The sequence below is a fragment of the Miniimonas arenae genome, assembly GCF_006351005.1.
Lineage (GTDB): Bacteria > Actinomycetota > Actinomycetes > Actinomycetales > Beutenbergiaceae > Miniimonas > Miniimonas arenae.
On record NZ_VENP01000006.1, the window covers coordinates 1 to 57,671 of the forward strand.

Here is a 57,671-nt window from a genome sequence, read left to right on the forward strand (position 1 = left end):
TTCCTGGCCATGATTCTCGGATCATCTCGCTTCCCCAGCACCAGGTGCCGGATTCAGCGTGTCCAAGATCCGGGGTCAGGCCCCGTCCTGGCCTGCGACGCCTACTGGCAGCGCCTCGTGCTCAACCCCGAGGGCCAACCGGTCAACATCGGACGCAGCGAGCGCACCTACACCGGTGACCTGCGCCGCGCGGTCCTGGTCCGGGACCGGCACTGCCAGTGGCCCGGCTGCACCCTGCGCGCCACCTGGTGCCAGGTCCACCACGTCCAGCACTGGGCCCACGGCGGCGAGACCAGCATCGCCAACGCCATCACCATGTGCTCGCGCCACCACCACGACATCCACCGCGACGACATTCACATCACCACCACCCCCGGCGGGTTCGTCTTCACCACCGCCCGAGGCGACCAGATCGGGGCCACCACCCGCCTCGAAGACCACCTCCTCACCCCACCACGACCCCGCCACACACCGCCCGACGGCACAGCCCTGCCCACCGACGAGCCTCCGTTCGACGGCGCAGCCCTGCCCACCGGCGAGACTCTCTTCGACGACGCGACGTCCGAGACGGCCAAGAGGGAGGCCTCGGAGAGAACTCTGCCCACCCTCAGCGCCCGACCCGACGGCGCAGCCCTGCCCACCGGCGAGACTCTGTTCGACGGCGCGACGTCCGAGACGACCCCGCCCACGGCGTCGGGGAGAACTCTGCCCACCCTCAGTGCCCGACCCGACGGCGCAGCCCTGCCCGCCGGCGAGACTCTGTTCGACGGCCCGACGTCCGAGACGGCCGTGCGAAAGGCCTCGGAGAGGACTCTGCCCAACGGCGAGACTCTGCTAGACGACGCGACGTCCGAGACGGCCGCGCCGACGGCGCCGGGCGGAACTCTGCCCACCCGCCCGGCCCCGTCCCACGGCGCAGCCGCGCCCACTCGCATTGCCCGACCCGACGACGCGGCCCCGCATCCCAACCGGAGCACCCGGTCGCGCAGCAGCGACGACACCGTGCACTCGACCGACCCGCCCGAACCCGACGACTTCCAGTTCCCCGAAGGCTGCCCCGCCCGCGACTGGTAGCCCGACGATGCTCCGCGCCTCGCCGTCGCCGGCGCGACCTGCGCCGGCTGGCGCGGGGAGCCTACTGGCACGGTCCACGCCTGGGAGTCGCCGCCGCCCGCCCGGCTCGGTGCTCGCCCAGGGAGAGCGCTGCTCGGAGCGCCCGAGCGCGGTCGCGCCGCCGCCGGTCCGGCGTGCGCCTCCGGGCCGGCATGCGCCGCCGGGCCGGCATGCGCCGCCGCACGCGGGCCGCGACCAGCGCTCCTCAGTCCTCAGCGCGCGGCGGGCGATCCACCAGCCGCTCGACCATCTCCTGCACGGTGAGCCCGTTGTACAACACGTCGACCACGGCCCGGATGATCGACGCCTTCACGCCGTTCCGGTTGGCGAGATCCAGGATGGGGCGGCAGGACTTGGCGCCCTCCGCCGTCGAGCCCGTGGCTGCGACGGCCTCCTCGAGCGACATCCCGCGACCGATGTAGGAGCCCAGCCGGTGGTTGCGCGAGAGCGGCGACGAGCACGTCGCGATGAGGTCGCCCATCCCCGCGAGCCCCGCGAACGTCTCCGGCTGCGCCCCCACCGCGGCCCCGATCCGCGCCGCCTCCGACAGCCCGCGCGTCATGATCGACGCCATCGTGTTGTCGCCGAAGCCCACGCCCTGGGCAATCCCGACGGCGAGCGCGATGACGTTCTTGACCGCACCACCGATCTCGATCCCGATGACGTCGGTCGCCGTGAAAACCCGGAAGTAGGGCGTCGCAATGGCGTGCGCGACCTCGAGCGCGGTGTCCTCGTGCTCGCACGCGACCACCGTGGCCGTGGGCTGCCGCTGCGCGATCTCGCCCGACAGGTTCGGCCCCGACAGCACCGCGAGCCGCTTCGCCGGCAGGTCCCACACCGATGCGAGCACCTCGCTCATGCGCTCGTCGGTGCCCTCCTCGACACCCTTCATCAGCGACAGCACGATCGCGTCGTCGGGCACGTCGTCGCGGTAGGGCGCGAGCAGGCCACGCACGATCTGCGACGGCAGCGCCACCACGACCAGCCCCGCACCGGCAACCGCGGCGGGCAGATCGGTCGTGGCATTCACCGTGTCGGCGAGCCGCACTCCCGGCAGGTAGGTCGGGTTCTCGTGGTCGAGGCTGATCGACCGTGCCGTCTCCTCCGTCTTGGCCCACAGCACGACGTCGTGCCCCGCGTCCGCGAGCAGCTGCGCGAACACCGTGCCGAACGAGCCCGACCCGAGGACGGCGCAGCGCACCTCAGACCCCCGCCTTCCGGCGATCGAAAGGCTCCGCGGGCGGCGTCTCGCCCCGGATCTGCGCGAGCTGGGTCGTGATGGCGGCCATGATGCGGCGCGTCCCCTCCGCGAGCGCCTCGGGCGTGGGCTGCGCGCCCGGCTGCGGCCGCAGGTCGGTGAGGTCGACGGGCTCCCCCACGAGCGCCTGGAACGTGGTGCGCCGCAGCGTGGGGAACTTGGCCTTGCGCGGCAGGATCGCCGTCGACCCCCACTGCGCAAGCGGGATCACGGGCGCGCCCGACGTCAGCGCGAGCCTCGCAACGCCGGTGTGCGCGACCATCGGCCAGGCGTTCGGGTCCAGGGTCAGCGTGCCCTCGGGGAAGATCAGGACGCACTCCCCCGCCTCGAGCGCCGCCTGCGCCGCGACGAGCGAGTCGGCGGCCTGGCGCGTCCGCCGTTCCACGGGGATCTGGCCGGACCCGCGCAGCAGCGCGCCGAGCCCGAACACCTTCCACAGCTCAGCCTTGGCCATGATCCGCGGCGGCGCCCCGTTGTTGTAGAGGACGTGGGCCGTCGCGAGCGGGTCGAGCAGCGACGCGTGGTTCGCGGCGGCGATGAAGCCCTCGGGCCGGTGGAGGTTCTCGGTGCCGCTCCACCGCTTGCGGCCCATGAGCCACAGGAAGGGCTTCACCACACCGGCGATGAAGCGGTAGGTCGGGGAGTACCGGCGCTGTGTCACGGACGCCGATCCTAACGGCGCACGCGGTCGCGGGCCGCGCGGCGGCCGACCGAGCGCGTCGTGCGGACGCCGTCGCGGGCTCGGCAGCACCCACGACGGCGAGCCCCCCTCGCTCTCGCATCGCACCCTGCACGACGGCGAGCCCCCCTCGCTCTCGCATCGCACCCTGCGCGACGGCGAGCCCCCCTCGCTCTCGCATCGCACCCTGCGCGACGGCGAGCCTCCTCGGTCACATCGCACCCCGCGCGACGGCGAGCCCTCCCGGCCGGTGCAGGCGGCGATCGACGCCGCCCGCACCGACCAGGATCGAACCGACCCGCAGCTCAGCCGATCTGCTCCCACGGACCCCACGGCGACGCGCCCGGCTCCTGCGCCCGCGTCCACCACTTGGCCCGCCACAGGTGCGAGCCGTGCGACACGACGTCGCCCGCCACGAAGATGCGGCTCGACGTCCACGCGGCCACCCCGGACGGCTCGGCCGCGATCTGCTGCCACGGGCCGTACGCGTCCCCGGGCTTCTGACCCTGGGTCCACCACGACGCCCGCCACTGCGCACCCGCGTAGGTCACGACGTCGCCCGTGGTGTACACGGTGCGCGCGTTCCAGTCGGCCGGAGCGGCGGCCTCGGTGTCGTCGCCGACGATGATCCCGCGACCGTTCGTCGCGATGTAGACGCGACCGAAGACGTCGGGGTCTCCCTCGATGTCGGCGCCGATCCAGCCCCACTGGTGCTCGTCGTCGTTGATGCGCTCCCACGACGTACCGCCGTCGATCGACCGGTAGACGCCACGCACGCCGTCGCGCTCCGCGGCGGTGTAGATCGAGGGGGTGAGCGCTCCGGGCGCGGCGCGGCCGAAGCCGACCGTGTCGGCGGCGTCGAAGCCCGCGACGGCGGACCAGGTGGACCCCGCGTCCGTCGATCGCCACATCCCGTACGCGCCCTCGTCGTCACCGCCGGCGAGCCACAGCACGCCGATCGAGCCCGGCATCGCGGCGAAGCGCACGTTGCCCTCGGCCGGCAGACCACCGGCGACGGCGGCGAACGTCGCCCCGCCGTCGTTGGAGCGGTAGAACGTGCCGCCCGCGAGCCCGTAGACGAGGCGCGGGTCGACGCGGTCGCTCTCGACCCGCGCACCGACGGGCAGGCCGACGACGTCCGCCCACGTCGAACCCGTGTCGCCGGACCGACGGGGCGTCACGCCGTCGGGCGCCCACACCACGTTCGCGCCGTTAGCGCTCACCGTGACCGTGCCGGGTCCCGAACCACCGGAGGCGGGCGAGGTGACCCAAGTGGCGCCGGAGTCGGCCGAGGTCGCGACGACGTGGTTGCCCGACCCGTCCGTCCCCGCGCGCACGATCACCCCGGACGCGAGTCCCGCGGCGTCCACGCTCGTCGCCCCGCCGAAGTAGGGCGCCTGGAAGGTGTTGACGACCGTGTCGATGTCGCCGTGGACGAACCCGCCGAGGTCGAGCATCGCCGAGACGAGGTCGACGTCGCCGGCGGGCGCCACGAGGTCCTGGATCGCCGTCTCCTCGATGCCGTCGGCCACGGGCTGGAAATCCTCAGGGCGACGCGAGAGCGAACCGTTTCGATTGAGCGTCCCCGCCGCGCGGGTTGCGGGCGCCGTCAGGGACGCCCTGGCTCACGAGACGTTGGCACGCACAACCCTCTCCACGCGGGCAGCGGCGAGGGCCCTCGTCGGTCTCGAGATCACGCCGATGACGGACATCGCCTCCCCGACGACCGACATCGCCTCGAGAACGGACCAGGATCACCTCGCGAAAGGACCAGCATCACCTCGCGAACGACGGAGATCACCTCGCGATAGGACGAAGATCCTCTCGGGAAAGGACGGAAATCACCTCGCGGACTGTAAGAATGGCTCGCGGGGCGGTGGGTCAGGCGGGGTTCTCGGGCTCGCCGAGCGAGAGCATGAGGCGGTTGGCCCACGCGAAGAAGCCGGCGGCGCCCACGACGTCCAGGATCGCCTCGTCCGACAGCCCCACGCCGCGCAGCTCGGCCACGTGCTCGGCGTCGAAGGCAGAGGGCGTCCGGCTCAGCGCAGCGGCTGCCCGCACGACCGCGGCCCACCGCGGCTCCAGCTGCGCCGTGGCCGCCTCGGTGCCCTTCCGCAGCAGCAGGTCGACCTCGTCCGTGCGGTGCGAGAGCTGCTCCGCGAAGCGGGCGTGCACGCTCGCGCAGAACACGCAGCCGTTGACGCGCGAGGCGACCGCAGCGCTGAGCTCACGCTCGGGACGAGGCAGGCCCTCGCCGTCGGACGGCTTGCGCGGCGCGCCCGTGCGGAAGGTGTCGAGGTCGGTCCGCGTGCGGGCCGCGAGCACCTCGGGGTCGAGCGCGAGCAGCCGGAAGTACGGGCTCGCGTCGCGGTTGCGCTCCACGAGGCCCGCGTACTGCCGCTCGCTCAGCTGATCGGCCGCCGGCGGCGTGAGCCACGGCACCCAGCCGAGGTTCGCCCGCGTGAAGTGGTCGGGGCGGTCGAGGTCGGGATACGTGGTGACCGCGCGGTCACCCGGGTCGACGACCGGCTCGACCTCAACCCCGAAGGCACCGGCCTCGGCGGCGCCGCTCGTCGCAGCACCACCCGCACCGGCGCCGCTCGCGTCGGTGGCCGACGTGTCGGCGCCAGCAGAGCCCACGGACACGCCGACAGCCGCGTCGGACGAGCCGGCGAGCACCCCGAGCCCGTGCACGAGCCGCACCTGGTAGGCCAGGAACGCCACGAGCTGCGACAGCGTCACGATCTGCGACGTCGTCCACCCCGCGTCCAGCAGCGCCTGCAGCGCCTGCGGCGAGGACTCCCGCGGCCGCAGCACCAACAGCACGGCGTGCGTCAGGCCCGAGGCGAGCCGCGGCGGCACGACGGCAGAGCTCGCCACCGTGAACGCCTCGCCCCGTTCGGACTCCCCCGCCAGCCCGGGCTCGCGGTACACCCCGTACGGACCCGGGCGCCGCGCGGCCTCCGCGATGGCGGCCACCTCCGCGGCGAGAGCCGCGTCGCGGGCGGCAAGCTCGCCGTCGTACACCGCGCCGAGGGGCGCGGCCGCGGCGCCGTGCAGCGCGAGGACGAGGCTAGCGACGGCGTACCGCTCGACGAGCGGGAAGCCGTTCTCCGCGACGGGCGCGAACAGCGCGTCGTGGCTGGCCTGGGTGTGCGTGCGGGCCGCGTCGCGGCCCCGGCGGAGCGCGTCGAGCCTCGAGCCGGGCGCGGTGCCGACCACGGCGTCGACGAGGTCGACTCCCCGTCCGCTCTGGGCGACCTCGGTCGCGTCCGTGCCGGACGTGGCGGTGGTAGTCATCGGGAGACCTCCAAGGTCGGACGCAGCGCGAGGCGCGGCAGCAGCGGAGACACGTCGTGCGCGAGCAGCTCCAGGGAGCGCAGCACGAGCTCGTGCACGGGGTCGACCGAGTGGACCTGCACCAGCAGGTCGGTGGCGCGCTCGAGGATCGTGTCCTGCGCGAGCTGTGCGGCGACCTGCTCGGGGTCGCCCGTCACGGTGTCCGAGCGCGCGATGAGGTCTTCGATGCGGCCGTCGGGGTCGAGCCCCCACAGCCCGCCCCGCACCGCGACCGTCCGCAGGCCGCGGTCGGCCTCGCGACGCGCCGTCGCCTCGTCGTCGGCCACGAACACCGTGCGGGAGGCCGCGATCCGCGGCGCCACGCCGTCGGGCAGGGCGTCCAGGTAGGCGTCCACGATCGGCTCCTGGATCTCCCAGATCCGCGCGTTCGGCGCGCTCTCGGGGCGCGGCTGGCTGCGCGAGAGCATGAGGCCGGACCCGTTCGCACCGATCCGGGCCGCGCCCTCGGCGGAGAACGTCGCCTCCCAGCGGCGCTCCAGCAGCGTGGGCGCCGGCGGGTAGAGCTGGTTCTCGGGGTCGCCCAGGTCGAGCCCGGCCCACGCGTCGGTGACCACCTTGAGGTGGTCGGCGTAGATCGTGCGGCGGTCCGCGGCGTCGAACCCGAAGGCGCGGAACGACGACGGCGTGCCACCGGTCCCGAAGCCGACCTCCACCCGGTGGCCCGAGATCTCGTCGAGGACCGCGAGGTCCTCCGCGACCCGCAGCGGGTGCTCCAGCGGCAGCGTGATGACGCCGAAGCCCAGCCGGATCCGGCGGGTCAGCGCCGCGACCGAGGCGAGGAACACCGCGGGCGCGGGCAGCCCGCCCTCGAGCGCGTGGAAGTGGTGCTGCGCCACCCACGCGGAGTCGTAGCCCAGCTGCTCCGCGCGCACGATCTGGTCGCGCGCGTTGCGGTAGCGCTCCCCCGGCGACGTCTCGTCGAGCAGGCGGGTGAACAGGCCGAGGCGGAGCGGGGACGTCACGAAGGAACCTTTCCGGGGATCGAGGCGATGAGGTCGCGGGTGTACTCCTCGTGGGGGTCGGCGAACAGCGCGGCCGTGCCGCTCTGCTCGACGGCCCGGCCGCGCCGGAGCACCGTCACGGTGTCGGCGATCTGCCGGACCACCGCGAGGTCGTGAGAGATGACGAGGTAGGTGAGGCCGCGCTCGCGCTGCAGGTCGTCGAGCAGGCGGAGGATCCCCGCCTGCACGGTGACGTCGAGCGCGCTCGTGGCCTCGTCGAGGATGAGCAGCTCGGGGTGCAGCACGATCGCGCGGGCGATCGCCACGCGCTGGCGCTGACCGCCCGAGAGCTCGCGCGGCCGGCGGTGGTGCAGCTCGGCGGGCAGCGCGACGCGCTCGAGCGCCTGGACGGCGTGCGCCCGGCGGCCCGCGGCGCTGCCCTCGAGGCCGAAGTTCGCGAGCGGCTCCGTGACCGCGTCGAGGATCGTCTGGCGCGGGTCGAGCGACGCGTACGGGTTCTGGTAGACGAGCTGGACACGGCGGCGCAGCTCGCGGCGCCGCGCGGAGTCCAGCGTGAGGACGTCCTCGCCGAGCACCTCGACCGAGCCGGACGCAGCGCTCTGGAAGGCCGCGATGACGCGCGCCGTGGTCGTCTTGCCCGAGCCGGACTCCCCCACGAGCGCGTGCGTCGTGCCGCGCGGGATCTCGAAGCTCACGTCGTCCACGGCGCGGAACGGCTGCTCCTTGCGCAGCCGCGCGCCCAGCCCGTGCCCGCCGAACTCCACCGAGAGGCCACGCACGCGCACGGCGGGCTGCTCGCCGTCGGGCGCCGTGCGGGCGGCGCGGTGCACGGGCGTGGCGAGCGTCGGAGCGTCGGCCAGCAGGCGGCGGGTGTAGTCGGACTCGGGCGCGCGCAGCACCTGTGCGCTCGGCCCGTGCTCCTGCACGCGGCCCTCGCGCAGCACGAGCACGCGGTCGGCGTGGTCGGCCGCGAGCGCGAGGTCGTGCGTGACGAGCAGGATGCCGGTGCCGTTCTCCCGGCGCAGGTCCTCGAGCAGGTCGAGGATGCGCCGCTGCACGGTGACGTCCAGCGCGCTCGTCGGCTCGTCGGCGATGAGCAGCCCCGGCCCGAGCGCGATCGCGGCCGCGATGAGCACGCGCTGCTTCATCCCGCCCGAGAGCTCGTGCGGGTACTGGCGGGCGCGGCGCGCCGGGTCGTCGATCCCGACCCGGTCCAGCAACTCCTCGACGCGCGCGCCCAGGACGCGGCGCGGCGCCGCGCGGTGGATGCGGAAGGCCTCGGCGACGGAGTCCCCGATCCGCTTCGTCGGGTCGAGCGAGGCGCCGGGGTCCTGCGGGATGAGCCCGACCCGGCGGCCGCGCAGCTCGCGCCAGCGGCGGGCGCTCGCGTGCGTCACGTCCTCGCCGGCGAGCTCGATGCGCCCGCCGACCACGCGCCCGCCCGCGGGCAGCAGGTCGATGACGGCCTGCGCCGTCGTGGTCTTGCCCGACCCCGACTCCCCCACGAGCGCGACGACCTCGCCGGGCGCGACGGCGAATGAGACGCCGTGCGTGACTGTGCGGCTTCCCGAGCGCCCGGCGTAGGCGACGGACAGGTCGGTGACCTTGAGCAGGTCGCTCATCGCGCGCCCTCCCGGCGTTCGGAGATCCAGCCGGAGATCCGGTTGGCGGAAAGCACGACGACCACGACGACGAGGCCCGGCAGCGTGGTGAGCCACCACGACGTCGCGAGGTGGCTGCGGCCCTCGGAGATCAGCAGGCCCCACTCGGGCGTGGGCGGCGGCGCGCCGTAGCCGAGGAAGCCGAGCGTGGAGATCGCGAGCACTGCGGTGCCGAACTGCAGCGCGGCGAGCGCGAGCACGGCGGTGAGCGAGTTGGGCAGCACGTGCCTGAGCAGCACGCTCCACCAGCGGCCGCCGGAGCCGAACGCGGCCTCGACGTACTCGGTGCGTCGCACCCGCACGACCTCCGAGCGCGAGAGGCGCGCGAACGCGGCCACGCTCGTCACGCCTACCGCGATCGCCGCGTTCGTCGTGCCGAAGCCGAGCAGGATGATGACCGAGAGGCTGAGCAGCAGCCCCGGGATCGAGAGCAGCACGTCGACCACGCGCATGAGCAGCTCGTCGAGGAAGCCGCCGATCGACCCGGCGATCACGCCGAGCGCAGTGCCGGCGACGAGCCCGACGCCCACGGCGACCGTGCCGCCCAGCAGTGAGTAGCGCGCGCCGTAGACGACGCGGGTGAACAGGTCGCGGCCGGTCGGGTCGGTGCCGAACCAGTGCGCCGCGCTCGGGGGCGCGAGCTTGTCGGCGGGCACGCCCGTGTAGGGGTCCTGGGCGGTGAACAGCCCTGGCGCGAGCGCCCAGGCGACGACGAGGGCGACGACGGCGAACGCGAGTCCCACCGACAGCCACGGCAGGACGCGGCGCCACGGCGCGGGTGCGCGCTCCGCCGTCGCCGCGAGCGACGTGCGCCCCTCGGGGTCGACGTCTATCGGGCTGCGCAGTCCGTCGGGCGTCTCGTCGGCGGGGTCGGGCACGTTGCGCTCCAGCTCGAGGGTCACGGGTCCTCCTCAGGCCTGGACCCGACGGCGCAGCCGCGGGTCGAGGACGGGCGCCAGCAGGTCGACGGCCAGGTTGACGACGACGAAGACGGCCGCCGCAATGATGACGATCGCCTGCAGGACGGGGGTGTCCTGCGCGTTGAGCGCGTCCGCCGTGAGCCGGCCGATGCCGAACCTGGCGAACACGGTCTCGGTCACGACGGCGCCGCCGATGAGCTCTCCGAGCAGCACGCCCGCGATGGTCATGGCGGGCAGGGCCGCGTTGCGCAGCACGTTGCGCACCAGCAGCCACGGCTCGCTCGCGCCCTTCGCGCGCACGACGGCGACGAACGGCTGGGCGCGCACGTCGTCGATCGCGCGCAGCAGCACCTGGGCGAGCGGCGCGCTGATCGGGACGGCGAGGGTGAGCACGGGCAGGATCAGGGCCTCCACCGGGCCCGGGCGGATCACCGAGATCCACCCGAGCCGGAAGGAGAACAGCTGGATGAGCACGATGCCGAGCCAGAAGACCGGCACCGAGATGAACAGCGAGGGCAGGGAGCGCAGGAGTGTCGCGAGCCACGAGAACGGGCTGAGGCTGGCCGCGAAGGCCAGCAGCCCCGCGAGCAGCACCGCCGCGACGAAGCCGAGGCCCGCCAGCAGCAGGGTGGACCCGAGGGCCTCACCGACCAGCACGCGCACCGGCGCCCCGGAGGCGACCGAGTAGCCGAGGTCGCCGCCGAGGGCGCCGCTGAGCGCGTGCCAGTACTCCGCCAGCAGGCCGGAGTCCGCCCCGTAGCTCTCCCGGATCGCCGCGATCTGCTCCGCCGTGAGCCCCAGCTCGGGGTTCTCGAAGCGGATCATCACGGCGTCCCCGGGCAGGGCCTGCAGCAGCACGAACGCGAGGGTGAACGCGCCGAGCAGGACCCCGAGGGAGGAGAGCACGCGGCTCGCGACGTACGTCACTGCTCCAGCCAGGTGTCGTAGAACTTCGGGCGAGCGATCGAGTCCCAGCCGAATCCGTGCACGTAGTTCTGCGCGCCGTACACCTGCGGCTCCTCGAACAGCGGGATCACGTAGGCGTTGTCCACGAGGTACCGCTGCGCCGCGGCGGACGCGTCCAGGCGAACCTGCGGGTCCGGCGTCGAGGCGACAGCCTCGAGGAGCGAGTCGAGCTCGGCGTCGTTGGACAGGAGCGCGTTGCGGTTCTTGGAGTGGAACTGGCTCTTGATGACGTCGAGGTCGGTGCGGCCGACCATCGAGTGGTACAGCTGGACCTGGTTGGGGTCCTTCATCGCGGTGGCGTACGTGCCGGAGTCCGCGGCGAGGATCTGCAGGTCGACGCCGATCTCCTTCAGCTGCTGGGAGATCAGGGTGAGGGTGTCGCGCGAGAGCGGCTGCGGCTTGGCCTCGCTGGCCACGAGGGTGAGCGTCTTGCCGTCCTTCGCGCGGATGCCGTCGGCACCCGGAACCCAGCCGGCCTCGTCCAGGAGGGTCTTCGCCTTTTCCGGGTCGTAGGCGAGCTGGTCGGACAGGTCGACGTAGCCGAGCGCGGTGTGGGACAGCACGCCCGTCGCGGCCGGGTAGTTCTCGGTGAAGACCGTGTCGACGAGCTCCTGGGTGTTCACGCCGGCCACGAGCGCCTGGCGCACCTTGAGGTCGGAGAGGATCTCGTTGGTGAAGCGCAGCGAGAGGCTGTTGTTGACGCCCTGGGTCTGCGGGGCGAAGAGCTGCAGGCCGGCCGAGGTGACCTGCTCCTCGTCGTAGGCCTGGACGTAGCGGATGAGGTCGGCCTGGCCCGACGTGAGCGCGCCGATCCGCACGCTGTCCTCGGGGGTCACGGTGAACCGGACCGAGTCGAGGTACGCGCGGCCCTGGTGCTCGCTCTCCTCCGGCGCCCAGTCGTAGTCCTCACGCGCCGTGAGCACGAGCTCGGAGCCGACCGTCTCGTCCGTGATGACGAACGGGCCCGTGCCGACCACGTTGGTGGCGTTGCCGGCCGCGAAGGCGTCCGCGTCGCCGTCGAGCGTCGCGGAGGACAGGATGCCGGCGCCGTTGGCCGAGGTCGCCTGCAGGAAGCCGGGCGCGGGGGCGGAGAACCGGAAGATCACGGTGTCCTCGTCCACGACCTCGCTGCCGGCGTAGTTGTTGATCTGCTCCGACACGGCGAACCCGCGGTCCGGGTCGCCGGTACCGTACAGGTCGAAGTTCTTCGCGACGACCTCGGCGTCCAGCGGCGTGCCGTCGGAGAACGTCACGTCGGGGCGGAGGTTGAACGTGTACTCGGTCGCGTCGTCGTTCATCGCCCAGTCCGTGGCGAGCCACGGGGAGAACTCCAGCGTCACCGGGTCCTGGAAGACGAGCTTGTCGGTGATGTTCGCGATGAGGCCACCGTTGGGGTAGAAGCCCGACGCCGGCGGGTAGAGCGTGTCGTAGGCCTGGTACTCCAGGTAGAGCAACTCGCCGCCGGTCTGGACGTCGCCGGCGGCCTCGGCGTCGCCGCTGGCGTCGCTCGTGCCGTTCGCGGCGTCGGTGGCGTCACCGGTCCCGGCGGAGCCGGAGCCGCAGGCCGCCAGCAGGGCGACGGCCGAGACGGCTGCCGCGACGGCGGCAAGGGGACGGACGGATCGGGACATCGACGGTGCTCCTCGGGTCAGGGGGGAATGCTGACTCCGACCGTACGAGCGAACCGGGTCTGGTTGCTGGCACAACCTATTCGTCTCGCGATCCGAGACATCACGAGGGGTGATGCAGGGGGACCGCGGGATGTGCCGTGACGCGGGTCACACGTCGAGTCACGCCCCGGCGCGCGCGATCCGCCGCGGCCACCAGAACCGGTCCCCCAGCAGCAGCGCGAGGGCCGGCACGAGCATCGTCCGCACCACGAGGGTGTCGAGCAGCACGCCGAGGCAGACCACCACGCCGAGCTGCGCGAGCACGACGAGCGGCAGCACGCCGAGCACCGCGAACACGGCCGCGAGCAGGATGCCCGCGCTCGTGATGACGCCGCCGGTCGCGCCCAGCGCGCGCAGCATGCCCTCGCGCGCCCCGTGCTCGATGGACTCCTCACGCGCCCGCGTCACGAGGAAGATGTTGTAGTCCACGCCGAGCGCCACGAGGAACAGGAACGCCATGAGCGGCACGCCCTCGTCGAGCGCCGAGAACCCGAGCGGACCGGTGAAGATCCACCAGGACGCGCCCAGGGCCGCGAAGTAGGTGCCGACCACGGTGAGCACGAGCAGCACGGGCGCGACAACGGCGCGGAGCAGGAGCGCCAGCGCCACGAGCACGAGGCCGAGGATGAGCGGCACGATGAGCTGGCGGTCGCGCGCGGCCGCCTCGGTGGCGTCCATCGTCTGAGCCTCGGGCCCGCCGACGTAGGTCTCGGGCTCGTCCTGCAGTGCCGTGCGCAGGTCGCGGATCGCCTGCTGCGCCTCGGCCGAGCCCTCGTGCGAGGTGAGCACGACCTGGAGCTGGGTCACGCCGTCGCCCTCGGACACCGGGCTGACCGACGCGACGCCCGGCACCGCGGAGGCGAGCTCCTGGACCTGCGTGGCGTCCGCCGTCGTAACGATGGAGGTCGGGTTCGCCGTGCCGGCCGGGTAAGACTCGCTGATCCGGTCCGCCGCGACGATCGCCTCGGGCGTGCTGAGGAACTGCTCCGCGGTGTCCAGGCCGAGGCGCAGCTGCGTGTTGCCGATCGCCAGTGCGCCCAGGCCGACCACCACGGTGAGCGCGACGGCGAGCGGGCGCTTCGCGACGCCGTCGCCGATCCGGCGCCACACCGAGCGCGTCTCCGCCGCCGTCGCGTCGCCCACCCGGGGCGCCCGCGGCCAGAAGATCCCGCGCGGGAACACGACGAGCGCGGCGGGCAGGAGGCCGAGCACGAACGTCGCCGCGACCACGATCCCGACGGCGCACGCGAGTCCCAGCCCACGGGTCGTGGGCACGAGCGAGAGCAGCAGGGTGAGCACGCCGACCACCACGGTGCCGGCGCTGCACAGCACGGGTTCGAGGGTGCGGCGCAGGGCGAGCGCCATCGCCTCGCGACGGTCCGGCAGACGGCGCAGCTCGTCGCGGTAGCGCGAGATGAGCAGCAGGGCGTAGTTCGTCCCGGCGCCGAACACGAGGACCGACAGGATGCCGATCGTCGACTCGTTCGACGGGATGTCGACGGCGGCCAGCACGTGGGTCGCGAGGACCGCCGCGGACTGGTCGGCGAGCCCGACCACCGTGAGCGGGACGAGCCAGAGCACCGGGCTGCGGTAGGTGACGATGAGCAGGATCGCGACGACGAGCGCCGTGGCGCCGAGCAGGCGGAAGTTCGCGCCGTCGAACACCGAGGCGAGGTCCGCCTCGACCCCCGCGGGCCCGGTGACCTGGGCCTGCACGCCGTCGGGCGCCCCATCGCGAAGGGTGGCGCGCAGGTCGACGACGGCGTCGGCCACCGCCGACGCGCTCGTCGCCTCGATCGGGACGATCCCGAGCGCCGCGGTGCCGTCCTCGGACGGCACGACGACGGGCTGACCGCCCGCGAGCTCGCCCACCAGGGCGCCGATCGCCTCGAGCTGCTCGGGGGTGAGCGCGGCGCCGTCGTCGGCTGAGCTCGAGCCGGCGGCGGTGAAGAGCACGACGGCGGTGCTGCCGTCCTGCTGCGGGAGGCGCTCGGCGAGCTCGGCGGCCTGCGTCGAGTCGGCGCCGACCGGCAGCTGGTCCGTCGCGCCGCGCTCGCGCTCGGCCTGGCCGAGGCCGCCGATCAGCGCGCCGCCGATCAGCAGCGGGAGCAGCGCGACGATCCACGCCGTGCGGGCGCCGGTCGCGAAGCGGATCCAGCCGGAGGAGCGGTGGCTGGGCTCGCCGCCCGGACCGTCCTGCGTCACGTCGGCCTTGGTCCCTGCGGTGGTGCTCATCGGTCCTCCTGGCGGCAGCGAAGTCGCTAAGTGCGTGAACTATATGGGCCATCGGTGTGTGCGACCAGCGTCCGGCCGACCGCGAGGGGCGCCGCGACGTCGATCCGCAGCGTCAGCACCATGGAGTCCACGTTCACGTCGCTCTCGCAGGACGTCGCCTACGGCACGCTCGACGTCGACGCGGCCGTGGACGAGTGGTTCGCCGAGGCGGAGGCCGCGATCGGCGGCTGACACCGGTGCCACGGGCGGCCGTCGAGCAGGACCTCGGCGGCCGTCCGTCGCCGCGCGGGACCCTGGGCGAAGGGGCGGGTCTACGATGGGCCCGCCGACCCGGTCCCTAAGCAGGTGAACTAGATGGCGGACGAGATCGACCTCAGCAAGCCCGGGGCGTGGCGACAGACCGAGTCGCTCACGCTCCTTCGTCGCGTCATGGATCTCGGTGGTTCAGTGCGGCACACGGTCTCGGGTGCCTCGGGTCTCAGCGAGAAGGAGATCCACGCCCTCGAGCACCTCGCGCGCGGACCCCTCGGCCCGGCGGAGATCGCCCGCCTCCTCGACGTCACAACGGCGGCGTCCACCGGCATCGTGGACCGGCTGGAGACCCGGGGGCACGCGGAGCGGCGGCCGCACCCCATCGACCGACGGCGCACCGCCGTCACGATCACCGAGTCTGCGCGCCACGAGGTGATGCGGCACATGGGCCCGATGTTTCGTGCTCTCGCCGAGGCGGACGCCGCCCTCACGGACGAGGAGCGTGCCGTCGTCGTGCGCTACCTCGGCGCCGCGCTCGCCGCGGCGGAGCACGTCGAGGGCAACCACCGCACGCGGCGTGTCGTACCCCCCGCCTAGCCTTCCCGCATGCGCTACGGCTTCGTCGGTTCCTTCGGCTCCGCGACCGAGCTCGTCCGCCTCGCCGTCGAGGCCGAGGAGCACGGGTGGGACGGGTTCTTCGGCTGGGACGGTGTGAGCCTCGGGCCGGCACCGACGTGGGACCCGTTCACGCTGCTGGGCGCCGTCGCGGCGCAGACGTCGCGGATCCGCCTCGGGACCCTCGTGCTCGCCCTGCCCCGCCGGCTGCCGTGGGAGCTCGCCCGCCAGGCGCTCACGCTTGACCACCTCTCCGGCGGCCGGCTCGTGCTGCCGGTGGGCGTGGGCGTGACGGACGACCGCGCCGTCGCCGGCGTGCTCGGCCGCGGCGCCACACCGACCGATCTGCGCACGCGCGCCGCGCTGCTCGACGAGACGCTCGCCGTGCTCGACCTCGCTGCCACCGCCGAGCCGTTCTCGTTCACCGGCGAGCACTACCACATCGAGGAGATGCAGATCGCTCCTGCGCCCCTGCAGCGCCCGCACGTGCCCGTGTGGCCCGTCGGGGCATGGCCGAGCGTGCGCTCCATGCGGCGCGCGGCGCGGTGGGACGGTGTGGTGGTGCAGCTGCGTGGGGAGCGCGCGATGGCGGACCCGACACCCGACGACGTGCGCGACCTGGTCGCCTGGCTCACCCGGGAGCGGGGCGCCGACGAGATGGCGGGGTTCGACGTCGTGCTCCAGGGGACGTTCACGGGCGAGGCGGACGCCGCCGCGCGGGCCGCCGCGTACGAGGAGGCGGGCGCGACGTGGTGGATCGACGGGCGCTGGGAGGGCGAGGACGCCCAGTTCACCCGCCAGCTCGCGCTGGTGCGCGAGGGGCCGCCGCGCTGATCGGCCCGCGGCTGGGGATCGGCCGAGCCCGCCGGGCCGGCGGGGTGGGACGACCCCACGCCACACGACACGCCCGACAGGACACGCCCGACACGACACGTGCCACACGACACGCGCTCGTGTCGACCTCGGCACGGAGCGAGTCAGGACTGCTCGGCGCTCGGGTCGATCGCGCCGGACTGGATCGAGGTCCAGACGAGGTTCGCCATCTCGACCGAGCCGGTGCCCTCGCGCGGGTGCGTCGCGTCGTCGAAGAACCACTCGCCGTGCGGGTCGGAGTAGGCGTACCAGTCGATCACCCGCGCGTTCGGGTACTGCGGCACGACGCTCGCGAGCAGCGCGTTGTTCTGGTCCTGGTACTCCACGCGCGTACGGTCGTTGACGAGGAAGACCCGGTGGTCCGACAGCGCATCCAGCACCCGGCGCAGGTCCGCCTCGGCGATCGGTCCGTTGGAGCCGCCGTGCACCACGACGGTGCGGCCCAGCGTGCCGGCGTCCCGCATGGCCAGGACGATGTCGGCCATCTCGCGGAACTGCCGGGACACCTTCCAGTCCACCGTGACCGGCCCGAGCGCGGCGAGGTCCGGCGCGACCATGCCCATCACCGAGTCGCCGACCACCGTGATCGCGCCCACCTCGTCCACGGGTGCCGGCTCAGGGGCGGGCTCAGGGGCGGGCCGGTGCGTCTGCGGCACGGCCGCGGGCTGCGGGGCGAGGGCGGCCGGGGTGCCGTCGGGTCCGAGGGCCACGGTCACGCCCGGCATCACCGGGGTCCGAGCGGCCTCCGCGCCCGCGCCGGCGCCCGCACCGCCGTCGGGCGCGGTCACGACCCCACCGCCGCCGACGAGACGGTTGCTCGTCTCCAGCAGGCTCGGCCGCTCCGGCACGTGCGCCAGACCTGAGCCGAGACCGACCACGGCGAGCGCGGCGACGGCGAGCACCGCCGTCGTACGTCGTGCCGGCACGGCGAGCGGGCCGGCCGTCCGCACGGACCGCCACCAGTGCAGCAGTGCCCCGCGCCGCACGGGCGTCTCGACGAACCGCCACGACAGCTCCGCCAGCCCGCACGTGAGGGAGACCTGGAGCACCGCCACGACCGGCACGGCCCACGGCAGGTCCACGCCGGCGCGCGTCACCATGAGGACCGGCCAGTGCCACAGGTAGATGCCGTAGGAGCGCGTCCCGATCCACCGCAGGGGATGGCGGTCCAGCGCGCGCCCGATCGCGGACTGCGGATGGACCACGGCTCCCACGAGGACGACGCACACCACCGCGGCCACGGCGTAGCCGCCTCGGTACAGCAGCGTCGATCGCTCCGACACCCCGATGACGAGCGCCGCGAAGGCGGCCAGCCCCACGACGGCGGCGACGTCGCACAGGTACGCCGAGCTGCGCGCGGCCGCGCCGCGCAGCCTCCACGGCCGCCACACGCACGCGAGCGCGGCGCCGAGCAGGAGCGGGAAGGCGTGCGTGTCGGTCCCCACGTACACCCGGGTCGGGTCGTTCGACACCGGCATGCCGCCGCCGACGGCGAGCACCACCATCGCGGTCGCGGACAGCGCGGCCAGCACGAGCAGCGCCTTGCCGAGCCGGTGCCGACCCCAGCGGATCGCGGCCCACGCCAGGAGGGGCGCCAGGAGGTAGAACTGCGCCTCGACCGCGAGCGTCCAGAGGTGTCGCAGCAGCGAAGGACGCTCATGCGCGTCGAAGTAGGACTCCGAGGACGCCACCTGGAACCAGTTGGAGACGTACAGAAGCGCGGCCGGCACGGCGCGACGCAGGTGATCGAGCTGGTCGCGCAGGAGCAGCTCGATCACCACCACGGCACCGAGCACGAGGTACAGGGCGGGCAGGAGCCGCCGTGCGCGGCGGCCGTAGAAGGCGCCGACGCGCAGCCGTCCGGTGCGCTCGACCTCGGTGAGGATCAGCGTGGTGATGAGGAAGCCGGAGATGGCGAGGAACAGGTCGACGCCGAGGAAGCCGCCCGGCAGCCCCGCCGCACCCGCGTGGTAGGCGAGCACCGAGACGACGGCCAGGGCGCGCAGTCCGTCCAGGCCGGTGAGGTGCAGCCTGCGGTTCTGCGGTGCGCCCGGCGCCGGTGTGTGGGGCCGGGCCAGGTGGTCACCCGCCGGGGGTGTTTCGGCGGGCCGACGGTCGGCGACCGCGGTCGTCGCGCGCGTGCGGACCCCCGCGCCGTCGTGCAGGGCGGCCGGCCCGATGCTCCTGGCCGGTGCCTGCGACGTCATCGCTCCAGTATCGGTGGCCGGTCTGGTCGGCCCAGGCAGCGGCGCCGGGCGAGTCGCCGCACGGCCGCACGCCGAGGCCCACGAGCCAGGCGACTCGGTCGGGGCAGCAGCGCTCGGCGAGTCGCCGCACGGCCGCACGGCCGCGACCGTTGCGCCTGACGAGCCCCTCCGAGGTCGTCAGGGCTCTGGCCGCGAGCCGGTCGCGCTCAGTCCCCCACCGTGCCGTCGGCGGCGATGGGCCAGAACGGGTTCCACGCGAGCTCCCACAGGTGCCCGTCGGGATCGGCGACGTAGCTCGAGTAGCCGCCCCAGGACGTCGAACGCGGCGCCACGACCGACGTGGCACCCGCGGCGAGCGCTCGCGCGAAGGCGGCGTCGACGTCGGCGCCGGAGGGGAAGTTGCGCGCGAGGGTGACCGAGCCGGACCCCGCGGGCAGGTCGTCGCAGCCGGTGTCCTCCGCGAGACCTGCCGCCGTGAACAGCGCGAGGATCTGGCCGCCGAGGCGGATGAAGACCACCTCGTCGTGGACCTCGAACGGCTCCCAGCCGAGCGCCTCGTAGTAGGCGCGCGACCGCGCGACGTCGGCGACGCCGAGGGTGACGGCCGTGATGGCGCGCGGGAACGCGCCGTCGGGCGCCCCGGGATCGACCATGGCCATGCCCCCGGTCAGCCCCGGTCAGGCGGGCTGGTCGGCGGGCCGTGCCGCGTCGATGTCGATCTTCGGCAGGTGCTTCGCCGGCAGCGTGCGCGGCCGCCAGGACTCCCGGCGCGCCTCGAACGCGGCGATCTCGTCGGCGTGCTGGAGGGTGAGGCCGATGTCGTCCAGGCCCTCCATGAGGCGCCAGCGGGTGTAGTCGTCGAGTTGGAAGGGCACCGTGACGTCACCCGCGGTGGCGGTCCGGTTGACGAGGTCGACCGTCACCTCCGTACCGGGGGAGTTCTCCAGGATCTTCCAGAGCAGCTCGACGTCCTCCTGCTCGACGATCCCGGCGACGAGGCCCTGCTTGCCCGAGTTGCCGCGGAAGATGTCGGCGAACCGGGACGCCAGCACCACGCGGAAGCCGTAGTCCTTGAGCGCCCACACGGCGTGCTCGCGCGAGGAGCCGGTGCCGAAGTCCGGGCCGGCCACGAGCACGGTGCCGGCGCGGTAGGCGTCCTGGTTGAGCACGAACGACGGGTCGCCGCGCCACGCCGCGAACAGCGCGTCCTCGAAGCCCGTGCGGGTCACACGCTTGAGGTACACGGCGGGGATGATCTGGTCGGTGTCGACGTTGCTGCGACGCAGCGGGACGCCGATCCCGGTGTGGACGGTGAACTTCTCCATGGCTGGCTCCTGCTTTGTGCGAGGTTCGGGATGCGCTCGGGCGGCGCGAGGTGACGGGCTGCGCGGGGGCGGGCGGCGCGATCCGCGTCGGACCTGGCCGGACCAGGTCAGACCTGGAGGAGCACCTTCGGGTCCAGCGGCGCGAGCGGCGAGCCGTCGAACGTGGTGAGGTCGACGCCGGCAGGCAGGTCGAGGTCCGAGAGCGAGGACAGCGTGCCGCGGATCGCCGTGGCCGCCGCGACGAGCGGCGACACGAGGTGCGTGCGTCCGCCCTTGCCCTGACGGCCCTCGAAGTTGCGGTTCGACGTCGAGGCGGACCGCTCCCCCGGCGCGAGCTGGTCGGGGTTCATGCCCAGGCACATCGAGCAGCCCGCGTTGCGCCACTCGGCGCCGAACTCCTTGAAGATGACGTCGAGACCCTCGGCCTCGGCCTGTAGCCGCACCCGGGCGGAGGCTGGCACGACGAGCACGCGGACGTTGTCCGCCTTGCGGTGGCCCTGGATCACCTTGGCGATCGAGCGCAGGTCCTCGATGCGGCCGTTCGTGCACGAGCCCATGAAGACGGTGTCGACCGTGATCTCGCGCAGCGGCTGGCCCGGGACGAGGCCCATGTACTCGATCGCACGCTCGGCGGCGACGCGGTCGTTCTCGTCCGCGATCTCCTCCGGCACCGGCACCCGCGCGCTGATCGGCAGGCCCTGACCCGGGTTGGTGCCCCAGGTGACGAACGGCTCGAGGTCGCTCGCGCGCAGCTCGACCTCGGTGTCGAAGACGGCGTCGTCGTCGGTGCGCAGGGTCTTCCAGTACTCGACGGCGTCCTCCCAGTCCTGACCCTCGGGGGCGTGCGGGCGGCCCTTGATGTAGTCGAAGGTGGTCTGGTCCGGCGCGATCATGCCGGCGCGCGCGCCGGCCTCGATCGACATGTTGCAGATCGTCATCCGCGCCTCCATCGAGAGCTTCTCGATGGCGGGCCCGCGGTACTCCAGGACGTAGCCCTGGCCACCGCCAGTCCCGATCTTGGCGATGATCGCCAGGATGATGTCCTTGCTGGTCGTGCCCGGCGGAAGCTCGCCGACGACGTTGATCGCCATCGTCTTGAACGGCTGCAGCGGCAGCGTCTGCGTGGCGAGCACGTGCTCCACCTCGCTCGTCCCGATGCCGAACGCGAGACCGCCGAACGCGCCGTGCGTGGAGGTGTGCGAGTCGCCGCAGACCACCGTGAGGCCCGGCATCGTCAGCCCCAGCTGCGGCCCGACCTGGTGCACGATGCCCTGGTCGGCGTCGCCGAGGGAGTGGATGCGCACGCCGAACTCGGCGGCGTTGTGGCGCAGGGTGTCGATCTGCGTGCGGCTCGTGAGGTCCGCGATCGGCAGGTCGATGTCCAGCGTCGGGGTGTTGTGGTCCTCGGTGGCGAGGGTGAGGTCGGTGCGACGCACCTGACGGCCGGCGAGCCGCAGGCCCTCGAAGGCCTGCGGGCTGGTCACCTCGTGGCACAGGTGGAGGTCGATGTAGAGGAGATCCGGCGCGCCGTTCTCACCCTTGCGCACGATGTGCGCGTCCCAGACCTTCTCCGCCAGGGTCTTGCCCATGTCCCACCTCGACTCGACTCGGCTCGGGGACGGAGCGGGTCACGCACGCGGCCCCGAGTAGTTGCCGGACATCATCCCCCGTGATCTCAGCCCGTGAACTTGCGTCTCAGCCTCCGAGACGGCAGTATCGAGGCATGGACACGAGTGGTGTGGGAGTTCTGGACAAGGCGGCGATCGTGCTGGCCGCCCTGGAGTCGGGGCCGGCGACGCTGGCCCAGCTGGTCTCCTCGACCCACCTGGCGCGCCCGACGGCGCACCGCCTCGCCGTCGCGCTCGAGCACCACCGCCTGGTGGCGCGCGACCTCCAGGGCCGCTTCGTGCTCGGCCCGCGCCTCGGCGAGCTCGCCGCTGCCGCCGGCGAGGACCGCCTTCTCGCCGCCGCCGGTCCGGTGCTCGCGGCGCTTCGCGACCACACGGGCGAGAGCGCGCAGCTCTACCGCCGCCAGGGCGACCACCGCATCTGCGTCGCGGCCGCCGAGCGGCCCGTGGGCCTGCGCGACTCCATCCCGGTCGGTGCGCAGCTCTCGATGCAGGCCGGCTCCGCCGCCCAGGTGCTGCTCGCCTGGGAGGAACCGGACCGGCTGCACCGCGGCCTGCACGGCGCCACCTTCACCGCCACGGTGCTGTCCGGCGTCCGACGGCGAGGCTGGGCCCAGTCCGTCGCCGAGCGCGAGCCGGGGGTCGCCTCGGTGTCCGCGCCCGTGCGCGGGCCCTCGAGCCGCGTCGTCGCGGCCGTGTCGATCTCCGGGCCGATCGAGCGGATGACCCGCCAGCCGGGTCGCCTGCACGCGGCCGCCGTCATCAGCGCGGCCAACCGCCTCAGCGAGGTGCTGCGGCGTGCCGACGAGCACCAGTAGGTCTCTCATCCCACGGGGAGCGTGACGACCGCCCGCAACCCGCCGAGCGCGGAGTCCGCGAGCACCACGTCGCCGCCCTGCTCGCGCGCGAGCTCACGCGCGATCGCCAGCCCGAGCCCCGACCCGCCCGCGTCGCGCTCGCGCGCCGCGTCGAGCCGCACGAACCGCTCGAACACCCGCTCCCGCTCGGCCACGGCGATGCCGGCGCCGTCGTCGTCGACGGCGAACTCGCCGTCGGACACCTCGATCCGCACCCGGCCGACGGCGTGCCGCACGCCGTTCGCCACGAGGTTGCGCACGACCCGGGCCAGCACCTCGGCGTCAGCGAGCGCCACGCCCTCGCCCCGCACGTCCAGCGACACCTCGCCGGACCGCGCGGCAGCGGCCGCGGCGCCCTCGGCCACCGCCGCACGCGCGACGTCGGCGAGCGCCACCCGCTCGCGAGCGAGCGGCCGCGAGCCGACCCGCGCGAGCAGCAGGAGGTCCTCCACGAGCACCTCCATGCGGCGCACACCGTCGTCGAGGTCGGGCACGAGCTCCGCGGCGGGGTAGGCCTGCGGGTGCTCGCGTGCGACGTCGAGCGCGGCCCGCAGGCCGGTGATCGGCGAGCGCAGCTCGTGCGCCGCGTCCGCGACGAACGCCCGCTGCCGGGTCGCCGCCTCGTGCTCGCGTCGAGCGGACCGCTGGGCCGCCTGCACGGCGCCGTCGAGCCGGTCGAGCATCGCGTTGAGCGTGGTCGCGAGCGCGGCGAGCTCGCCCGAGGCGGGGACGGGGAGCGAGCCGCGGCCGCCCTCGGCCGCGACGGCGTCCGCCGCCACGCGCAGGTCCTCCACCGGCCGCAGCGCGCGGCCGAGGACCACCCACACCACGGCGCCCAGGCCCAGGACGAGCACGGGCACCACCGCGACGAGGGCGAGCGCCAGGGCGCGGATCGTCGCGGCCACGTCGCCGAGCGGGACGGCCGCGACGACGAGGTCGCCCGCTGTCGACCCGTCGGTCGCCGTCGTCCCGTCGGTCGCCGTCGACCCGTCGGCGCCCGGTACCGCCAGCACCGCGACCCGCGCGGATCCGGTGTAGGCGCTGTCCGCCGTCGTGAGCGCGGGCTCGCCCGTCCGCGCGGACTCGGCCGCCTCGTCCGCCACGTCGGCGAGCGACACCACCGGGAGCGTGAGCGACGCGTTGGCCGAGGTCGCCACGACCCGACCCTCGCCGTCGAGCACCTGCACCACCTCGCCGGGCGCGACTACGCCGAGGGCGTCGGGCACCTGGTCGGAGGCCACGAGCGAGGCGACGGTGCGCGCCCGCGTGGCCGCGGCGTCGTCGAGCGCCTCGACGCGGCCGCCCTCGAGGAGACGGACGAGCACGACGGCGCCGATCACCAGCGCGAGCGCCACCACCCCCGTGGTGAGCAGGGTGAGGCGCCAGCGCAGGGTGCCGCGCGCGCCGGCCGCGCGACTCGCCCCCTCCGGCCGGTCCGCACCCGCCGGTCGGTCCGCGCCCGCCGGCCGATCCGCGCCCGACCGCTTGGGCGTCGCCGACCTCATCCGACCATCCGGTACCCGGCACCCCGCACCGTCGCGATCCGCTCGCGCCCGAGCTTGCGGCGAAGGTACCCCACGTACTGCTCGACGACGTTGACCTCGGCCGTCTCGGCGCCGCGCTCCCACGCCGACTCCCTTGCTCCCGCCCACACGTGGTCGAGCAGCTCGGTCTTGCCCACGACGCGGTCGGCGTGCCGCATGAGGTACTCCAGCACCCCCAGCTCGCGCACCGTCAGCTCGACCCGCTCGTCCCCGACGCTCACCTCGTGCGTCGCGGGGTCGAGGCGCACGTCGCCGACGGCGAGCGCGGCCGGGCGCGGGGTCGCCGGCCGCCGCGCGATCGCCCGGATCCGCGCCACGAGGACGACGAACGAGAACGGCTTGGTGAGGTAGTCGTCGGCACCGACGTCGAGCCCGTCGGCGACGTCGTGGTCGCCGTCCTTCGCCGACAGCAGCAGCACGGGCGTCCAGACACCCTCCGCGCGCAGCGTGGTCACGACGTCGTACCCGCTGCGCCCTGGCAGCATCACGTCGAGCACGATCGCGTCGTAGTTGCCGTAGCGCGCGAGCTCGAGGCCCGCCCGGCCGTCGTGCGCGACGTCGACGGCGAACCCCTCGGCGGTCAGCCCGCGGTGCAGCGCACGCGTGAGGGCCCGCTCGTCGTCCACCACCAGCAGCCGCATGCCCCCAGCATCCTCGATCGTCGAGCCGCATGCGCCCACCAGCGGGTCCGGTCGTCTCAGGGTTTCCTCAGGCAGCGCGAGGCAGGCTGGGCGCATGACGAGCCCCGACCGCACCCCCGAGTCGACCGACCCGATCGCCACGTCCCCCACCGGCCCGACGCCCCGGACCCGCGCCCGCGCCCGCTGGGCCGTCCCCGCCGTCGCCGTGGTCGCCGTCGGCGCCGCCTTCACGATCCCGGCCATCGCCTCGGCCGACTCCCCCGACCTGCCCGACGTCACCGCAGAGCAGCTGCTCGCCTCGGTCGCCTCGGCCGAGCCGACCCCGCTGTCCGGCACCGCCGTCTACACCGCGCGGCTCGGGCTGCCCGAGGTGTCGGCCGAGCTGACCGGCGGCGCCGATCCACTCAACCTCCTCTCGGGCTCCTCGACGATCCGCGTGTGGTCCGACGGCTCCGACCGCTCCCGGGTCTCGCTGCTCGGCGCCACCTCGGAGTACTCGGTCGTCACCGACGGCACGCAGGTCTGGACCTACTCCTCGGGCAAGGACGAGGTGCGCCACGTCTCCCTCGACGACCAGCTCAGCGGCATGCTCACCGTGCTCGAGCAGCAGCAGGCGGCCAAGGCCTCGACCGCGGACGTCCCGACGCCCGACGAGCTCGCCACGCAGATTCTCGACCACGCGCGGGAGGACTCCGACATCACGGTGACCGACCCGGTGACCGTAGCCGGCCGGTCCGCGTACGAGGTCCGGATCGTGCCCACGACAACCGGGACCCTCGTGGACGAGGTGCTCATCGCCGTCGACGGCGAGACCTCGGTCCCGCTCTCGGTCCAGGTGTTCTCCACGCAGGACCCCGACTCCCCCGCGCTCGAGCTCGCCTTCACGGACGTCTCGTTCACCACCCCGAGCGACGAGGCGCTGGCCTTCTCCGCGCCCGCGGGCGCGACCGTGAACGAGAAGGTGCTCACGCTCGCCGACCTCGACCCGGACGGCACCCTCACGGGCGCGCTGACCGGCGCGACGGACGGGGCGCTCGACGGCGGAGCCTGGGCCGATCAGCACGCGGACGCCTCGGGCACGCCGACCCTCCCCGAGGGCGTGAGCGTGACCGGCGAGGGGTGGGCCACGGTGGTGCAGCGCGACGGCGTCGACGTCGCCGGGCTGCTCTCCGGCGACCCGGCCGCGGTGGCCGAGCTCGCGGGTGAGGACTCCCCGTTCGGCGACTCGGCCAACGGCGACCTGTTCGGCGAGTTCGCCGGCGACGGCGACGGCCCCGGCCTCTCGCTGGACACCTCGGCGCTCTACGACCAGCTCACCACGCCGGTCGACGGCGGTCGGGTGCTCTCCTCGGCGCTGCTGTCCGTCCTCGTGACCGACGACGGCCGCGTGCTCGTGGGCTCGGTGCCCACGCAGACGCTCCTGCAGACCGCCGGGCTCGCGTGAGCGAGGCGGCCACGGCGGCCGACGTGGCCGCAGCCCCCGAGGCGCAGCGCGCCTCGGGGGCGCCCGCTGCCTCGGAGGCAGCGCCGACGGACGTCACCTCGCCGGGAGGCACGTCGCCGGCGGTCGCCCACCGGGCCCGCCCCGCGGTGCCCGCCACCCACCCCGCGCCCGACGGCGAGCAGCACCCGGGCGTCGACCTCGCCGTCCGCACCGCCGGGCTGACCAAGCGTTTCCGCACGGGTCAGCTCGCCGTCGACGGCGTGGACCTCGCGGTCCCGCGCGGCGCGGTCTACGGCTTTCTCGGGCCGAACGGCTCGGGCAAGACCACGACGATCCGGATGCTGCTCGGCCTCGTCACGCCGACCGCGGGCCGGGCGTGGCTGCTGGGCGAGGCGATGCCCGAGGGCTCCGCGCGCGTGCTGCCGCGGGTCGGCGCCCTCGTCGAGGGTCCGGCGTTCCAGCCCTACCTCACCGGCGCCGCGAACCTCGAGCGGCTCGACGCCGCCGACGCGACGGTGGACGCGCGCGGCTCCCGCGCCCGGGTCGGCACCGCGCTCGAACGGGTCGGCCTCATGGCGGCCGCCGGCAAGCGGTACCGCCAGTACTCCCTCGGGATGAAGCAGCGCCTCGGCCTCGCCGCGGCGCTGCTGCGCCCCCGGGACCTCGTCGTGCTCGACGAGCCGACGAACGGCCTCGACCCGCAGGGCACGCGCGAAGTACGCGCGCTCGTGCGCGAGCTCGCCGACGACGGCGCCACCGTGCTCGTCTCCTCGCACCTGCTGGCGGAGATCGACCAGGTCTGCAGCCACGTCGGGGTGATGAGCCGCGGCCGGCTGCTCGTGCAGGGCGAGCGCGAGGCGCTCGTCGCGAGCCGTGCGGGCACCGCGACGCTCACCACGACCCCTGCGGGCGAGGCACTCGTCGCGACCGCGCTGCCCGGTGCGGCGTCCGTAGCGGGCGTCGAGCCGGGTGCGGACGGCGCCGTCGTGCTCACGCTCGCGCTCGGCGAGGCGCCCTTCGAGGCGCTCGCCCCCGCGCTCGTGGCGGGCGGTGTGCCCGTCCTCGGGCTCGCGCAGGTGCGCCCGAGCCTGGAGGACGTGTTCGTGGAGCTGACCGGGGAGGGCTTCGATGTCGCGCGCTGAGGCCACGTCGCCGGCGGTCGGCGGGTCCGCTGCCACCGCCACCGCCGCTGCCACTGCTGCGAGCCGCGCCGTCGGGACCGACGGCGGGCCGGGCCGGGCCGTCGGGGCCGACGTGTCGGACACCGCATCAGGCGGACCGCGCACGTCCCGCGCCCGCGCGACCGCCCGGCTGCTGCGCAACGAGCTGCGCCTCGTGCTCGGCCGCCGCCGCAACCAGCTCCTCCTCGCGCTGCTCACCGCGGTGCCCGTGCTGCTCGGGATCATGCTCGCGATCGTGAGCGACTCCGCGTACGCGGGACAGGGACCCGGGTTCATCTCGCGGGTCGCGGGGAACGGGCTGTTCCTCGTCGTGACGTCGCTGTTCCTCTGCCTGCCGTTCCTGCTCCCCCTCGTGGTGAGCATCGCGTCGGGCGACGCGGTGGCCGGCGAGGCCGGCGCCGGGACGCTGCGCTACCTGCTCCTCGTGCCCATCCCGCGCGGCCGGCTCCTGCTGGTCAAGGCCGCGGGTGCGCTCGTGCTCGTGCTCGCGGGCGTCCTGCTCGTGGCGGCGGCCGCGTTCCTCACGGGCGGGCTGCTGTTCGGGTTCGGCGACCTCACGCTGCTCTCGGGCCAGAGCGTGGGCACCGGGGCCGGCGTCGTCCGCATGCTCGGCGTGACGGCGTACGTCGCGATGTCCCTCACGGGGCTGATCGCCGTCGGGCTGTTCTTCTCCACGCTGACGGAGGTCGCGATCGGCGCGATGGCCGCGACCGTGGTGGTCTCGGTGGTCTCCACGGTGCTCGACTCGCTCCCCCAGCTCGCCGCGATCCACCCCTACCTGCTCACGCACCACTGGTTCGACTTCGCGGAGTTCCTGCGCTGGGACGTCTCGGCGGGCGTGCTCTTGCAGGGCGTGGCCGTCCAGGCCGCCTGGGTCGCCGTCTTCGGCTCGCTCGCCTGGGCGCGGTTCACGACGGCGGACATCACCTCCTGAGCCCGCCCGCTCCGGCGGTCGGTTCGCCGGCGGCGTTGCCTCTCTCCCCCATTGCTCTAATGGTTTGATACATTGCGACCATGAGCATCGCGTTGCCGCTCCTCGTCCTCGCTCTCGTCGTCGTTGCCGCCGTGCTCGTGGCGCGGCTCGTCCTGCAGGGGTCGCCGGGGCCCGACGCTCTGCCGCTCCCCGAGCGAGTGGCGCGCCACGCCCGCCGGACGCGCTGGGTCCCGCCGACCGCGGGGCTGCTCGCGGCCGTCGTCCTGCTCGCGGCGCAGCCGGCGCTGTCCTCCCGGGTCGCACGCGCCGTCGGGCCTGACGGCCCGACCGGGCTCGTCCTCGCCCTCGTGCCGCTCGCCGTCGGCCTCGTCTGGGTCGGCGCCACCGCCGTCGCCGAGCGCACGTGGCCCGCGCCCGACGGCGAGCTGCGGCACGCGGCCCTCGCGCCCCGGTCGGTGGCCACGACCAGCCCTCGGCTGCTGCGCGTGCTCACGGCCACGTGGGGCGGACTCCTCGTCGCGGTCCTCGTGACCTGCGCGATCGTGGGCGACGGCAACAGCCTGGCGGTCACGTCCGGCCCGGTGACCACGTCGGCGGGGCCCTTCCCCGGCTGGGCGTACGGCGCGCCCATGCTCGCGGCGGCACTCGCGCTCGCCGGCCTCACAGTCCTCACCCTGCGTCTCGTGCGCCGACGCCCCGCGGTGCCGAGCATCACCCCCGAGCAGGACGCGGACCTGCGCCGACGCACCACGGGCGGCGCGCTCCGGGTGGCGCAGGCCGCGTTCGGTCTCACGCTCGGCGGTACGACGCTGGTCGCCGGAGTCGCCGTGCACGGCGTGACCTCGGGCCTCACCCTCAACGGCGAGCCGGCACCCGCGTGGGGCGCGCTCGCGCCGTGGCTCGTCGGCGCGGCCTGGCTCGTCCTGCTCCTGGCGATCGCGGCCACCGTCCCGTGGCCGGCACGCGCCGCGCGCGCCGCGTACCCGGCGGGCGTGCCGGCGTGAGCGCCGCACTGCACGTCGACCTGCGCAGCGCGGTGCCGCCCTACGAGCAGATCCGCGCCCAGGTCGCGGGCCACGTCGCAGCCGGCGCGCTGAGCCCCGGTGACCGGCTGCCCACGGTGCGCGATCTCGCGGCGGACCTCGGCGTCGCCCCCGGGACCGTCCAGCGCGCCTACCGCGAGCTCGAGGCAACCGGCGTGGTGATCTCGCGACGACGACACGGCACCTCCGTGGCGCCCGGCGCACCGCGACCGGCAAGCGCCGCGGATGGCGCACGGCGGACGGAGGACGCAGCCGACGCACCCGACGACGTGCGGTCCGCCGCGCACTCCCTCGCCCGCGCCGCGCTCGCCGCCGGACTCGCCGACGGTGACGTGCTCGACCTCGTGCGCGGGACCCTCGCCGCAGCGCGGGACCGCTCGAGGGCTCGCTCGCTCAGCCCAGGCTGACGTCCCGCTCCACCGCGCCGGCGGGGTTGAGGAACAGCAGGACCGCCCGCACGACGTCGACGCCCGCAGCGCGCAGCGCGTCGGCGTACGCCCGCAGCTGCGGTGCGTAGTACGCGGTCCGCAGCCCGAGCGCACCGACCGGCACGGCGTCGGTCTTGTAGTCGACCACCGTGACCCGCCCGTCGGTGTCCCGGACGAGCAGGTCGATGAACCCCTCGAGCACGCGGTCGTCGTCGAGCGGTGCCCCGACGAAGGTCTCGGGCCAGTGCTCGCGCTCGGCCGCCCACCGCACGAGCGGGCTGGCCAGGGCCGACCGCACGAGCGCCGCCACGACGTCGGCGTGCTCTACCACGCCCTCGGCCACGCACTGCGCGGCGACCGCGCCGTCGACCCCCTCGCTCGTGGCGAGGTCGAGCGACTGCAGCACGCCGTGCACGGCCCGCCCGACCGCGGTGCCGTCGCGACCCTTCGACCACGGCGGGAGCTCGACGTCGCGCGCCCCCTTCGCCCATCCGCCCTCGGTCGCCGGACCGTCCGCCGGGTCGAACTCCGACGGCGGCCCGTCCGCCCGAGAGCCGCCCACCGGCGGCGCACCGTCCGCGGGGTCGAGGTCTGACGGCGCACCGTCCGCCGCCTCGGCGAGGTCACCCCCACCCACGAACGCCTCGGCCAGGTCGATCACGTCCCAGCGCGCGCCGGAGCCGCCGAGCGCGACCGCGGGGTCCGTCCCCTCCAGGCCGGACGGGCTGATCACCGGCACGCGGCGCGAGCGCGCCTGCGCGGCCTCGACCCGCGCGCTCCACTCGGCCCAGGGCGGGGGCGCGACCGGGTCCCGCGGCAGGTCGACCGTCACCGGATGCGTGCCCGCCTCGAACACCGTGGCCCCGCGCACGCCCTCCCCCTCGACGGCCAGCAGCTCGGCGTTGGTGCGCTGCCCGCCCGTGCCCGCCTTGCGGTGCAGCGAGACGACGAGGTGGTCGCGCGCGCGGGTGGCCGCCACGTAGAGCAGGCGGCGCCGTTCGAGCGAGTCCATCTGCTCGTCGACGGGCTGTGCGGCCTCGAACTCCTCGGTCTGCACGTCCGCCTTGAGCCGCACCTCGTACCCGATGTCGGTCCAGAGCACTCGCACGCCGCGCGGGCTGATCGGCTGCGACGTGAGGCCCGAGAGCACGACGACCGGGAACTCCAGGCCCTTCGCGGCGTGCACCGTCATGATCCGCACCGCGTCGACGTCGGTCTCGGGCAGGATCGCCTCGGCCACCCGCGAGGACTCGTCGGCCTGCCGCGCCGCCCACTCCAGGTACGCGCTCAGGCCGCCGTGGGCGACCTCCGACCACGCACGCGCCTGGTCCACGACGTACCGCAGACGACGCCACTGCTCGCGGGCCCGACGCTGCGACGTCGCCGGGACCTCGAGCATCCGCCGGTCCGCCACGAGCCGCGCGAGCACCTCGCTCGGTGTCGACCAGCGCACGTCGCGCCGCACGTCCCGCAGGTGCGTGAGGGCACGCGCCACCGGGTGCCCGGCCCGGGCGGTGTCCTCGTGGACGGGCGCGAGCAGCGAGAAGGACCCCCCGTCTCGTCGCCAGGTCCACAGGTCGTCGTCACCGCAGCCGTAGAGCTGGCTGCGCAGCGCCGTCACCACCGCGAACGTGTCGGCGGGATCGGCGACGGCGCGCGCCGCCGCCATCAGCGCCCGCACCTCCGGCGCGGAGTAGACGAGCGAGCTCGACTCCGCCCGGAACGGGATGCCCGCGGCCTCGAGTGCGTCCTCGAGGTAGGGCAGCGACGTACGGGCCGGCACGAGGACGGCGACGTCGTGCCAGCTCATCGCCCGCTCGACAGGCGCTCCGTTCTCGTCCCTGTTCTTGTCGTCGACGACCGTCCATCCCTCGGCCTTGGCTCGCGCCAGGACGGCGGCCACGTCCGCCGCCTCCCGCTCGCGCAGCACCGACGCCCCGGCGCGCGGCAGGTCCTCGTGCGCGCGGGCGCCGAGCGCGGCCACGGGGGGCCCGACGCCCACGGCCTCGCGGTGCGGGGCCAGAGCCTGGTAGGCGGGCTGCGCCGCATCCTGCGCCGCGATGAGGCGCCCGAAGACGGCGTTGACCCAGTCCAGGATTGGGCGCGTCGTGCGGAAGTTGGTCGCGAGCCCGGTGCGGGCCTCGGGTCCGAACCAGTCCGCGACGTCGAGGAAGACGCGGATGTCGGCTCGTCGGAACCGGTAGATCGACTGCTTCGGGTCGCCCACCACGAACAGCGAGCCCGGCGGCGTCGCGATGTCGTGCCAGTCGGCTGCACCGCCGTCCGCGCCCGCCGCGATGCGCACGGCGAGCTCGACCTGGATCGGGTCGGTGTCCTGGAACTCGTCGAGCAGCAGGGCGCCGAAGTCCCGCTGCAGCGCGGCCCGCACGCTCGCATCGCGGCGCAGCAGCTCGCGCGCGAGCACGAGCAGGTCGTGGAACTCGAGCCGTCCGTCCGTGGCCCGCGCGCGGGCGTCGGCCACCACGCGCCGCGCAATCCACGCCGCCAGCGGGCGCAGGGTCGCGTCCGTCACGGCGTCCGCCGCTGCCTTGGCGTCGGCGATGAGGCTCGAGCAGTCCTCACGCAGGCCTGCGAGATCGGGCCAGCTCTTGGCCCTGCCGTAGCTCGTCTTCAGCGCCACCGCTGCGCCGAGAGCGGCGTACCGCTCACGGGCGTCCGCGGCCACGCCGAGGCCTCGGCCCCACTCCCCGATCGCGGCGAGCCGTTCGAGGAAGCGGTCGGAGGGGTCGGTGCACTCGATCGCGCGACCCGCCAGCTCGCGCGCTCGCGCGGCGAGGAGGTCGACCTCGGGCAGCGCGACAGCCACATCCTCGGGTGGGGGGACGCGCTCGTCCGCGAGGTCCCAGTCGTTGCCGAACGCGCGCGCGAGCGCCCGCAGGTGCTCGAGCGTGACGCCCGCGGACATCGCCATGAGCAGGTGCGGCGACATCGCGGGGTCGTCGAGCAACTCCCGGCGGGTGTCGCTCCAGCGCTGCTCGAACGCCAGGCCGGAGCTCACCTCGTCCGCGACCTCGAGCTCGGGCGGTAGGCCCGCGGCGATCGCGTGGCGGGTGAGGATGCGCTGCGCGAACGCGTGTAGCGTGCCGATCGCCGCCGCGTCGAGGTCCTCCAGGCCCGCGGTCGCGCGCCGCTCGCGCAGGCTGGGTGCACCGCCATCGATGTCGACCGCGCCGCCGTCGGCCCCGCCTCGTCGCACCGCTCGCTCCGCCCGCTCGACGGCCTCGAACGCGGACCGGAGCCGCGCTCGCAGCTCGGCGCCCGCCTTCTCCGTGAACGTGACGGCCGCGATGCTCGCGAGCGGCACGCCGTCGTCCAGCACGAGGGTGCGGATCCGCTCCACGAGCGCACGCGTCTTGCCCGAGCCCGCGCCGGCCTCGACGAACAGCGAGGTCGCCGTGTCGGTGCGGATCCGCCTCCGCGCGGCGGCGTCGGTGAGCGGCGCGCTCACGGCTCCCCCTCGCCGTCGTTCGCAGCGTCGGCAGGGCCGCCGGCCGCGACTGCCTCAGCTGCGGCCGCGGCGTCCGGGTCGGTGAGCGTGAGGAACGCGCGCAGCGCGGGATCATGACGCTGGCGCTCCCACCGCTCGCGGGCCTCGCCGTGCCCGAGGCCGTCCGGGTTGCAGTACCAGCACTGCACCCAGGAGAAGTCCGGCTTCTCCGGGGGCACGGGCGGCAGGATGCCGGCCGCGACGGAGTCCACGAGCGTGCCCACGGCCCGGCGATAGGCCCGCTCGGTCGCCTCGTCGAGCGCGACCGTCACCCGCTTGCCCCGCCCCACCGCGCGCTTGTTGCTCTCGTCGCGCCGGACGAACCAGTACGCGGCCTCGACGGCGTCACCCGGCCGCCCGTGCCGCGCGAGCGCCGCACGGGCGTAGGCGGGCAGCTGCATCTTCTGGCCGTGCCCGACCGGATCGGTCTCGAGGTCGCCGTAGGTGCGCGCGCTCCCGGTCTTGAGGTCGGTCACGATGAGCGTGCCGTCGCCCCGACGGTCCACCCGGTCCGCACTGCCGCGCAGCCGAACCGACCCGCGCTCGACGTCGAGCACCACCGCCGGCTCTCCCGCCAGGCCGAACGTCAGCTCCGAGGCGACCACGCTCGCGCGGCGCGCGGCCCGCCAGGCGTCGTCGTCGTCGAGCATCCGCGGCAGGTCGCGCCGCAGCGTGTCGCGTTCGAGCGCCCAGAGCCGCGGGTGACCCATGAGGCCGCGCGCCGACACGCGGTCGGCCTCCTCGTCGAAGATCGCCAGCAGTCGCGCGCGATCGGCCGCCGACCAGGGTGCGCCGTCGCGCGGGAGCTCGCTCGCCTCGCGCGCGAGGCGGTCGAAGCAGCGGTGCACGAGGGTGCCGATCTCGTTCGCCGGCGGCTCGACGACCTCCTCTGGAGCCTCGAGGTGTCGCACGCCGAGCACGCGCTCCACGAAGAACGCGTGCGGGCACTGCGCGACCTGCTCGAGCGTCGTCGGCGCGACGACCCGGACGCCGTCGGCATAGTCGGGCAGACCGTCGGCAACGTGCCGCAGGTCGCCGTCGTACCGCGTGAGAGCGTCCCCCGCGCGGGCCGCGAGCATCCCGCGGGCAGCGGCCACGGTGTCGTCCTCCCACGCCTGCGCCGCGGCGGCCCGGACCCGCCACTCCTGCGCGTCGGAGAGATCGGGCGTCGCCAGCAGCGCCGCCGCGAACGACGAGCTGGACGTGCGCACGCTCTCCGGCACCCGCTCCCAGTCCGAGGCCGCGAGCTCGTGGTCACCGGCGAGCTCGCGCAGCGACGGCAGGAGGAACCGTGAGGGGTGCCGCTGCGTGCTGCGCCGCAGGTCGCCCCGGGGAAACGAGGCGAGCGCCGGCGCCGCTGCGAGCGCCGCGAGGACCGCGCGGTGCAGCGCGTCGACACGGGTACGCAGGGGCGCCAGCCCGCCGGCGAGCCGCGCCGCCGAGCCCAGCAGCGCATCCTCACGGACGCGTCCCGGGCACAGGTCCTCGGCGAGCCCGACGACGAACACCGCGTCGACGTCGAGCAGCGCGGCCTCCCCGAGCGCGCTCACGTGGACTCCCTCGCCGAAGCGCCCCACGCGGGGCACCGCGGCGTCGAGCTGCAGCGTGAGCGCCCCGACCGCCGTCGCGAGGTCGGCGCGTGCCTCCACCGCACCGAGCCCGCCGAGCGCGTCGATCGAGCCGAGGAGAGCCACCACGCCGTACTGCTCCTCGGGCGGCAGGGCGCGCAGCGCCGCCGGATCACCGACGGTGTGCTCGAAGAGCTCGCGCAGCCAGTCCGCGAGCTCGGGCCACGTGTCCAGGTCCGCCCCGCGCTCGAGCATCCCGCGCAGGTTGCCGATCGCGTTCCCGAGCGCCACCGCGTCGTCCGCGTCCTTGGTGCGGTGCGCCGCGAGCTGGGGCTGCGGGTCGTCGCCCAGGAGCAGTGCGGCCGCCTCGGCCCGGCGCTCGGCCGCGAACACGGCCGGCCGGGTCGTCCAGTCGTCGCCGCCCACCACGCCGGCCTCGCGCGCGAGCCGGTCCCAGCGGGCGAGCGGCACCACGGCGCCGTCGATCCGGATTGGCGCCTCGCCCAGCACCCGGATCACCTCGGTCCGTGCGAACCGCGACTCCGCCAGCGCGAGCAGCCCGAGGAACGCGCGCGGCACGGCGCGCTCGAGCACCGAGCGCACGCCGCGACCGTTGATGCGCACGCCCGCAGCGGCGAACCGCTCGTGCAGGAGCCGGGCGTACGGCACCGCGGCCGGGTAGAGCACGGCGATCCGCTCCGCCGGGACGTCGCGCAGCCGGCGCACCACGTGGCGGACCACGGCCCGCACCTCGTCGTCGGCGTCGGACGCATCGAGCAGCGCACCCGCGACGGCGCGCGGGTGGCCCGCCGGGACGGGGGGCACCGCGAGGCCCGCGGCGCTCAGCGAGTCGACCACGTCGCCGTCCGCGCGCCGGACGTTGGCGACGCAGGCCACCACCTCGAGCGAGCCTGCGTGGTGCAGCGCGGCCACGAGGTCGACCTCGGCCGGCTCGAGCCGGCTCGCCGCGACGAGCAGGACGTGCCCGCGCGCCGGTCGCGCCTCGAGCAGCGCCGCGGCGGCGCGCAGGAGGTCGACGCTGTCGTAGTGCCGCGCCGCCGCGCCGTCGCGCACCACCCGGTGCAACCGGACGAGCGACTCGGCGACGGGGTCCGCGGCTGCCACCGCGTCGAGCTCCTCGTCCGTCCGGTGACGCAGCTCGCGATGCGCGCGCACGAGTGCACGCACGGTGCCGGGGTGCTCCGCCACCTCCGCGAACGGGCCGTCGTCCCCGGCGAGCGCGACGCGCCAGTGGGCCGCGAGGACGGCGGTGGTCGCGGGCTGGCGGGGCGCGAGCAGCGGTGCGGCCAGCTGCTCGGCGAACCGCGCGAGCGTCGTGACCACCACGCCGGCCACGGCCTCGCGAGCGAGGAACCGGCGCACCGTGAGCGCGGTGACGTTGTCAGGGACGAGGATCGTGACGAGGGCCAGCGGATCGCCGCCCTTGGCGGCGTTCACGCGCTCGCGCACGGCGTCCAGCGCGGGCCGGCCGTAGGGCTCCAGGTGCACCGTCGTCACGGATGCGACCCTATCCAGGCGATCCGACATCGGAGCCGGATCCGCCTGCGCGCTCCCCCGCGCCGGAGCTCGCCAGACACGGCGAAGCCCCCGCTCGAAGGAGCGGGGGCTTCGATGGTGACCCCAGCGGGATTCGAACCCGCGTTACCGCCGTGAGAGGGCGGCGTACTAGGCCGCTATACGATGGGGCCGTCACACATGTCCGGCGAACCGGGCCTCGAAGACCTTACCCGATGCTCGCCGTGAAGCGAAATCGAGCGGGTCTGCGCTGCGCTGGGGTACCAGGACTCGAACCTAGACTAACTGAACCAGAATCAGTCGTGCTGCCAATTACACCATACCCCAAGGGGGTATCCGGGCCCGGTTCGGTGCGCCTTTCGGGCGCCCGCCTCGGCCGTTCAACCGACGGGTGACTCTACCCGCTCATCGTGGGATCGACCAAACCGGGGGCTTCCGTGGCCCGCCGGCCGTCGGTGGGTCTGCCGCCGCAGGGCTGACAGCAGACCGACCTGCGGGCTCTGCCGTGGAACGCGTCACAGCCCCAGCAGCCCCTGCACCTCGCCCAGCGAGTGCACGACGGCGATCCCCGCCTCGCGCGCGACGTCCGGGTCCTCGAGGTGGACGCCTCCGCGGCGGGCGCCCGGCCGGTCCAGCCACACGGCCCGCAGGCCCGCGCGCTGCGCGGCCAGGGCGTCGGTGTCCAGCTCGTCGCCCACGTAGAGCGTCTCGCCCGGCTCGGTGCCCAGCAGCCTGCACGCCTCGAGGAACACGCGGGGGTCGGGCTTGCCGACGCCCAGCTCGTCCAGCGTCACGAGCAGTGGCACGTCGTCGGCGAACCCCGTGGCCGCGAGCTTGCGCGTCTGCATCGCGCGCGAGGCGTTGGTGAGCGCCCCGACGGCGAGGCCGGTCGACCGCAGCGCCGCGACCGCGTCCAGGGCGTCCTCGTGCGCGCGCCAGCCGGACTCGAAGCCCGCGAGGTAGACCGCCTCCCACTCCCCGAAGGTCTCCTCCGGGATCGCCGGCCCCGCGAGGGCCTCGTGCACCTCCTGCGCGCGCAGCAGCCGCTGCGCGGACTGGCTGAGCTCGCCGCGGGTGTAGCGCCGGAACGCGCCCTGCGCGTCGGCCCGCCACACGTCCAGCGCCCGGGCGCGGCCACCCGCGTCCAGGTGCGGCAGATAGGCAGCCGCCACGGCGTCGATCCCGGCCGCGAACGCCGCGCGGGTGTCCACGAGCGTGTCGTCGACGTCGAGCAGCACGCCCCGTACGCCGTCGTACCCTGCCGTGGCTCGCCCGGGCAGGGCTCGCCCGGGCAGGGCTGGTCCGGGAGCGGGCGACGCACCGTCGACTCCCGCGTCGGTCACAGCGCCCGACAGCCGGTCGGGCGCGCCGCCCCTCACAGCGTGGTGCGCAGCGCCGCCAGCCGCGCGAGCGTCGAGTCGCGACCGAGGATCTCCATCGACTCGAACAGCGGCGGCGAGACCCGCCGGCCCGAGACGGCCACCCGCAGCGGGCCGAACGCGAGCCGCGGCTTGATACCCAGGCCGTCGACGATGGCGAGGCGAAGGGCGGAGGAGATGCTCGCCGTCGTGAACTCGTCCACGTCGGTGAGCGCGGCGATCGCGGCGTCGAGGACGTCCGCGGCGCCCTCCTTCAGGGTGCCGCGCGCGTCCTCCTCGACGACGAGCTCGGCGTCCGGGACGAGCAGGAACCCGAGCATGCCGGGCGCCTCGCCGAGCAGGACCATGCGCTCCTGCACGAGGGGCGCGGCGGCGTCCAGGATCGCCCGCTCGCGGTTCGTGAGCGCCTCGTAGGTGTCGGCCGAGAGCAGCCCCGGAAGGTAGGGCACGAGGCGCGCGCGGAAGTCCGCGGGCGCCAGCAGGCGGATGTGCTGCGCGTTGATCGCCTCGGCCTTGGCCAGGTCGAACTGGGCCGGGTTCGGGTTGACGTCGCGGATGTCGAACGCGGCGATGAGCTCGGGCATCGTGAAGACGTCGCGGTCCGGGCCGATCGCCCAGCCGAGCAGCGCGAGGTAGTTGAGCAGCCCCTCGGGGATGAAGCCGCGCTCGCGGTGGTGGAAGAGGTTGGACTCCGGGTCGCGCTTGGAGAGCTTCTTGTTGCCCTCGCCGCGCACGAGCGGCATGTGCCCGAACTCGGGCACCCGGTCGGCGATGCCGAGCTCCACGAGCGCGCGGTAGAGCGCGATCTGCCGCGGCGTCGAGGACAGCAGGTCCTCCCCGCGCAGCACCTGCGTCACGCCCATGAGGGCGTCGTCGACGGGGTTGACCAGCGTGTACAGCGGCTTGCCGTCGGCGCGCACCACGACGTAGTCGGGCACCGAGCCGGCCTTGAACGTGACCTCGCCGCGGATGAGGTCGGTGAAGGTGAGGTCCTCGTCGGGCATCCGCAGGCGCCAGACCGGCTCGCGGCCCTCCGCGCGGTAGGCCTGCGCCTGCTCGGGCGTGAGGTCGCGCTCGGCGTTGTCGTAGCCCATCTGCGGCGGGCGGCCCGCCGCGAGGTTGCGCGCCTCGATCTCCTCGGGCGTCGAGAACGACGGGTAGACGTACCCGCCCTCGCGCAGCCGCTCGATGACGTCGGCGTAGATCTCCGAGCGCTGCGACTGCCGGTACGGGCCGTGCGGGCCGCCGACCTCGATGCCCTCGTCCCAGTCGATGCCGAGCCAGCGCAGCGACTCCACGATCGCGGCGTAGGACTCCTCGGAGTCGCGCGCGGCGTCGGTGTCCTCGATGCGGAAGACGAACGTGCCGCCCGTGTGCCGGGCCTGGGCCCAGTTGAACAGCGCCGTGCGGATCATCCCGACGTGCGGAATGCCGGTGGGCGAGGGACAGAAGCGGACGGTCACGTCAGAGGTGGGGGCGCTCACGGGAGTCCAGCGTAGGTGCTGCCCCGCCGCAACCCTCTCGGGGCCCGGCGTTGTCAGCGGCGCAGCACGGGGTTGGACAGCCGGCCGATCCCCTCGACCTCGACGTCCACCCGCTGACCCGCCACGATCGGCCCGACCCCCGCGGGCGTGCCGGTCAGGATGACGTCACCCGGCAGCAGCGTGAAGATGCCGCTCACGAACGAGATGAGCTCGGAGACCCCCACGATCATCTGGGAGGTGCGCCCGTCCTGGACGAGCTCGCCGTCCACCCAGGTGCGCACCGCGAGGTCACCCGGGTCCAGGTCGGTGACGAGCACCGGCCCCAGCGGGCAGGAGGAGTCGAACGCCTTCTTCAGCGCCCACGGCCCGGTCACGCCCTTGTCACGCGCCGTGACGTCGTTGGCCACCGTGTAGCCCCACACCACGTCGAGCGCCCGCGAGACGGGCACGTCCTTGCAGATCCGCGCGATCACGACGGCGAGCTCGCCCTCGTAGTGCACGTTGCTGGAGTAGGCGGGCAGCACGATCGGGTCGTCGGGACCCACCACGGCCGTGTTCGGCTTGAGGAAGATCATCGGCTCCTCGGGCACCGCGTTGCCGAGCTCGGCCGCGTGCTCGGCGTAGTTGCGCCCGACCCCGACCACCTTCGAGCGCGGGATGACCGGCGCGAGCAGCCGCACGCCGTCGGCCGGGAGCACCTGCCCGGTGCGCTCGACGCCCACGTACAGCGGGTCACCCTTGAGGAGCGCGTAGGACGCGGCCTCGCCCTCCCCCTCGACGACGGCGTAGCGGGGGTCGTCGCCGACGGCGACACGAGCGATGCGCATGCGGCCACCCTAACCGGGGGCGCGGGTCAGCGGTCGGGTCAGCGCCGGGTCAGCGCCGGGCGAGGACCTCCGTGTGCACGACCGTGAAGATCCCGTCGTCCGACTCCGCCCACGTCCGCCAGGCCGCGGCGAGCCGCTCGAGCTCGTCCGTGGTCGCGAAGCCGAGCTCGACGGCGTCGCGCGCCACCCCGGAGCGCGTGATCCGGTCCGCCCAGGACCCGCCCCAGAACTCCCGCATCTCCGGGTCCGCGAAGCACCACGTCGAGGTGGAGACGCTGTGGTCGGTGAACCCGGCCTCGCGCACCCAGCCCAGCAGCCGCCGTCCCGCGTCCGGCTCCGCGCCGTTCGCCCGCGCGACCTGGGAGTACAGGTACAGCCAGTCGTCGAGCCCGGGGACCTGCGGGAACCACTGCATCCCGCCGTAGTCGGCGTCGCGCACGGCCAGCACACCGCCGGGGCGCAGGACGCGGCGCATCTCCCGCAGCGCGCCGACCGGGTCGACGAGGTGCTGCAGCACCTGGTGGGCGTGCACGACGTCGAAGCTCTCCGCCACGTACGGCAGCGCCATCACGTCGCCCGGCTCGAACAGCACGTTGTCCACTCCGCGGGCGGCGGCCACCTCACCCGCCTTGAGCAGCACCTCCCGGGAGGAGTCGATCCCCACGACGCGGCCGGGCGAGACGCGCTCGGCCAGGTCGACCGTGATCGTGCCCGGCCCGCAGCCCACGTCGAGGAGGTCGAGCCCGGGGCCGAGGTCGTCCAGGAGGTAGGCGGCGGAGTTCTCCGCGGTGCGCCACGTGTGGTTGCGCAGCACGCTCTCGCTGTGACCGTGGATGTAGTGCGGCATCACGCCTCCTCGTCGCTCCTGGGAACCGCCTCGTCGCGCTCCTTCGCCCACCGTAGCCCGGCTACCCTCGCCGGGTGAGCACTCCGGACGGTCCCGCACCACGGTTCCCCGCGGGCAGCACCGTCCCCGCCGTGCCGCCGCCCTCGTGGCAGCCCGCCACCGTGCCGCCGCCTCCGCACCCCGTCGCCGGCGCGGCACCCTCATGGCAGCCCGCCGCCGCGCCGCCGGTCCAGCAGCCCGCCGGCCAGCCCGCCGCGAAGCCGCGCCGACCCCGCATCACGGGCATCGACGTCGCCCGCGCGGTGGCGATCCTGGGCATGCTCGTCGCGCACCTCGGCACGGGTCACGCCTCCGACGCGGGCTGGGGCGCCCAGTGGATGTGGATCTTCGACGGCCGCTCCTCGGCGCTGTTCGCGACCCTCGCGGGCGTGAGCATCACGCTCATGAGCCGGTCGGCCGCGACGCCGACGGACTGGCGCGGCGTGCGGACGAAGATCGCCGTGCGCGCCGCCATCCTGCTCCCGCTCGGCGGGGTGCTGCAGGCGATCGGCTACCCCGTCGTCGTGATCCTGTCGACCTACGCGGTGCTGTTCCTCATGGCGCTGCCCGTCCTGCGGCTGCCCAGCCGGTGGCTCCTCGTGCTGGCCGGCGTCGCGATGACGCTCGGCCCGGTCGTCGTGCTCGGCCTGCGCGAGGCGACCACCGGCACCGCGGCGCCGAGCGTGCTGTTCGGGTTCGGACTCGGCGAGCTGGTGTGGGGCTACTACCCCGCCCTCGTGTGGATCGGGTACCTCCTCGTCGGCATGGTGCTCGGGCGGGGCGCCCTCGCCGCGCGCTCGTTCGCGCTCGCGCTCGTGGGCGGGGGCACCAGCCTCGCGATCGCCGCGTACGGCGCGGGCTCGCTGCTCACCGCCGCGCTCGCGCCCGGCCAGGACCGGGCCGATCTGGGCTGGCCGCTCGCACTCGTGTCCGTCGAGCCGCACGGGAACTCCCCGTTCGAGGTGATCGGGAACGCCGGCGTCGCGCTCGCCGTGACCGGGCTGTGCCTCCTGGCAACGTCGTGGCGCGCGGGCAGCCTGCTGCTGTCCCCGCTCGCCGCGACCGGCGCGATGTCGCTCACGATCTACACGGTGCAGCTCCTCGTCATCGGCGCCCTCGGGGAGCACGCGGTGTGGTTCCCTGAGTCCAACGGTCCGCTGCTCGCCCTCGCGATCGGCTCGATCGTGTTCGCGACGATCTGGCGGCACTGCCTCGGCAAGGGTCCGCTGGAGCGCGCGCTGAGCGGCGCGTCAGATGCGGCCGCGCGCGCCGTCGTCCGCTCCGCCGCACGTCCTGCGCGATGAGCGCGGTCGCGGCGATCCCGCCGGCCGCGCCGGTCGCGTTCGGGCCCTCGGTCCTCGCGGCCGACAACTGGTCCGCGCGCGAGGCCGCCCACGTCCGACGCGCCGACGACCTCACGGCCGGCCACCGCGAACGCCGCGCGCGGGATGCGAGCCACGCCGTCGAGGACTTCCTGTTCACCTACTACCCGCTGCGACCCTCGCACCTGCGCCGGTGGAGCCCCGGCGTGGGCGTCGGGCTCGCGGGCGCCGCCGGCACCCGGTTCGACGGCGCGCGGTGGTTCGCGATGCACGACGGCGTCGCTCGCCTCGACGAGGCGGCCTACCTCGCCGATCGCGGCGCCGCGGTGCGCTTCCACGCCCGGCTGCTGCACGCCGTCGCGCACCGGCCGGCGACGTTCTCGTGCTTCGGGCTGCACGAGTGGGCGATGGTCTACCGCGAGGGTGAGGACCACCGCCACCCGCTGCCGCTGCGGCTCGGCGCGGCGGGCACCGACGCAGTGGTGGAGTCCCACCGCATCACGTGCAGCCACGTCGACGCGTTCCGGTTCTTCACGCCGTCGGCGCGAGGGTTGAACGTGCTGCAGCCCAGCCGCGAGACGCAGGTCGTGCTCGACCAGCCCGGGTGCCTGCACGTGGGGATGGACCTGCTCAAGACGGTGGTGCACCTGGGGCCCGCGGTCCCCGGCGAGCTCGCCCTGGACGCGTTCACCCTGGCGCGCGACATCCGCGTTCTCGACATGCGCGCCTCGCCGTACGACGTGAGCGGCTACGGCCTGGACGCGGTGGCGATCGAGACGCCGGCCGGCAAGGCCGAGTACGTCGCGGCCCAGCGCACCTTCGCCGAGCGAGCCGAGCCGCTGCGCGCGGCGCTGCTCGACGTGTGCCGCACGCTGCTGGGCGACGGCGACGCAGGCGCAGACGCCGGCACTGACGGCGCAGGCGCATCGCGGCGCCCCGAACGCTGAGATCCGCTCGCGCAGCGGCGCCCACGTCGGGACGTTGGTCCCGGGTCCGTGCGACGAACCCCGCAGGATCCTGGAACGATGCGGCGCACCCCGGTCTACTACTACTCCTCCTCGTCGGGACTGGTCCGGCTCTTCGCCGAGCGCCTCGGCCGCCCCGTCCACGACCTCTCCGAGCGCGAGGTCCGCCAGAGCCTGGCGGACGGCCCGTGGGTGCTGCTCACGCCGTCGTACAAGACGGGCAACCCTGCGAACGACACCATCCCCGAGGCCGTGCGCCGGTTCCTCGCCTCCCCCGCCAACCGGCGCCACCTGGTGGGCGTGATGGGGTCGGGCAACCGCAACTTCGGCCGGTACTACCAGCGCGCCGCGCGCGAGATCGCCGAGCTGTCCGGGCGCCCCGTGCTGTTCGAGTTCGAGCTGTCCGGCACGCCGTGGGACGTGCAGGAGTGCGTGCGCATCCTCGAGGAGCTCGATGCCGCGCTGGACCGGCGCGACGCCCTCCGCGCTCACGACTCGGACGCGTCCCCCGCGGCGCCCACCGCTGCGGCACTCTGACGGGATGCCAGAACCTGGCGGCGGTCGCACCGACGCACGCGGCGCCACCGACGACGCCGCCGTCCGCACGCGCGAGCAGCAGCGGCGCGAGTCCGGCGCCCGGGCGGAGCTCGCCGTCGCGAGGTCGCTCACCGCGACGCTGCCGGAGGGCAGCGTCGTGCTGCGCAACGTGAACCTCGTCGTCGACGGCGAGCAGTCCGAGGCGGACGTCCTCGCCGTCGTGCCGGGGCTGGGTCTCGCGGTGGTCGAGGTCAAGAGCGGGAACGTGCGCCTCACCGACGGTGAGTGGCGCCAGGGCGGACGCGCCATCGACCCGGTGCGTCAGGCACGACGGACCATGCACGCGGCCCGGCGCTACCTGCACGAGCGCGACGCGATCACGTTCCGTCGCCTGCGCGCCACCTACCTCCTCGCCCTGCCCGGCTCGCGCATCCCGGAGACGTTCCGCGCCCCGGACGTCACTCGCCGGATGATCCTCGACTCCGGCGACCTGCTCGAGGGCCGCGCCGGCGAGCGCCTCGTGGCCGCCCTCACCCGCGACGCGGACGGCGACCGCGTGCCGGACGCAGCCCTCGTCGCCACCATCGCCGCGAGCTTCGCCCCCTCCCTCCCGGGCCAGGCCGACCTCCTGGCGGCCGCGGAGGAGCAGGACCTGCTCGCCGAGCAGCTCACGGCGGACCAGGCGCGGGTTCTCGACCTGGCGCGCGCGATGCCGCGGCTGCAGATCGTCGGCGGCGCCGGCAGCGGCAAGACGTGGCTCGCCCTGGAGCAGGCACGGCGGCTCTCGGCGCAGGGCCGGCGCGTCGCGCTGCTGTGCTACTCGCGCGGCCTCGGCCGCTACCTCCAGCGCACGACCTCCGCCTGGCGCCGGGACCGGCCCGCGTGGGTCGGCCTCTTCCACGAGCTCCCGGTCGAGTGGGGCGCGACGCCCGGCCGGGACGACGACCCCGAGGACTGGGAGACGCGGCTGCCCCGCGACCTCGCCACGCTCGCCGCCACGCGCGACCCCGCCGACCTGTTCGACGCGATCGTCGTCGACGAGGCGCAGGACTTCGGCGACGAGTGGTGGCCCGCGCTGCTGCGCTGCCTGCGCGATCCCGGCACGGGCGGGCTGACCGTGTTCTCCGACGAGTCCCAGCGTGTCTTCGCGCGCGACGGCCGCGCCCCGATCGAGCTCGCGACGCTCACGCTCGAGGAGAACCTGCGCTCCACCCGCGAGATCGCCCGGACCTTCGGCAGCTACGGCGACGGCGTGGTGCGCCCCGCCGGCGCGCACGGCGCACCGGTGCGCCTGGTCGAGGCCGGCGACGCCGAGGCGATCGCGTCGGACGACCGCGCCCTGCGTCGCGCCGCCGCGGACGAGGTGCTCGCCGCCGCGGACGACGCCGTCGAGGCTCTCGTCGAGGAGGGCTGGATCCCGGGTGACATCGCGCTGCTGTGCACCGGATCGCGCCACCCGGAGCAGGTGAACACGGTCGAGCTGCGCGGACACACCGCCTACTGGGACGACGCCCTGGACGGTGTCGACGTCTTCTACGGCCACGTCCTCAACTTCAAGGGACTGGAGCGCCGCGTCGTCGTGCTCGCGGTCAACGGCGTGCGCGACCTCGACCGCGCTCGGCACATGCTCTACACGGGCATGTCCCGGGCGCGCAGCCTGCTCGTCGTCGTCGGGCCTCGCGCCTTCGTCGAGCGGGTCGGCGGCGAGGCCGCCGTCCACCGCCTGCGCGAGGCCACGCCGTGGCCCGTGCGGGTCTGCGACTGACCGGGCCTGACGGAGCCGCCCACCGTGACCACGCTCGACAGGCCGCCGCGCACCCGCCACGCTGGCCCCGTGCCGTCAGACTGGGTCGAGGAGCTCGTCACGCTCCTGTACCGCGTCGACCCCGAGGACTTCGTCACCGAGCGCGCGCGCTACGCCGCCCAGGTGCGGGCCGCGGGCGACGAGGTCGGGGCGGCCCGGCTGCGCCGTCTGCCCAAGCCGACGATCGCCGCGAGCTGGGTGAACCGGCTCGCGGTGCACTGGCCCGAGGAGCTCGAGCAGCTGCTCGCCGTCGGCGAGAGCCTGCGGGAGGCGACCAGCACGCGCGACCGCAGCCGACTCGCCGCGCTCGACCGCGAGCGCCGCACCCGCACCGACGCGCTGGTCTCCCTGCTGTGGCACCTCGGCGAGGAGGAGGCCGCGGCGGGCCGGCGCGGGCCCTCCCCCGAGTCGCTCGCGCGGGTCGTCGAGATGCTCACCGCGGCCGTGATGGACCCCGAGGTGGCCGAGCAGGTGCGCCGCGGCCAGGTGGCCCGGACCGTGGTGCACGAGGGCTTCGGCGTGGTCGGCCCCGACGACGGCGTGCCCGCCCCCACCGTCCGGCACCTGCGTCCGGGCGCGGACCAGGTCGCGCGGGCGACGGCGGACCTCGTCGACGCCGAGAACCGCCTCACCGCCGCGACCGACACGGTCGGCTCGCTCGAGTCGATGGTGACGTCGCTGGACGCCGAGATCGCCGCCCTCGAGCACGACCGTGACGCCGCGCGCGAGAACCTCGCCACGTGGCAGCGCACCCGCACCGAGGCCGAGCGTGCGGTGCGCACGGCGCGTCAGCGGCTGGACGCGCTCACCGACGAGCCGTGAGCGTGTCGATGACGCACGCGAGCCTCGACGGGCCGTCGGAGTACCGCACGCTCGCCGCGACCCACCAGCACGAGGTCGAGATCTCCCGCTCGCGCTTCCTCGCGCTGCTCTCCCCCGCCGCGACGGAGGAGGACGCGCGTGCGTGCGTCGCGACAGCGCGCCGGGGCCACCCGCAGGCGCGCCACCACTGCACGGCCTTCGTGCTCGGTCCGCGCCGCGACGTGCGCCGCACGAGCGACGACGGCGAGCCCTCCGGCACCGCCGGCGCACCCATGCTCGACGCGCTGCTCGCGGCCGAGGTGAGCGACGTCGTCGCCGTCGTCGTGCGGCACTTCGGCGGCGTGCTGCTGGGGACCGGCGGCCTGGCACGGGCCTACCGCGGCGCCGTCGCCGACGCCCTCGCCGGCGCGCCGCTCGTCCTGCGGCGCCGACGCACCCTGCTGCGCGTCACGCTCGACTACGCGGACGCGGCCGCCGTCACCGCGCTCGCCGAGCGCGCGGGCTGGGGCGTGTCGGCCCGCTACGGGGTCGACGTCGAGCTCGACCTGGCCGTGCCGCCGGACGCCGCCGGGGCGTCGGTGACGCGGATCGCGGCGACGACGGCGGGGCGGGGCCGCGCCACGCCGTCGGGCACGGCATGGGTGGACCAGCCGTGGCCGGACCACCCGCAGGACGAGACGCACCACACGCGCGCCCCCGGAACTGCCTAGGCTCGCAACCGATCGCCGCTGATCCACGAGGAGAACCATGACCGCGACCGACTCCGCACCCGCGCTCGTCACCGAGCGCAGCATCGACCCGCTCGGCTTCGAGGTGCCCTCGACCGTGCCCACGCACTGGTACAACCTGGCGGCCGACCTGCCGCAGCCGTGCCCGCCCGCGCTGCACCCGGGCACCCGCGAGCCGCTCGGCCCGGAGGACCTCGCGCCGCTGTTCCCGATGGCGCTCATCGCGCAAGAGGTGTCCACCGAGCGGTACGTCGAGATCCCGCAGACCGTGCGCGAGATCTACTCGCTCTGGCGGCCCGCCCCGCTGATCCGCGCGCACCGCCTCGAGCGCGCGCTCGGCACGCCCGCGCGGATCTACTACAAGTACGAGGGCGTCAGCCCGGCAGGCTCGCACAAGCCGAACACCGCGATCGCGCAGGCCTACTACAACAAGCTCGAGGGCGTCACGCGGCTGACGACCGAGACGGGCGCGGGCCAGTGGGGCGCTTCCCTGTCGCTCGCGGGCGCGCTGCTCGGCCTCACGGTCGAGGTCTGGCAGGTCCGCGCGTCCTACGACGCCAAGCCCTACCGCCGGTTCCAGATGGAGGCGTACGGCGGCGTGTGCCACTCCTCGCCGTCGGAGCTGACCGAGGCCGGCCGCGCGATCCTCGCCGCGACGCCCGACACCACCGGCTCGCTCGGCATGGCGATCAGCGAGGCGGTCGAGGTCGCCGCTGAGGACCCGGAGGCCCACTACTCCCTCGGCAGCGTGCTCAACCACGTGCTCCTGCACCAGACGGTGATCGGGCAGGAGGCGCTGGAGCAGCTCGGTGACGTCGTCCCGGACGTCATCTTCGGCTGCGCGGGCGGCGGGTCGAACCTCGCCGGCCTCACGTTCCCGTTCCTGGGCCGCAACCTGCGCGAGGGCACCACCACGCGCCTGGTGGCGTGCGAGCCGGCCGCGTGCCCGTCACTCACGCAGGGTGAGTACCGCTACGACCACGGCGACGTCGCGGGCCTCACGCCACTGCTCAAGATGCACACCCTCGGCGCCGACTTCGTGCCGCCGCCCATCCACGCCGGCGGCCTGCGCTACCACGGCATGGCGCCGATGGTGTCCCACGCGGTGAACCTCGGGCTCATGGAGGCCGTGGCGATCGACCAGGACACCGCGTTCCGCGCGGGGGTGGAGTTCGCACGCGCCGAGGGCATCATCCCCGCGCCCGAGTCCACCCACGCCGTGGCCGCCGCGATCGCGCACGCTCGCGCGGCGACCACCGACGAGGTGGTGCTCATCGGGCTGTCCGGGAACGGCGTGCTGGACCTGCCGTCCTACGGCGCCTACGTCTGAGTCGCGCCGCTGACGGCGCTACGCCGCAGGCGTCGCCACCTGAGCGGTCGCGTCCGTGCCCGGATCCTCGGCACGGGCGCGACCGCGCAGCGCGAGCAGCGGCAGCACGAGCACGCTGAGCAGTCCGCCGGCGACCATCGCGGCCGCCACCTCGGGCGGGAGCGCCTTCGCCGCCACACCCTGCTCGGTGATCACCACGACGAGCGGCAGCGCGGCCGCCGAGAGCAGGGCGAGCGACCTCGCGTCCGGAGGCGAGACCGAGCGGCGGTGGGCCCACCACGTGGGGATGCCACGCACGAGGAGCGCCGCCACGACGAACCCGGGGATCAGGAGCAGCGACGTGGGGTGCTCGATCATCGAGGCCACGTCCATCTTCATCCCCGACGTCACGAAGAAGATCGGGATGAACACGCCGAACCCCACGGCCGTGAGCTTGCGGTCCAGCATGAGCTGGTCGTCCTCGGCCATGTCGAGCGCGGTCGCGGTGCGCACCACGAGGCCGGCGGCGAAGGCACCCATCAGCGCGTCGATGCCCAGGTCGTCGGCCAGCAGCACGAAGAACGCGACCGCGAGCACGGCGACGCGCACCGGGAGCTGGGACGTGCTGTGCATACCCTGCGTCACCGAGCGCCGCAGCCACGGCACGCGCAGGTGGTTGGCCGCCCAGAGGCCGGTCACCACCACGACGGCGAAGATCGCCAGCTCGGCCAGGACCGCCACCGGGTTTCGTCCGCTGAGCAGGAGCGCGACGAGCACGATGGGTCCGAACTCCCCGATCGTCCCGACGGCGAGCGTCCGCTCGCCCAGGGGCGTGCCGACCACCCTCTCCTCGCGCAGGATCGGCAGCAGCGTGCCCAGCGCGGTCGTCGTGAGGGCGATCGCCACGAAGCGGGCGGCGTCGCCCCCACCCGCGAGCGCGACGACGACCCCCACGATCGAGGCGAGCGCCACCGAGACGAGCCACGAGCCGCCCGAGCGGCGGAGCGCCTCACCGCGCATCGTGCGCAGGTTGACCTCGAGACCGGCGAGGAACATGAGGAACGACAGGCCGACGTCGGCCACGCTCTGCACCGAGCCCGTGGCGCTCGACAAGGCGAGCACGGCGGGTCCGATGACGATCCCGAGCCCGATCTCGAAGACGACCCCGGGCACGACCTTGCGGGTCACGAGCGACAGCAGCGGCGCGGTCACACCGGCGGCGAGGACGACGAACAGGGGATCCACGGCGTCACGGTAGTGGTCGACGCGGCCGCAGGTGCCGACGTCGGGCGGCGCGCCCGGCGCGCGCACTCAGCCCAGCGTCGCCCTCACCGCCTCGTCCAGCAGAGCCACGAGGTCGGTGCGGCCCGCACCCGCGAGCGACCACTCCTGGACCGCCGCGAGCAGGCAGCCCGCGTAGGCCCCTGCCCTGGACCGGGCCACGAGGGGCGTGGCGCCGCCTGCCCGGAGCGCCGGCGTGAGCGCGTCGCGCACGTCGGCAAGGCGGCGCACCGCGGCGAGCCGCAGCTCCTCGCCCAGCCCCATCGCCTCGCCCTGGGCGAACGCCATCGCGACGTTCTCCGCCGGCAGGCCGGCCGCGAGCTCGCGCAACGCCTCGGCCACGTCCGCCCCGTCGGCGAGCCGGGCACGCAGGGCCACGACAGCGTCGTCGAACCTCGCCCACAGCAGGTCGCTCTTGGCCTCGACGTAGTTGAAGAAGGTGGACCGGCTCACGCCGGCTCGGGACGTGATGTCCGCCACGGAGGTCGCGGCGTACCCGCGTTCGAGGAACAGCTCGCAGGCGGCCTCCTCGAGGAGATCGCGGGACGCCGCGCGCGGCCGTCCCACGCGCCTGCGCTCCGTCCCCTGCGTCACGGCGCCCATCGTAGGGGTCGTATTGTTGGACGCCGACCAACAATCACGTGAAAGGCCTCCGGTGCGCCGACCCGCCCTCCTCCCCCTGACCGCCACGCTGGCGTCTGCAGCCCTCCTGCTCGCCGCGTGCAGCGGCACCGCCGGCGACGACGCCTCGGGAGCGCCCGACGCCTCCGGCGACGCCGGCGCCGCCACACCGTCAGCCGGCGGCACGCTCGTGTACGCCTCGGGCGACGCCGAGCCCACGTGCCTCGACCCGCACGTCGGCGGCAACTACCCGCAGGCTCTGCTCGCCTCCCAGTTCCTCGAACCGCTCGTCGGCCGCGACGCCGACGGGACGATCACGCCGTGGCTCGCGACCGAGTGGACCACCTCCGACGACGGCCTGACGTGGGACTTCACGCTCGCCGAGCGCACGTTCACCGACGGCACCGCGTTCGACGCCGAGGCGGTCAAGGCGAACGTCGAGCACCTCAAGGACCCCGCCACCGGCTCCTCCACCGGCTACCTCGCGCTGGCCAAGGTCGACTCCGTCGAGGTGGTCGACGCCCAGCACGCCCGGTTCCACCTCAGCGAGCCGGACGCGGCGCTGCTGGAGTCCCTCTCCCAGCCGTGGACGGCGATGGAGTCACCCACGGGGATCGCGCGCGGCACGGACGCCAACTGCCTCGCGCCGGTCGGCACCGGTCCGTTCGTCGTGACCGGTTCGACGCCCCAGCAGCAGGTCGACCTCGTCCGCAACGACGACTACGTCCGGCCGGACGGGACCGCCGAGCCGGCGCTGCTGGACGGGATCACCTGGCGCTTCCTCCCCGACGCGGCAACCCGGTACGCCGCGCTGATCTCCGGCGAGGTGCAGGTGATCGACAACCCGCAGCCGGACACGATCGCGGCCGCCGACGCGGACTCCTCGCTCGGCGTCGAGCACATCGACGCGCCGAGGCCGGGCAGCGTCAACCGGATCGAGCTCAACTCCGGCCAGGCGCCCTTCGACGACCTGGCGGTGCGCGAGGCGTTCATCCGGGCGGCCGACCCCGAGCCCGGCATCGAGACCCTCTTCGCCGGCGTGACCGAGCGGTCCTTCTCCCCGCTCGCGTCCGTGGAGCCGCTCGCGTACTCCGACCCGGACCTGTTCACCACCGACGTCGAGGCGGCGAACGCGCTGCTGGACCAGGCGGGCTGGACCACCCGGGACGCCGACGGCGTGCGGACGAAGGACGGCAACCGCCTCACCGTGCGGATGCCCGTGAGCACCAACCAGTCTGTCGCGGCCGAGCAGTCGCTGTTCGAGCAGATCCAGGCCAACGTCGCCGGTGTCGGGTTCGAGCTCGTGCTGGAGCCGATGGACCTCGGCGCCTGGTACACGGCGCTCGGCAACAAGGAGTACGAGGCCGTCTCGGCGCCCTACACGAAGGTCGGCCCGGACGTGCTGCGCATCCTCTACCACTCCGACGGCACCGTGCCCGCGCCGTCGGGCTACTTCGCCAACCACGCCTTCGTGCGCGACGCCGAGCTGGACGCGTGGCTCGACGAGGCCGCCTCCACCCAGGACGACGACCGGCGCGCCGAGCTCGTGCAGCAGGCCCAGCAGCGGGTCCTCGAGGGCTTCTACATCCTCCCGCTGTACGACCAGCAGAACCACTTCCTCGTCCGTGGCGCCACCGGGGTCGACGTGCTCCACACCGTCTCCACCCCGACGTTCGTGGACGCCTCGCTCACCTCGTGAGCGGGTCCGGCGTGCGGGCCGCGGCCGGCTGGGTGCTGCGCACCCTGGGGCGCGCGCTCACGGTCGTGGTCGTGACGGCGACCGTGGTGTTCCTCGCGCTGCGGCTGGCCGGCGGCGACCCGGTCGAGGCGGTCCTCGGCGGTCCGGGCTCCCAGGCCGGACCGGAGGCCGTGGCGGCCGCGCGCGCGCAGTACGGCCTCGACCTGCCGCTGTGGCAGCAGTACCTCGTGCAGCTGCGCAACGTGCTCACGCTCGACCTCGGGGACTCCTACGCGCGACGGGTCCCGGTGAGCGACCTGCTCACCGCGCAGCTGCCGGCCACCGCCGTGCTCGCCCTGACGTCGCTCGCACTCGCCTGGGTGATCGCGCTCGCGGTAGCCGTGCTGGCGACGACGGCGCGGGGCCGGCTCGGGCGCGCCGCCGCCCGCGTCCTGCGCGGCGGTGAGCTCGTGGCCAGCGTGCTGCCGCACTTCTGGCTCGGCGCCGTGCTCATCGTGGTCTTCGCGAGCACGCTGCACTGGTTCCCGGCGACGAGCACGCCGGGCTCCCCCGCCTCGCTCGTGCTGCCGACGGTGACGCTGGCCGTCCCGCTCGCGGGGTTCCTCGGCCAGCTCGTGCGCGACTCCCTCGAGGAGGCCGAGTCCGCCCCGTTCGCCACCACGGCGCGGGCGCGCGGCGCCTCGCCGACCCGCGTGCTCGGTCGGCACACGCTGCGGCACGCCGTCCTGCCGGCCGTCTCCCTGTCCGGCTGGGCGTTCGGCTCGCTGCTCTCCGGCGCCGTCGTCGTCGAGGTGCTGTTCGGTCGGCCCGGGCTGGGCCGCCTGCTCGTGGACGCGACGCTCGTGCGCGACGTGCCCGTGGTGGTCGGCGCCGTCGTGGTCGTCGCGCTCGCCTACGTCGTGCTCACCGTCGTCGTCGAGGCCCTCGAGCTCGCCCTTGACCCGCGCCGTCGCGCGGGCGACGCGCTCGTGGCCGCCGCATGAGGCGCGCGCTGCGCGGCTTCACGCCGGGCGCCTGGGTGGCGCTCGCCGTCGTCGTCGTCATGCTCGTCATGGTCGTGGCACCGGGGCTGATCGCGCCCGGTGACCCGACGGCGATCGCGCCACGCGAGGCGTTCGAGCCGCCCTCGCTCGCGCACCCGTTCGGCACCGACGAGTCCGGCCGTGACGTGTGGACGAGGGTGGTGCACGGCGCCGTGTCCTCGCTCGGCGTCGGTCTGCAGGCGACGGTGATCGGCGTCGCGCTCGCGATGGTGCTGGGGTTCGCGGCCGGGCTCGGGCCGCGGTGGCTCGACGCGGGGATCGCCCGGGTGGTCGAGGTGCTGTACGCGCTGCCGACCATGGTGCTGGCCCTGCTCCTCGTCACGGTGCGAGGCCCCGGGCTCGCGGCGTCCGTGCTCGCCGTGGGCCTGGCGACTGCGCCCGGGTACGCCCGGATCCTGCGCTCGCGGGTGCGCGGCGTCGCGACGTCGGGCTACGTCGCGGCCGCGCGCCTGGATGGACTCGCGCCGGCGCGCGTCCTCACCCGGCACATCGCGCCCAACGCGCTGTGGCCGCTCGTCGCGGTGCTGACCCTCGGCATCGGCCAGGCCGTGGTGTGGGTCGCGGGCCTGAGCTTCCTCGGCCTCGGCGCGCTGCCGCCGTCGCCGGAGTGGGGCGCGATGCTCAACGCCGGGCGCGTCTACCTCACGACCGCCTGGTGGCTCACGGTGGGTCCGGGCCTCGCGATCACGGTGACCGCCGCGGCGCTGACGGCACTGGGGCGCGCGTTCGGGCGGGTGGGGGTCGCATGAGCGGGCGGACAGGTGAGCCGATGCTCACCCCGGCGCCGGTGCGGGACGCCGAGCCGGTGCTCGCCGTCGCGGACCTGCGGGTCTCCTTCCGCAGCCTCGAGGTGCTGCGCGGCCTGGACCTGCGCGTGCACGCGGGCGAGTGCCTCGCCGTCGTCGGGCCCTCCGGCGCGGGCAAGTCGGTGCTCGCGCGCTCGCTGCTCGGACTGGCCGGCGAGGGCGGCGCTCCCGCGCGGGTCGCGGCGGCGACGCTGCGGATCGCGGGCCGGGACCTGCGCGGCGCGCGCGAGCGCGACTGGCGGCGCGTGCGCGGGCGGCACGTCGGGCTCGTCCTGCAGGACGCGCTCGGCTCGCTCGACCCGCTGCGCACGGTGCACGCCGAGGTCGCCGAGACCCTGCACACCTCCGGCCGTCCGGCGGCGCGGGGGTCGGCCCCCGTCGGGGAGCGGGTTCGTGACGCCCTCGCGCGCGCCGGCCTGCCCGAGCCCGACGTCGTGGCGCGCCAGCGCCCGGGCGCGCTCTCGGGCGGCATGCGCCAGCGCGCGCTCATCGCCTCGGCGATCGTGGCCGAGCCGCCGCTGCTCGTGCTCGACGAGCCGACCACCGCCCTCGACGCGACGGTCGCGGCCGACGTGCTCGCGCTGCTCGGGCGCCTGCGCGACGCCGGCACCGCGCTGCTGCTGGTCACGCACGACCTCGGCGCCGTCGCCCGGATCGCCGATCGCGTCGTCGTGCTCGCCGACGGGCGCGCGGTCGAGGAGGGTCCGACGGCGCGGGTGCTCACCGAGCCCCACCACGCCGTCACCCGCGGCCTGCTCGCGGCGCTCCCCCGCGGGCCGAAGCCGCCCCCGGCGCCCGTGATCGGGACCGACGTGCTCCTGGCCGGGCACGGCCTGCGCCGCACCTACCCGCTGCCGGGACGCGGACCACGCGGGGCGCGCACCGCCGTCGACGGCGTGGCCGTCACCGTGCGCCGCGGCGAGGCGCTGGGGATCGTGGGCGAGTCGGGCTCGGGCAAGTCGACGCTGACCCGCCTGCTGCTCGCCGCCGAGCGACCGGACGAGGGCACGGTCGAGCTCGACCGCGCACCCTGGTCGGACCTGCCGGAGGCCCGACGGCGAGCCCGCCGCGCGCGGATCCGGCTCGTCCCGCAGGACGTGCTCGCGAGCATGGACCCGCGCCGGGACGTGCGCCGGATCCTGCGCGACGCGGGCGCGAGCAACCCGGTCGCGCTGCTCGCCCGCGTGCACCTGGGACCCGAGGTCGCCGACCGGATGCCGCGGAGCCTGTCGGGCGGCCAGCGGCAGCGGGTCGCGATCGCGCGGGCCCTTGCGGCCGACCCGGAGCTGCTCGTGCTGGACGAGCCGGTCTCGGCGCTCGACGTCGCCGTCCAGGCGGGGATCCTCGACCTGCTGCGCGAGGTGCAGGATGCCGGGACCGCACTGGTCCTCGTGTCGCACGACCTCGCCGTCGTGCGCCGGCTGTGCGACCGCGTGCTCGTGCTGAGCGAGGGTCGCGTCGTGGAGGAGGGCGCCGTGGAGACGGTCTGGGCGCAGCCGCGGTCGGAGGTCACGCGGGCGCTGCTGGCCGCCGCGTCCCCCGTGGGCGGACGCGGCGGCCGGTAGCCGGGCTGTCGCCGGCGCGCTCGGCGCGCCCGCTGCGCCCGCCGCGCGCGGCGCCGAGAACGGCCCGAGGCGACGAGAACGGTCCGCTGGGGGCCGTCCTCGTCGCCTCGGGCCGTTCCTGCGGCGCGGACGAGCGGGCGGGCTGCTCGACTCAGGCGAGCAGGTCCCGCGTGGTCGGGTCCAGCAGAGCCACGACGGCGTCGCGCGCCTGGGTCGGACCCGTCGCCGCGAGCGCAGCGGCCGCCATCGCCTGGCACTGCTCGAGCGTGTGGTGGCGCAGCGCGAAGCGCACCGCGGGCACCGCGCCGAGCGACATCGACAGGCTCGTGATCCCGAGCCCCTTGAGGACGAGCGCCATGAGCGGGTCCGCGGCCGACTCGCCGCACACCCCCACGGGCTTGCCGAGCTCGGTCCCGGCGCGGGCCGTCGCGGCGACGAGGTCGAGCACGGCGGGCTGCCAGCGGTCGAGCAGGTCCGCGAGGTCGCCCTTGAGCCGGTCGGTGGCCATCGCGTACTGCGCCAGGTCGTTCGTGCCGATCGAGACGAAGTCGACCTGCTCGAGGATCTCCTTCGCCCGCAGCGCGGCCGCCGGGACCTCGACCATGACGCCGACCTTGGCCAGACCCGCGGCGCGCGCGTCAGCCGCGAACTCCGCCGCCTCGGCGGGCGTCGCGATCATCGGGGCCATCACCCACGGCTGGGTCCCCGTCGCCTCGGCCGCTGCCGCGAGGGCCGTGAGCTGGTCCACCATGAGCTGCGGGTGGATCCGGCCGATCCGGTAGCCGCGCACGCCGAGGGCGGGGTTCTCCTCGCCCGGCAGCGTCGCGAACGCGAGCGGCTTGTCGGCGCCGGCGTCCAGGGTGCGCACCACGACCTTGCGACCGCCGAACGCCGCGAGGGCCGCGGTGTACTCCTTCTGCTGCGCGGCGACGGGGGGCGCCGTCTGCGCGTCGAGGAACAGCACCTCGGTCCGGAACAGCCCGCTGCCCGCGACGGTCCGCGCGTCGTCGGCGGCCGCGGCACGCTCGGCGTCCGCGGCGGTCCCGATGTTGACGAGCAAGTCGATCGGGTCGCCGTCCTTCGTCGCCCCCGGCGCGGTGTCCTCCTCGAGCGCGCGCTCGGCCTCGGTCCGCTTCGCGACGGCCTCGACCGCAGCGTCGTCGGGCGAAACCTCGAGCGTGCTGTGCCGCGCGTCCACGAGCACGCGCGTGCCGTCCTCGAGCGACGTCGCGCCCGTCACCTGCACGAGGCACGGCAGGCCGAGCTGCCCGGCGATGATCGCGGTGTGCCCGGTGGGACCGCCCAGCTCGGTGACGATGGCCAGCACGTACCGCAGGTCCAGCGCCGCGGTGTCGGCGGGCGCGAGATCGCGCGCGACGACGACGCTCGGCTCGTGCAGGTCCGGCACGCCGGGGGCGGGTTGGCCCGCCACGACGGCGACCACGCGGTCGCGCACGGACGCCAGGTCCGTGACGCGCTCGGCCATGAGGCCGCCCGCGGCCGTGAACATGTCGATGAAGGCGCCGACGGCGGAGCGGACGGCGGCGACCGGCGGCTTGCCGCCGGCCAGCTCGCGCTTGGCGCGCGCGGCGAGCGCGGGGTCCGCGGCGATCTGCGCCGTCGCGCCGAGCACCTCGGCGAGGCTGCCGGAGCTGCGCGCGGCGCGCGCGGACAGGTCGGCCGAGACCGTCCGGAAGGCCGCGAGCACCGTGTCGGCGAGCTCCTCCTCGGGCACGGGCACGCCGTCGCGCACCACGACGGTGTCCTCGGGCACCTCGACCGGTTCGCGCACCTGCACCACCGGGCCGACGACGGCGCGGCGGCCGACCCCGACGCCGGCGAGGACGCGCGGGCTGACGGGCGCGGTCATGACGCGTCGAGGTCGGCGGCCACGAGCTCGGCGACCTTGTCCAGGCCGGCCTCGTCGTCGCTCGTGAGCTCGACCTCCTCGCCCGCACCGATGCCGAGCGACATGAGCATGAGGATGCTCGAGGCGTCCACGCCTTCCTCGCCGACGCGTGCGATGAGGACGGGCTCAGCCGCCTCGGCTGCGGCGGCGGCGACGAGCGAGGCGGGACGTGCGTGCAGGCCGGAGGACGACCCGACGGTGACGGTGCGAGCTGCCATGGTGATTCCTTCACTTCCTGCCCCGTGGGGCGACTGGGCGACACCACGCCCGGACCGG

At 74.8% G+C, this 57,671-nt stretch carries 46 protein-coding genes and 2 tRNA genes; 20 read left to right on the forward strand and 28 right to left on the reverse strand.

Going from position 1 to position 57,671, the window contains the following annotated elements; genetic code table 11:
* Positions 1-117: 117 nt before the first annotated feature.
* Positions 118-1,074, forward strand: a complete 957-nt coding sequence (locus FH969_RS02880; RefSeq protein WP_139985985.1) for an HNH endonuclease signature motif containing protein — start codon at positions 118-120, stop codon at positions 1,072-1,074.
* A gap of 244 nt (positions 1,075-1,318) precedes the next feature.
* On the opposite strand, the gene FH969_RS02885 is transcribed toward FH969_RS02880, so the two are convergent.
* From FH969_RS02885 to FH969_RS02930, 10 genes are all read right to left on the reverse strand, one after another.
* Positions 1,319-2,314 (reverse strand): NAD(P)H-dependent glycerol-3-phosphate dehydrogenase, encoded by a 996-nt coding sequence (locus FH969_RS02885; RefSeq protein ID WP_108717800.1) that lies wholly within the window; start codon positions 2,312-2,314, stop codon positions 1,319-1,321.
* Between the two features lies 1 nt (position 2,315).
* Positions 2,316-3,032, reverse strand: a complete 717-nt coding sequence (locus tag FH969_RS02890) for a lysophospholipid acyltransferase family protein (protein ID WP_108717801.1) — start codon at positions 3,030-3,032, stop codon at positions 2,316-2,318.
* A 323-nt stretch (positions 3,033-3,355) separates the two neighbouring features.
* On the reverse strand, positions 3,356-4,582 hold the full coding sequence (locus FH969_RS02895) for a carbohydrate-binding protein (protein WP_139985987.1): 1,227 nt from the start codon (positions 4,580-4,582) through the stop codon (positions 3,356-3,358).
* A 349-nt stretch (positions 4,583-4,931) separates the two neighbouring features.
* Positions 4,932-6,350, reverse strand: coding sequence for an alkylhydroperoxidase domain protein (locus tag FH969_RS02900; protein WP_139985989.1), 1,419 nt, complete (start codon positions 6,348-6,350; stop codon positions 4,932-4,934).
* Positions 6,347-7,372: a putative FMN-dependent luciferase-like monooxygenase gene (locus FH969_RS02905; protein WP_139985991.1), complete on the reverse strand. Its 1,026-nt coding sequence runs from the start codon at positions 7,370-7,372 to the stop codon at positions 6,347-6,349. Before FH969_RS02905 ends, FH969_RS02900 begins: the two co-directional genes overlap by 4 nt.
* Positions 7,369-8,994: a dipeptide ABC transporter ATP-binding protein gene (locus FH969_RS02910; RefSeq protein ID WP_139985993.1), complete on the reverse strand. Its 1,626-nt coding sequence runs from the start codon at positions 8,992-8,994 to the stop codon at positions 7,369-7,371. The genes FH969_RS02905 and FH969_RS02910 overlap by 4 nt, the downstream gene beginning before the upstream one ends.
* Positions 8,991-9,878, reverse strand: coding sequence for an ABC transporter permease (locus FH969_RS02915; protein ID WP_425462446.1), 888 nt, complete (start codon positions 9,876-9,878; stop codon positions 8,991-8,993). The genes FH969_RS02910 and FH969_RS02915 overlap by 4 nt, the downstream gene beginning before the upstream one ends.
* 66 nt (positions 9,879-9,944) lie before the next feature.
* Positions 9,945-10,880 carry an ABC transporter permease gene (locus tag FH969_RS02920; protein WP_139985995.1) on the reverse strand — a complete coding sequence of 312 codons (936 nt, stop codon included), beginning with the start codon at positions 10,878-10,880 and terminating at the stop codon, positions 9,945-9,947.
* Positions 10,877-12,550, reverse strand: coding sequence for a TIGR04028 family ABC transporter substrate-binding protein (locus tag FH969_RS02925; RefSeq protein WP_139985997.1), 1,674 nt, complete (start codon positions 12,548-12,550; stop codon positions 10,877-10,879). The genes FH969_RS02920 and FH969_RS02925 overlap by 4 nt, the downstream gene beginning before the upstream one ends.
* Before the next feature lie 159 nt (positions 12,551-12,709).
* Entirely contained in the window at positions 12,710-14,824 is a 2,115-nt protein-coding gene (locus tag FH969_RS02930; protein ID WP_139985999.1) for an MMPL family transporter, read from the reverse strand.
* A 354-nt stretch (positions 14,825-15,178) separates the two neighbouring features.
* On the opposite strand from FH969_RS02930, the gene FH969_RS02935 reads away from it, so the two are divergent.
* Both FH969_RS02935 and FH969_RS02940 read left to right on the forward strand, forming a co-directional pair.
* On the forward strand, positions 15,179-15,673 hold the full coding sequence (locus FH969_RS02935) for a MarR family winged helix-turn-helix transcriptional regulator (RefSeq protein ID WP_139986001.1): 495 nt from the start codon (positions 15,179-15,181) through the stop codon (positions 15,671-15,673).
* 9 nt (positions 15,674-15,682) lie between these two features.
* Positions 15,683-16,525, forward strand: a complete 843-nt coding sequence (locus FH969_RS02940; RefSeq protein WP_139986003.1) for an LLM class flavin-dependent oxidoreductase — start codon at positions 15,683-15,685, stop codon at positions 16,523-16,525.
* Between the two features lie 143 nt (positions 16,526-16,668).
* Here the strand turns inward: FH969_RS02940 and FH969_RS02945 are convergent, their stop codons facing one another.
* The 4 genes from FH969_RS02945 to leuC all read right to left on the reverse strand — a co-directional run bounded on the left by FH969_RS02945 (position 16,669) and on the right by leuC (position 21,685).
* The gene (locus FH969_RS02945) at positions 16,669-18,771 is read right to left on the reverse strand and encodes an acyltransferase family protein (protein ID WP_139986005.1); all 2,103 of its coding nucleotides are present in this window, start codon (positions 18,769-18,771) and stop codon (positions 16,669-16,671) included.
* 206 nt (positions 18,772-18,977) lie between these two features.
* Positions 18,978-19,430, reverse strand: coding sequence for a VOC family protein (locus tag FH969_RS02950; protein WP_246071668.1), 453 nt, complete (start codon positions 19,428-19,430; stop codon positions 18,978-18,980).
* A gap of 18 nt (positions 19,431-19,448) precedes the next feature.
* On the reverse strand, positions 19,449-20,096 hold the full coding sequence (gene leuD, locus FH969_RS02955) for a 3-isopropylmalate dehydratase small subunit (protein ID WP_108717812.1): 648 nt from the start codon (positions 20,094-20,096) through the stop codon (positions 19,449-19,451).
* Between the two features lie 107 nt (positions 20,097-20,203).
* The gene (gene leuC, locus FH969_RS02960) at positions 20,204-21,685 is read right to left on the reverse strand and encodes a 3-isopropylmalate dehydratase large subunit (RefSeq protein WP_108717813.1); all 1,482 of its coding nucleotides are present in this window, start codon (positions 21,683-21,685) and stop codon (positions 20,204-20,206) included.
* 134 nt (positions 21,686-21,819) lie between these two features.
* Between leuC and FH969_RS02965 the strand changes: the two genes are divergently transcribed.
* Positions 21,820-22,542, forward strand: coding sequence for an IclR family transcriptional regulator (locus FH969_RS02965; protein WP_108717814.1), 723 nt, complete (start codon positions 21,820-21,822; stop codon positions 22,540-22,542).
* 5 nt (positions 22,543-22,547) lie between these two features.
* Here the strand turns inward: FH969_RS02965 and FH969_RS02970 are convergent, their stop codons facing one another.
* The gene (locus tag FH969_RS02970; RefSeq protein WP_139986007.1) at positions 22,548-24,086 is read right to left on the reverse strand and encodes a sensor histidine kinase; all 1,539 of its coding nucleotides are present in this window, start codon (positions 24,084-24,086) and stop codon (positions 22,548-22,550) included.
* Positions 24,083-24,766, reverse strand: a complete 684-nt coding sequence (locus FH969_RS02975; RefSeq protein ID WP_139986009.1) for a response regulator transcription factor — start codon at positions 24,764-24,766, stop codon at positions 24,083-24,085. The genes FH969_RS02970 and FH969_RS02975 overlap by 4 nt, the downstream gene beginning before the upstream one ends.
* Positions 24,767-24,860: 94 nt before the next feature.
* Here FH969_RS02975 and FH969_RS02980 point away from each other — a divergent pair, with 94 nt between their 5' ends.
* From FH969_RS02980 to FH969_RS03000, 5 genes are all read left to right on the forward strand, one after another.
* Complete coding sequence (locus FH969_RS02980) at positions 24,861-26,210, forward strand: LolA family protein (RefSeq protein ID WP_139986011.1); 1,350 nt, start codon at positions 24,861-24,863, stop codon at positions 26,208-26,210.
* 146 nt (positions 26,211-26,356) lie between these two features.
* Positions 26,357-27,352, forward strand: a complete 996-nt coding sequence (locus FH969_RS02985) for an ABC transporter ATP-binding protein (RefSeq protein ID WP_218975247.1) — start codon at positions 26,357-26,359, stop codon at positions 27,350-27,352.
* Complete coding sequence (locus tag FH969_RS02990) at positions 27,339-28,325, forward strand: ABC transporter permease (RefSeq protein WP_108717818.1); 987 nt, start codon at positions 27,339-27,341, stop codon at positions 28,323-28,325. Before FH969_RS02985 ends, FH969_RS02990 begins: the two co-directional genes overlap by 14 nt.
* Before the next feature lie 80 nt (positions 28,326-28,405).
* Positions 28,406-29,329 carry a hypothetical protein gene (locus FH969_RS02995; protein ID WP_108717819.1) on the forward strand — a complete coding sequence of 308 codons (924 nt, stop codon included), beginning with the start codon at positions 28,406-28,408 and terminating at the stop codon, positions 29,327-29,329.
* Complete coding sequence (locus tag FH969_RS03000) at positions 29,326-29,775, forward strand: GntR family transcriptional regulator (protein ID WP_139986013.1); 450 nt, start codon at positions 29,326-29,328, stop codon at positions 29,773-29,775. Before FH969_RS02995 ends, FH969_RS03000 begins: the two co-directional genes overlap by 4 nt.
* Here the strand turns inward: FH969_RS03000 and FH969_RS03005 are convergent.
* From FH969_RS03005 to FH969_RS03040, 8 genes are all read right to left on the reverse strand, one after another.
* Positions 29,762-33,265, reverse strand: a complete 3,504-nt coding sequence (locus tag FH969_RS03005) for a UvrD-helicase domain-containing protein (RefSeq protein WP_139986015.1) — start codon at positions 33,263-33,265, stop codon at positions 29,762-29,764. The genes FH969_RS03000 and FH969_RS03005 overlap by 14 nt on opposite strands.
* Positions 33,262-36,390: a PD-(D/E)XK nuclease family protein gene (locus FH969_RS03010; protein WP_139986017.1), complete on the reverse strand. Its 3,129-nt coding sequence runs from the start codon at positions 36,388-36,390 to the stop codon at positions 33,262-33,264. Before FH969_RS03010 ends, FH969_RS03005 begins: the two co-directional genes overlap by 4 nt.
* A gap of 115 nt (positions 36,391-36,505) precedes the next feature.
* Positions 36,506-36,581: transfer RNA gene (locus FH969_RS03015), tRNA-Glu, on the reverse strand.
* Between the two features lie 82 nt (positions 36,582-36,663).
* Positions 36,664-36,735 (reverse strand) — tRNA-Gln (locus FH969_RS03020).
* A gap of 188 nt (positions 36,736-36,923) precedes the next feature.
* A complete protein-coding gene (locus tag FH969_RS03025) occupies positions 36,924-37,646 on the reverse strand; it encodes an HAD family hydrolase (RefSeq protein ID WP_246071669.1) in 723 nt (240 codons plus the stop codon).
* A gap of 137 nt (positions 37,647-37,783) precedes the next feature.
* Positions 37,784-39,271, reverse strand: a complete 1,488-nt coding sequence (gene gltX / locus FH969_RS03030; RefSeq protein WP_139986019.1) for a glutamate--tRNA ligase — start codon at positions 39,269-39,271, stop codon at positions 37,784-37,786.
* Positions 39,272-39,324: 53 nt separating this feature from the next.
* Positions 39,325-40,098 carry a fumarylacetoacetate hydrolase family protein gene (locus FH969_RS03035; protein WP_139986021.1) on the reverse strand — a complete coding sequence of 258 codons (774 nt, stop codon included), beginning with the start codon at positions 40,096-40,098 and terminating at the stop codon, positions 39,325-39,327.
* A 49-nt stretch (positions 40,099-40,147) separates the two neighbouring features.
* Entirely contained in the window at positions 40,148-40,945 is a 798-nt protein-coding gene (locus FH969_RS03040) for a methyltransferase domain-containing protein (protein ID WP_139986023.1), read from the reverse strand.
* Positions 40,946-41,019: 74 nt separating this feature from the next.
* On the opposite strand from FH969_RS03040, the gene FH969_RS03045 reads away from it, so the two are divergent.
* The 7 genes from FH969_RS03045 to FH969_RS03075 all read left to right on the forward strand — a co-directional run bounded on the left by FH969_RS03045 (position 41,020) and on the right by FH969_RS03075 (position 48,492).
* Positions 41,020-42,288 carry a DUF418 domain-containing protein gene (locus tag FH969_RS03045; protein WP_139986025.1) on the forward strand — a complete coding sequence of 423 codons (1,269 nt, stop codon included), beginning with the start codon at positions 41,020-41,022 and terminating at the stop codon, positions 42,286-42,288.
* Entirely contained in the window at positions 42,285-43,253 is a 969-nt protein-coding gene (locus tag FH969_RS03050) for a 3-methyladenine DNA glycosylase (RefSeq protein WP_246071670.1), read from the forward strand. Before FH969_RS03045 ends, FH969_RS03050 begins: the two co-directional genes overlap by 4 nt.
* Positions 43,254-43,331: 78 nt before the next feature.
* Positions 43,332-43,808: a class Ib ribonucleoside-diphosphate reductase assembly flavoprotein NrdI gene (gene nrdI / locus FH969_RS03055; protein WP_108717826.1), complete on the forward strand. Its 477-nt coding sequence runs from the start codon at positions 43,332-43,334 to the stop codon at positions 43,806-43,808.
* Between the two features lie 4 nt (positions 43,809-43,812).
* Positions 43,813-45,573, forward strand: coding sequence for a nuclease-related domain-containing DEAD/DEAH box helicase (locus FH969_RS03060; RefSeq protein WP_139986026.1), 1,761 nt, complete (start codon positions 43,813-43,815; stop codon positions 45,571-45,573).
* 69 nt (positions 45,574-45,642) lie between these two features.
* Positions 45,643-46,434, forward strand: coding sequence for a hypothetical protein (locus FH969_RS03065; RefSeq protein WP_139986028.1), 792 nt, complete (start codon positions 45,643-45,645; stop codon positions 46,432-46,434).
* Entirely contained in the window at positions 46,431-47,144 is a 714-nt protein-coding gene (locus tag FH969_RS03070; RefSeq protein ID WP_246071671.1) for an IMPACT family protein, read from the forward strand. The genes FH969_RS03065 and FH969_RS03070 overlap by 4 nt, the downstream gene beginning before the upstream one ends.
* 37 nt (positions 47,145-47,181) lie before the next feature.
* Positions 47,182-48,492, forward strand: a complete 1,311-nt coding sequence (locus tag FH969_RS03075; protein WP_139986030.1) for a TrpB-like pyridoxal phosphate-dependent enzyme — start codon at positions 47,182-47,184, stop codon at positions 48,490-48,492.
* 18 nt (positions 48,493-48,510) lie between these two features.
* Here the strand turns inward: FH969_RS03075 and FH969_RS03080 are convergent, their stop codons facing one another.
* Complete coding sequence (locus FH969_RS03080) at positions 48,511-49,716, reverse strand: cation:proton antiporter (RefSeq protein WP_180359639.1); 1,206 nt, start codon at positions 49,714-49,716, stop codon at positions 48,511-48,513.
* 66 nt (positions 49,717-49,782) lie between these two features.
* On the reverse strand, positions 49,783-50,346 hold the full coding sequence (locus FH969_RS15100; RefSeq protein WP_234417729.1) for a TetR/AcrR family transcriptional regulator: 564 nt from the start codon (positions 50,344-50,346) through the stop codon (positions 49,783-49,785).
* 61 nt (positions 50,347-50,407) lie between these two features.
* On the opposite strand from FH969_RS15100, the gene FH969_RS03090 reads away from it, so the two are divergent.
* From FH969_RS03090 to FH969_RS03105, 4 genes are read left to right on the forward strand one after another with little or no spacing between them, the layout of a single operon-like run.
* Positions 50,408-52,072, forward strand: a complete 1,665-nt coding sequence (locus tag FH969_RS03090) for an ABC transporter substrate-binding protein (protein WP_180359638.1) — start codon at positions 50,408-50,410, stop codon at positions 52,070-52,072.
* Complete coding sequence (locus tag FH969_RS03095; RefSeq protein WP_234417730.1) at positions 52,069-53,055, forward strand: ABC transporter permease; 987 nt, start codon at positions 52,069-52,071, stop codon at positions 53,053-53,055. Before FH969_RS03090 ends, FH969_RS03095 begins: the two co-directional genes overlap by 4 nt.
* On the forward strand, positions 53,052-53,864 hold the full coding sequence (locus FH969_RS03100; protein WP_108717830.1) for an ABC transporter permease: 813 nt from the start codon (positions 53,052-53,054) through the stop codon (positions 53,862-53,864). Before FH969_RS03095 ends, FH969_RS03100 begins: the two co-directional genes overlap by 4 nt.
* A gap of 20 nt (positions 53,865-53,884) precedes the next feature.
* A complete protein-coding gene (locus FH969_RS03105; protein WP_246071672.1) occupies positions 53,885-55,486 on the forward strand; it encodes an ATP-binding cassette domain-containing protein in 1,602 nt (533 codons plus the stop codon).
* Positions 55,487-55,637: 151 nt separating this feature from the next.
* On the opposite strand, the gene FH969_RS03110 is transcribed toward FH969_RS03105, so the two are convergent.
* Positions 55,638-57,356 (reverse strand): putative PEP-binding protein, encoded by a 1,719-nt coding sequence (locus tag FH969_RS03110; RefSeq protein WP_108717832.1) that lies wholly within the window; start codon positions 57,354-57,356, stop codon positions 55,638-55,640.
* Positions 57,353-57,613: an HPr family phosphocarrier protein gene (locus FH969_RS03115; RefSeq protein ID WP_108717833.1), complete on the reverse strand. Its 261-nt coding sequence runs from the start codon at positions 57,611-57,613 to the stop codon at positions 57,353-57,355. Before FH969_RS03115 ends, FH969_RS03110 begins: the two co-directional genes overlap by 4 nt.
* Positions 57,614-57,671 lie beyond the last annotated feature (58 nt).

What these genes read in the sequence shown, in the direction of transcription:
- leuD (WP_108717812.1), bottom strand. Translation starts at nt 20,096, where the DNA reads ATGGAGAAGTTCACCGTCCACACCGGGATCGGCGTCCCGCTGCGTCGC.
- FH969_RS03100 (WP_108717830.1), top strand. Translation starts at nt 53,052, where the DNA reads ATGAGGCGCGCGCTGCGCGGCTTCACGCCGGGCGCCTGGGTGGCGCTC.
- FH969_RS02945 (WP_139986005.1), bottom strand. Translation starts at nt 18,771, where the DNA reads ATGACGTCGCAGGCACCGGCCAGGAGCATCGGGCCGGCCGCCCTGCAC.
- nrdI (WP_108717826.1), top strand. Translation starts at nt 43,332, where the DNA reads ATGCGGCGCACCCCGGTCTACTACTACTCCTCCTCGTCGGGACTGGTC.
- FH969_RS03040 (WP_139986023.1), bottom strand. Translation starts at nt 40,945, where the DNA reads ATGCCGCACTACATCCACGGTCACAGCGAGAGCGTGCTGCGCAACCAC.
- FH969_RS02995 (WP_108717819.1), top strand. Translation starts at nt 28,406, where the DNA reads ATGAGCATCGCGTTGCCGCTCCTCGTCCTCGCTCTCGTCGTCGTTGCC.
- FH969_RS02930 (WP_139985999.1), bottom strand. Translation starts at nt 14,824, where the DNA reads ATGAGCACCACCGCAGGGACCAAGGCCGACGTGACGCAGGACGGTCCG.
- FH969_RS02975 (WP_139986009.1), bottom strand. Translation starts at nt 24,766, where the DNA reads ATGCGGCTGCTGGTGGTGGACGACGAGCGGGCCCTCACGCGTGCGCTG.
- FH969_RS03110 (WP_108717832.1), bottom strand. Translation starts at nt 57,356, where the DNA reads ATGACCGCGCCCGTCAGCCCGCGCGTCCTCGCCGGCGTCGGGGTCGGC.
- FH969_RS02980 (WP_139986011.1), top strand. Translation starts at nt 24,861, where the DNA reads ATGACGAGCCCCGACCGCACCCCCGAGTCGACCGACCCGATCGCCACG.
- leuC (WP_108717813.1), bottom strand. Translation starts at nt 21,685, where the DNA reads ATGGGCAAGACCCTGGCGGAGAAGGTCTGGGACGCGCACATCGTGCGC.
- FH969_RS02965 (WP_108717814.1), top strand. Translation starts at nt 21,820, where the DNA reads ATGGACACGAGTGGTGTGGGAGTTCTGGACAAGGCGGCGATCGTGCTG.
- FH969_RS02970 (WP_139986007.1), bottom strand. Translation starts at nt 24,086, where the DNA reads ATGAGGTCGGCGACGCCCAAGCGGTCGGGCGCGGATCGGCCGGCGGGC.
- FH969_RS02990 (WP_108717818.1), top strand. Translation starts at nt 27,339, where the DNA reads ATGTCGCGCGCTGAGGCCACGTCGCCGGCGGTCGGCGGGTCCGCTGCC.
- FH969_RS02900 (WP_139985989.1), bottom strand. Translation starts at nt 6,350, where the DNA reads ATGACTACCACCGCCACGTCCGGCACGGACGCGACCGAGGTCGCCCAG.
- FH969_RS03115 (WP_108717833.1), bottom strand. Translation starts at nt 57,613, where the DNA reads ATGGCAGCTCGCACCGTCACCGTCGGGTCGTCCTCCGGCCTGCACGCA.
- FH969_RS02940 (WP_139986003.1), top strand. Translation starts at nt 15,683, where the DNA reads ATGCGCTACGGCTTCGTCGGTTCCTTCGGCTCCGCGACCGAGCTCGTC.
- FH969_RS03035 (WP_139986021.1), bottom strand. Translation starts at nt 40,098, where the DNA reads ATGCGCATCGCTCGTGTCGCCGTCGGCGACGACCCCCGCTACGCCGTC.
- FH969_RS03105 (WP_246071672.1), top strand. Translation starts at nt 53,885, where the DNA reads ATGCTCACCCCGGCGCCGGTGCGGGACGCCGAGCCGGTGCTCGCCGTC.
- FH969_RS02950 (WP_246071668.1), bottom strand. Translation starts at nt 19,430, where the DNA reads ATGGCCATGGTCGATCCCGGGGCGCCCGACGGCGCGTTCCCGCGCGCC.
- FH969_RS02935 (WP_139986001.1), top strand. Translation starts at nt 15,179, where the DNA reads ATGGCGGACGAGATCGACCTCAGCAAGCCCGGGGCGTGGCGACAGACC.
- FH969_RS02925 (WP_139985997.1), bottom strand. Translation starts at nt 12,550, where the DNA reads ATGTCCCGATCCGTCCGTCCCCTTGCCGCCGTCGCGGCAGCCGTCTCG.
- FH969_RS02910 (WP_139985993.1), bottom strand. Translation starts at nt 8,994, where the DNA reads ATGAGCGACCTGCTCAAGGTCACCGACCTGTCCGTCGCCTACGCCGGG.
- FH969_RS03075 (WP_139986030.1), top strand. Translation starts at nt 47,182, where the DNA reads ATGACCGCGACCGACTCCGCACCCGCGCTCGTCACCGAGCGCAGCATC.
- FH969_RS03060 (WP_139986026.1), top strand. Translation starts at nt 43,813, where the DNA reads ATGCCAGAACCTGGCGGCGGTCGCACCGACGCACGCGGCGCCACCGAC.
- FH969_RS03050 (WP_246071670.1), top strand. Translation starts at nt 42,285, where the DNA reads ATGAGCGCGGTCGCGGCGATCCCGCCGGCCGCGCCGGTCGCGTTCGGG.